Origin of the sequence: Mycobacterium sp. RTGN6 (assembly GCF_033804605.1) — a bacterium.
Classification (GTDB): Bacteria; Actinomycetota; Actinomycetes; order Mycobacteriales; family Mycobacteriaceae; genus Mycobacterium.
The window spans coordinates 449,275-506,945 of record NZ_JAPZKZ010000003.1; the positions used below are offsets into that span (position 1 = coordinate 449,275).

Annotated in this window: 49 protein-coding genes (2 of these 49 only partly in view); 21 read left to right on the forward strand and 28 right to left on the reverse strand. The window is 64.8% G+C overall.

Going from position 1 to position 57,671, the window contains the following annotated elements; translation table 11 throughout:
* Both SLQ33_RS10215 and SLQ33_RS10220 read right to left on the reverse strand, forming a co-directional pair.
* On the reverse strand, positions 1–509 hold the 5' portion of the coding sequence (locus SLQ33_RS10215) for a YciI family protein (protein ID WP_319453701.1). It extends 196 nt beyond the left edge of the window; only the first 509 of its 705 coding nucleotides appear in the window; the start codon lies at positions 507–509; its stop codon lies beyond the left edge, outside the window.
* Positions 510–600: 91 nt separating this feature from the next.
* Positions 601–1,119, reverse strand: a complete 519-nt coding sequence (locus SLQ33_RS10220; RefSeq protein ID WP_319453837.1) for a low molecular weight phosphatase family protein — start codon at positions 1,117–1,119, stop codon at positions 601–603.
* An 825-nt stretch (positions 1,120–1,944) separates the two neighbouring features.
* Here SLQ33_RS10220 and SLQ33_RS10225 point away from each other — a divergent pair.
* From SLQ33_RS10225 to SLQ33_RS10245, 5 genes are all read left to right on the forward strand, one after another.
* Entirely contained in the window at positions 1,945–3,504 is a 1,560-nt protein-coding gene (locus tag SLQ33_RS10225; protein WP_319453702.1) for a sugar transferase, read from the forward strand.
* 98 nt (positions 3,505–3,602) lie between these two features.
* Positions 3,603–4,841: a glycosyltransferase family 4 protein gene (locus tag SLQ33_RS10230; RefSeq protein ID WP_319453703.1), complete on the forward strand. Its 1,239-nt coding sequence runs from the start codon at positions 3,603–3,605 to the stop codon at positions 4,839–4,841.
* Positions 4,842–4,888: 47 nt separating this feature from the next.
* Positions 4,889–6,217, forward strand: a complete 1,329-nt coding sequence (locus tag SLQ33_RS10235; protein WP_319453704.1) for a UDP-glucose/GDP-mannose dehydrogenase family protein — start codon at positions 4,889–4,891, stop codon at positions 6,215–6,217.
* 24 nt (positions 6,218–6,241) lie between these two features.
* Positions 6,242–7,066 carry a class I SAM-dependent methyltransferase gene (locus SLQ33_RS10240; protein ID WP_319453705.1) on the forward strand — a complete coding sequence of 275 codons (825 nt, stop codon included), beginning with the start codon at positions 6,242–6,244 and terminating at the stop codon, positions 7,064–7,066.
* Between the two features lie 54 nt (positions 7,067–7,120).
* Entirely contained in the window at positions 7,121–7,666 is a 546-nt protein-coding gene (locus SLQ33_RS10245) for a hypothetical protein (protein ID WP_319453706.1), read from the forward strand.
* Here SLQ33_RS10245 and SLQ33_RS10250 read toward each other — a convergent pair.
* The 7 genes from SLQ33_RS10250 to SLQ33_RS10280 all read right to left on the reverse strand — a co-directional run bounded on the left by SLQ33_RS10250 (position 7,663) and on the right by SLQ33_RS10280 (position 14,882).
* Entirely contained in the window at positions 7,663–8,730 is a 1,068-nt protein-coding gene (locus SLQ33_RS10250; protein WP_319453707.1) for a glycosyltransferase family 4 protein, read from the reverse strand. The two genes, SLQ33_RS10245 and SLQ33_RS10250, sit on opposite strands and share 4 nt — an antisense overlap.
* Positions 8,727–9,437 (reverse strand): FkbM family methyltransferase, encoded by a 711-nt coding sequence (locus SLQ33_RS10255; RefSeq protein WP_319453708.1) that lies wholly within the window; start codon positions 9,435–9,437, stop codon positions 8,727–8,729. The genes SLQ33_RS10250 and SLQ33_RS10255 overlap by 4 nt, the downstream gene beginning before the upstream one ends.
* A gap of 172 nt (positions 9,438–9,609) precedes the next feature.
* Positions 9,610–11,085 carry a hypothetical protein gene (locus tag SLQ33_RS10260; RefSeq protein WP_319453709.1) on the reverse strand — a complete coding sequence of 492 codons (1,476 nt, stop codon included), beginning with the start codon at positions 11,083–11,085 and terminating at the stop codon, positions 9,610–9,612.
* Positions 11,085–12,218 (reverse strand): glycosyltransferase, encoded by a 1,134-nt coding sequence (locus SLQ33_RS10265; RefSeq protein WP_319453710.1) that lies wholly within the window; start codon positions 12,216–12,218, stop codon positions 11,085–11,087. The genes SLQ33_RS10260 and SLQ33_RS10265 overlap by 1 nt, the downstream gene beginning before the upstream one ends.
* A 23-nt stretch (positions 12,219–12,241) precedes the next feature.
* On the reverse strand, positions 12,242–12,889 hold the full coding sequence (locus tag SLQ33_RS10270) for a hypothetical protein (protein WP_319453711.1): 648 nt from the start codon (positions 12,887–12,889) through the stop codon (positions 12,242–12,244).
* 229 nt (positions 12,890–13,118) lie between these two features.
* On the reverse strand, positions 13,119–14,084 hold the full coding sequence (locus tag SLQ33_RS10275) for a hypothetical protein (protein WP_413467621.1): 966 nt from the start codon (positions 14,082–14,084) through the stop codon (positions 13,119–13,121).
* A gap of 3 nt (positions 14,085–14,087) precedes the next feature.
* Entirely contained in the window at positions 14,088–14,882 is a 795-nt protein-coding gene (locus SLQ33_RS10280) for a hypothetical protein (RefSeq protein WP_319453713.1), read from the reverse strand.
* A 103-nt stretch (positions 14,883–14,985) separates the two neighbouring features.
* Between SLQ33_RS10280 and SLQ33_RS10285 the strand changes: the two genes are divergently transcribed.
* Positions 14,986–15,789 carry a class I SAM-dependent methyltransferase gene (locus tag SLQ33_RS10285; RefSeq protein ID WP_319453714.1) on the forward strand — a complete coding sequence of 268 codons (804 nt, stop codon included), beginning with the start codon at positions 14,986–14,988 and terminating at the stop codon, positions 15,787–15,789.
* Positions 15,790–15,818: 29 nt separating this feature from the next.
* On the opposite strand, the gene SLQ33_RS10290 is transcribed toward SLQ33_RS10285, so the two are convergent.
* Complete coding sequence (locus tag SLQ33_RS10290; RefSeq protein ID WP_319453715.1) at positions 15,819–16,835, reverse strand: acyltransferase; 1,017 nt, start codon at positions 16,833–16,835, stop codon at positions 15,819–15,821.
* A gap of 57 nt (positions 16,836–16,892) precedes the next feature.
* Positions 16,893–17,723, reverse strand: a complete 831-nt coding sequence (locus SLQ33_RS10295) for a hypothetical protein (protein WP_319453716.1) — start codon at positions 17,721–17,723, stop codon at positions 16,893–16,895.
* 462 nt (positions 17,724–18,185) lie between these two features.
* Between SLQ33_RS10295 and SLQ33_RS10300 the strand changes: the two genes are divergently transcribed.
* Complete coding sequence (locus SLQ33_RS10300) at positions 18,186–19,136, forward strand: NAD-dependent epimerase/dehydratase family protein (protein WP_319453717.1); 951 nt, start codon at positions 18,186–18,188, stop codon at positions 19,134–19,136.
* 70 nt (positions 19,137–19,206) lie between these two features.
* Entirely contained in the window at positions 19,207–20,637 is a 1,431-nt protein-coding gene (gene wzy, locus SLQ33_RS10305) for an O-antigen polysaccharide polymerase Wzy (protein WP_319453718.1), read from the forward strand.
* On the opposite strand, the gene SLQ33_RS10310 is transcribed toward wzy, so the two are convergent.
* The 5 genes from SLQ33_RS10310 to SLQ33_RS10330 form a co-directional block, all read right to left on the reverse strand.
* Positions 20,634–21,371 (reverse strand): class I SAM-dependent methyltransferase, encoded by a 738-nt coding sequence (locus tag SLQ33_RS10310; RefSeq protein ID WP_319453719.1) that lies wholly within the window; start codon positions 21,369–21,371, stop codon positions 20,634–20,636. The two genes, wzy and SLQ33_RS10310, sit on opposite strands and share 4 nt — an antisense overlap.
* The gene (locus tag SLQ33_RS10315; protein ID WP_319453720.1) at positions 21,364–22,347 is read right to left on the reverse strand and encodes a GDP-L-fucose synthase; all 984 of its coding nucleotides are present in this window, start codon (positions 22,345–22,347) and stop codon (positions 21,364–21,366) included. Before SLQ33_RS10315 ends, SLQ33_RS10310 begins: the two co-directional genes overlap by 8 nt.
* Positions 22,347–23,399, reverse strand: a complete 1,053-nt coding sequence (gene gmd, locus SLQ33_RS10320) for a GDP-mannose 4,6-dehydratase (RefSeq protein ID WP_319453721.1) — start codon at positions 23,397–23,399, stop codon at positions 22,347–22,349. Before gmd ends, SLQ33_RS10315 begins: the two co-directional genes overlap by 1 nt.
* Before the next feature lie 38 nt (positions 23,400–23,437).
* Positions 23,438–24,898: a polysaccharide biosynthesis tyrosine autokinase gene (locus SLQ33_RS10325; RefSeq protein WP_319453722.1), complete on the reverse strand. Its 1,461-nt coding sequence runs from the start codon at positions 24,896–24,898 to the stop codon at positions 23,438–23,440.
* Between the two features lie 145 nt (positions 24,899–25,043).
* On the reverse strand, positions 25,044–26,906 hold the full coding sequence (locus tag SLQ33_RS10330) for a DUF4012 domain-containing protein (RefSeq protein WP_413467622.1): 1,863 nt from the start codon (positions 26,904–26,906) through the stop codon (positions 25,044–25,046).
* 1,575 nt (positions 26,907–28,481) lie between these two features.
* Here SLQ33_RS10330 and SLQ33_RS10335 point away from each other — a divergent pair.
* Positions 28,482–30,098, forward strand: a complete 1,617-nt coding sequence (locus tag SLQ33_RS10335) for a PE-PPE domain-containing protein (protein WP_319453723.1) — start codon at positions 28,482–28,484, stop codon at positions 30,096–30,098.
* A gap of 64 nt (positions 30,099–30,162) precedes the next feature.
* Here SLQ33_RS10335 and SLQ33_RS10340 read toward each other — a convergent pair whose 3' ends face one another.
* The 5 genes from SLQ33_RS10340 to SLQ33_RS10360 form a co-directional block, all read right to left on the reverse strand.
* Entirely contained in the window at positions 30,163–31,059 is an 897-nt protein-coding gene (locus SLQ33_RS10340; protein ID WP_319453724.1) for a cyclopropane mycolic acid synthase family methyltransferase, read from the reverse strand.
* Between the two features lie 143 nt (positions 31,060–31,202).
* On the reverse strand, positions 31,203–32,078 hold the full coding sequence (locus tag SLQ33_RS10345) for a cyclopropane mycolic acid synthase family methyltransferase (protein ID WP_319453725.1): 876 nt from the start codon (positions 32,076–32,078) through the stop codon (positions 31,203–31,205).
* Positions 32,079–32,203: 125 nt separating this feature from the next.
* Positions 32,204–33,082, reverse strand: a complete 879-nt coding sequence (locus tag SLQ33_RS10350; protein WP_319453726.1) for a cyclopropane mycolic acid synthase family methyltransferase — start codon at positions 33,080–33,082, stop codon at positions 32,204–32,206.
* 136 nt (positions 33,083–33,218) lie between these two features.
* On the reverse strand, positions 33,219–34,121 hold the full coding sequence (locus SLQ33_RS10355; RefSeq protein WP_319453727.1) for an alpha/beta hydrolase: 903 nt from the start codon (positions 34,119–34,121) through the stop codon (positions 33,219–33,221).
* A 41-nt stretch (positions 34,122–34,162) separates the two neighbouring features.
* Entirely contained in the window at positions 34,163–35,509 is a 1,347-nt protein-coding gene (locus tag SLQ33_RS10360; protein WP_319453728.1) for an AarF/ABC1/UbiB kinase family protein, read from the reverse strand.
* A gap of 156 nt (positions 35,510–35,665) precedes the next feature.
* Here SLQ33_RS10360 and SLQ33_RS10365 point away from each other — a divergent pair, with 156 nt between their 5' ends.
* Positions 35,666–36,268, forward strand: coding sequence for a TetR/AcrR family transcriptional regulator (locus SLQ33_RS10365; protein ID WP_319453729.1), 603 nt, complete (start codon positions 35,666–35,668; stop codon positions 36,266–36,268).
* On the opposite strand, the gene SLQ33_RS10370 is transcribed toward SLQ33_RS10365, so the two are convergent.
* Genes SLQ33_RS10370 through SLQ33_RS10380 form a run of 3 tightly spaced genes read right to left on the reverse strand, consistent with a single transcriptional unit; the run spans position 36,265 to position 38,383 of the window.
* Positions 36,265–37,188, reverse strand: coding sequence for an alpha/beta hydrolase (locus tag SLQ33_RS10370; RefSeq protein ID WP_319453730.1), 924 nt, complete (start codon positions 37,186–37,188; stop codon positions 36,265–36,267). The two genes, SLQ33_RS10365 and SLQ33_RS10370, sit on opposite strands and share 4 nt — an antisense overlap.
* A gap of 34 nt (positions 37,189–37,222) precedes the next feature.
* Positions 37,223–37,831, reverse strand: coding sequence for a DinB family protein (locus tag SLQ33_RS10375; RefSeq protein WP_319453731.1), 609 nt, complete (start codon positions 37,829–37,831; stop codon positions 37,223–37,225).
* A 3-nt stretch (positions 37,832–37,834) separates the two neighbouring features.
* Entirely contained in the window at positions 37,835–38,383 is a 549-nt protein-coding gene (locus SLQ33_RS10380; RefSeq protein WP_319453732.1) for a DinB family protein, read from the reverse strand.
* 61 nt (positions 38,384–38,444) lie between these two features.
* Between SLQ33_RS10380 and SLQ33_RS10385 the strand changes: the two genes are divergently transcribed.
* Genes SLQ33_RS10385 through SLQ33_RS10405 form a run of 5 tightly spaced genes read left to right on the forward strand, consistent with a single transcriptional unit; the run spans position 38,445 to position 46,065 of the window.
* Positions 38,445–39,398, forward strand: a complete 954-nt coding sequence (locus tag SLQ33_RS10385) for a YafY family protein (RefSeq protein WP_319453733.1) — start codon at positions 38,445–38,447, stop codon at positions 39,396–39,398.
* A gap of 43 nt (positions 39,399–39,441) precedes the next feature.
* Positions 39,442–43,587 (forward strand): NEW3 domain-containing protein, encoded by a 4,146-nt coding sequence (locus SLQ33_RS10390; protein ID WP_319453734.1) that lies wholly within the window; start codon positions 39,442–39,444, stop codon positions 43,585–43,587.
* Positions 43,584–44,198: a malonyl CoA-ACP transacylase gene (locus tag SLQ33_RS10395; RefSeq protein ID WP_319453735.1), complete on the forward strand. Its 615-nt coding sequence runs from the start codon at positions 43,584–43,586 to the stop codon at positions 44,196–44,198. Before SLQ33_RS10390 ends, SLQ33_RS10395 begins: the two co-directional genes overlap by 4 nt.
* Complete coding sequence (locus tag SLQ33_RS10400; RefSeq protein WP_319453736.1) at positions 44,198–45,145, forward strand: ROK family protein; 948 nt, start codon at positions 44,198–44,200, stop codon at positions 45,143–45,145. Before SLQ33_RS10395 ends, SLQ33_RS10400 begins: the two co-directional genes overlap by 1 nt.
* An 11-nt stretch (positions 45,146–45,156) precedes the next feature.
* On the forward strand, positions 45,157–46,065 hold the full coding sequence (locus SLQ33_RS10405; RefSeq protein ID WP_319453737.1) for an NAD(P)-dependent oxidoreductase: 909 nt from the start codon (positions 45,157–45,159) through the stop codon (positions 46,063–46,065).
* Here SLQ33_RS10405 and SLQ33_RS10410 read toward each other — a convergent pair.
* Positions 45,998–46,423: a helix-turn-helix domain-containing protein gene (locus SLQ33_RS10410; RefSeq protein WP_319453738.1), complete on the reverse strand. Its 426-nt coding sequence runs from the start codon at positions 46,421–46,423 to the stop codon at positions 45,998–46,000. The genes SLQ33_RS10405 and SLQ33_RS10410 overlap by 68 nt on opposite strands.
* Positions 46,424–46,480: 57 nt before the next feature.
* Here SLQ33_RS10410 and SLQ33_RS10415 point away from each other — a divergent pair, with 57 nt between their 5' ends.
* The 5 genes from SLQ33_RS10415 to SLQ33_RS10435 all read left to right on the forward strand — a co-directional run bounded on the left by SLQ33_RS10415 (position 46,481) and on the right by SLQ33_RS10435 (position 50,333).
* Complete coding sequence (locus tag SLQ33_RS10415) at positions 46,481–46,909, forward strand: anthrone oxygenase family protein (protein WP_319453739.1); 429 nt, start codon at positions 46,481–46,483, stop codon at positions 46,907–46,909.
* 282 nt (positions 46,910–47,191) lie between these two features.
* A complete protein-coding gene (rplJ, locus tag SLQ33_RS10420) occupies positions 47,192–47,824 on the forward strand; it encodes a 50S ribosomal protein L10 (RefSeq protein WP_319453740.1) in 633 nt (210 codons plus the stop codon).
* Between the two features lie 46 nt (positions 47,825–47,870).
* Positions 47,871–48,257, forward strand: coding sequence for a 50S ribosomal protein L7/L12 (gene rplL, locus SLQ33_RS10425; protein ID WP_319453741.1), 387 nt, complete (start codon positions 47,871–47,873; stop codon positions 48,255–48,257).
* A gap of 222 nt (positions 48,258–48,479) precedes the next feature.
* Positions 48,480–49,562 (forward strand): ABC transporter ATP-binding protein, encoded by a 1,083-nt coding sequence (locus tag SLQ33_RS10430; RefSeq protein ID WP_319453742.1) that lies wholly within the window; start codon positions 48,480–48,482, stop codon positions 49,560–49,562.
* Positions 49,563–49,580: 18 nt separating this feature from the next.
* Positions 49,581–50,333 carry a class I SAM-dependent methyltransferase gene (locus tag SLQ33_RS10435; protein WP_319453743.1) on the forward strand — a complete coding sequence of 251 codons (753 nt, stop codon included), beginning with the start codon at positions 49,581–49,583 and terminating at the stop codon, positions 50,331–50,333.
* 28 nt (positions 50,334–50,361) lie between these two features.
* Here the strand turns inward: SLQ33_RS10435 and SLQ33_RS10440 are convergent, their stop codons facing one another.
* Both SLQ33_RS10440 and SLQ33_RS10445 read right to left on the reverse strand, forming a co-directional pair.
* A complete protein-coding gene (locus tag SLQ33_RS10440) occupies positions 50,362–51,843 on the reverse strand; it encodes an NAD-dependent succinate-semialdehyde dehydrogenase (protein ID WP_319453744.1) in 1,482 nt (493 codons plus the stop codon).
* Entirely contained in the window at positions 51,840–54,710 is a 2,871-nt protein-coding gene (locus SLQ33_RS10445; RefSeq protein WP_319453745.1) for an FAD-binding and (Fe-S)-binding domain-containing protein, read from the reverse strand. The genes SLQ33_RS10440 and SLQ33_RS10445 overlap by 4 nt, the downstream gene beginning before the upstream one ends.
* A gap of 53 nt (positions 54,711–54,763) precedes the next feature.
* On the opposite strand from SLQ33_RS10445, the gene SLQ33_RS10450 reads away from it, so the two are divergent.
* Positions 54,764–55,441 carry a GntR family transcriptional regulator gene (locus SLQ33_RS10450; protein ID WP_319453746.1) on the forward strand — a complete coding sequence of 226 codons (678 nt, stop codon included), beginning with the start codon at positions 54,764–54,766 and terminating at the stop codon, positions 55,439–55,441.
* A gap of 15 nt (positions 55,442–55,456) precedes the next feature.
* On the opposite strand, the gene SLQ33_RS10455 is transcribed toward SLQ33_RS10450, so the two are convergent.
* Positions 55,457–57,671, reverse strand: the 3' portion of a protein-coding gene (locus SLQ33_RS10455; RefSeq protein WP_319453747.1) for an aminotransferase class III-fold pyridoxal phosphate-dependent enzyme. 770 nt of this gene lie beyond the right edge of the window; the window shows 2,215 of its 2,985 coding nt (coding positions 771–2,985); the start codon falls outside the window, past its right edge — the gene reads right to left on this strand; it ends in the stop codon at positions 55,457–55,459.

Consider the following 57,671-nt stretch of genomic DNA (forward strand, 5'->3'; position numbering starts at 1 on the left):
GGCGGCTGCAGCGCCGCACCGCCCTTGATGTGATCGGCTGCGGCGGCACCGAACTCGCCGTGCGCGGCAATGCCCGCTTCCCACTGTGGCGAGCCGGGTGCCACGGCGTTCTCGGCCGGTTCGAGGAGTAGCGCCAGCCAGTGGCTTCCGTCCAGCGGCTTTTCCGGCTGGTTCCACATGACCATCGGCCAGACCTCGATCGCACCGTGTTTGGCGGCGGGGATCTGGCGGGCGAGTTCCAGCGCGTCGTCAAGGTTGTCGGCCTCGAAGACGTAGTAGCCGCATGCGACCTCGGCCCCCTCGGCGAACGGGCCGTCGGTGAGCGTTGGCGCGTCGGGTCCGCCGGTGATCAGCACGCCGGTGGCCGACGAGGTCAGGGCGTCGCCGGCGCGGATCGCCGAGGCCGCCTTGGTGTGGAACGCCTGATAGGCGGCCATTTCGGCGGTCAGCGTCTCGGGGTCGGGCGAAGTATTGGCCTCAGCGGTGAGCAGCAGGGCGAAGTAGTGCATGGGACACCTCCGGGTAGTGAGCGGAACCCTGTGCTCCACTCTCTACTCGTTCGACGAACGGCGTCGTGCGAATCCGACACGTTGGAGGGGATCAATCGGGCCGGCAGAGCTCGAGTATCGGTGGCAAGAGGTCGGCAATCTGGGCACCAACGATCGCGAAGAATTCGGCGCTCTGACCCATCGGGTCGGGAATGTCCGCCACCTCGCGCCCGGCGAGGGTGGGGCGGAGCGCGGCAAGGTCTGTGATATTTCGTGCGTTGCACTCCGACGCGAGTCGGGCGGCTTCGGTCAGCATGAAGGTTCTGTGGAGTTGGCGTGGGGCCAATTCCAGAACTCTGTCGCGGTGCGCCCTTGTCATGGTGAGCACGAGATCGGCATCTGAAATAATTGTCGAGCTGAGCTGTCTTGCGGCGAAGTTCGATACGTCACCACCCAGCTTTTCAAGCACGAGCGCCGCCTCGCGGTGAATTGGATGCGCGATCATTGCGCGGGTCCCAGCGCTGGATGATCGGAAGTCCGGAATGCGAAACTGAGCACCGTACGCGGCGGCAATTCGCTCCGCCGTAGGCGACCGACAAATGTTTCCAGTGCAAACAAATAAAATGTGCAGAGCAGGGTCCTCGTTTCAGTAGTGAATCCGGTGGTTCCGCACGGACGACCACATGGGAATCGGGCTCAGTATCCGCGTATCACCGCGCTGGCCGCTACCAGGGTGAGCCTACTGCGCGCGACCTCCAGGGACTCGACGCCCGGGCCGCCACATCGCCGTCGCTGCTGCTCGAGGTGGTCTCGCGGAGGGGACGTACGCCAGCCAGGCAACGCGAGCCCAGCCCGCGTACGCCCCACCGCCCGCGTCCACGGCACAACCCGAGCCACTCTCAATTGAGTAGCGAGTGGCGCGAATCGAATATTTGCCAGGAAGCGATCGGCGGTAGGTAGAGCCAGGGCCGTCTCATATCTTGAATTGCTCCCTAGGTAACTCGAATTGCGCCTAGGTAACTCGAATTGCTCGAAGTTAGCTCGAATTGCTCAGCCCGTTCGTGCTGGTCCGCTCGGCGAGTGCCCGAATCTGGTTGATGTGATTTCCGGGGTTCTATTGGTTAATTCTGTGATACCTCGAGGAATCCGCTGTGCACATCGGTTCGCCGGCGTTAATATGCTGTCATCGGTCGAGGGGGGAATCGCATTTGCTCAGTGGTTGGGTCGTTGCCTCAATCGCGAGTGTCTGCGTCGTGACAGTCATCCTCACGGGCAAAGTCCGTCGCCAACGGGTGCAGGGGGCAGTGATGTGGGTAAGGGAGCGTACGCGTAAGCGCGAGGGCAACGTTGGCCTGACATGGGGTGCAGCCGAGGTCGGCTCGTTGAACTGTTCATGGCGCAATTTGCCGACCGACGGAAATGAAAATCTCGTTGGTGTCACATCGGGTGCGCAGTCATGACCGAGATCGTCGCCTCGCCCAAGGCGGCTACTTCCTCTTACTCCAAGCGCCTAGCTCGCGATCCCGACGTTGGGAGCGCTGTCGTAGATACCGTCCGGTTCCTCGATAGTCGTCGACGCGACGTTGCTCCGCTGCGAGCGAACGACGCTGCCGCGCAGCCACCGGTTCCCAAAGTCAATGGTGCTGTCCTCGGCGCCGTCGCCGATCGGGAGCGCATTGGCGTGCGGTTCCTCAGCCGCATTCGAGCGTGGATGGTTGTTCCCGTCGTCGACTTCGCCTTGATGTTGGCTCCGCTCGCATGGCGACCACCTCAGCTCTACTCCACCCTCACCATGGCCCTCCTTGCGACCCTTCTCCTCACGGAAGGCGGCCGATACGTCGCACGGCTACATCTGAGCGTCTTGGACGAGTTTCCGAGCATCGTTGCTCGGCTGCTGATTGCCGTGGCGGCAGTTTCCGCCGTGATTCTCCATTTGCACCACAAGCCGGAGGTGTTGATCTTCCTCGAAACGGCTTGCCAGGGCGCCGTGCTGGTCATTGTTGGCCGCGTCGTGACAACACGGCTCATCGCGGTAGGTCGCCGATGCGGGATTACCAGGCATCACACCGTGCTGATTGGGGGCGGTCCGGTAGCCCTGGAGCTGGCGAGAGTTCTTGCCCAGCACCGAGAGTACGGACTCAAGCTGGATGGCTTCGTCGATGATTGCGAGCGCTGTCCAGCGGAGGGCTACCTGCCACGCCTGGGTTCCCTAGCTGACCTGGACGCGGCGGTGTCGAGGACCAGGGCCGATACCGTGCTGGTGGCCGACGGATGCTTCGAGGAACGTGCGTTGATCGGTGCGGTGCGTACCGCGGCATGTCAACGCGCAGAACTACTCGTCGTTCCGCGGATGCATCACTTTCACACCCTGACCGGGCTGGCCGACCACATTGGCTCCATCCCGATCATGCGAATCCGCAAACTCAATCTCCACGGGCCGGAGTGGCTGATCAAGCGCGGGTTCGACATCGTCGTCGTGCTGATGGCAGGGACCATCTTGCTGCCCGTGCTGATTGCGGCCGCACTGGCGGTGCGGATCGAAGGCGGACCAGGCGTCATCTTCCGGCAGGTCAGAGTGGGGCGCGACGGCAAGCAATTCGAGCTGTTGAAGTTCCGGTCGATGCGGCCAAGCAATGAACTCGAGGCGCAGACGACGTGGTGTGTGGCCACGGACAATCGGGTCGGTCCCGTCGGACGGTTCCTGCGCTGCACCTCGATCGACGAGCTACCGCAGCTGTGGAACATCCTTCGCGGCGACATGACGCTAGTAGGACCGAGGCCAGAACGGCCGCACTTCGTCGAGCAGTTCTCCACGCAGTTCGACAGATACGCCTACCGTCACCGCGTTCAGGTCGGGCTCACCGGTTTCGCCCAGGTCAGTGGGCTCAGGGGGGACACGTCCATCGCTGACCGCGCGCGATACGACAATTTCTACATCGAGAACTGGTCGCTCTGGCTGGATATCAAAATCATCTTGCGGACGTTTCGCGAGGTCTTGTTCTACCGCGGACGTTGAACGTCACAGTGCGCAGACTGGCGTCGTCTGCCTTCGTCAGCAGAGCCGGGACCATCGGTCGTCACGCCGAGCCCGGCCATCGAGTGTCGATACTGAGCATGCACTTTCCCCCGGAGGAGACGGGTAACGCGCCGTATACGGGTGCCCTGGCAGCTGGACTTAGTGCTCGGGAGCATCGCGTGACGGCGCATGTCGCGCACCCGCACTATCCCGAATGGAAGATTCGGCCGGGGTACGGACAGTGGCGGCGTACCGAAACCATCGACGGCGTCACCGTTCATCGACTACGGCATTTCGTGCCACGACCGCCGAGAGGGCTACGCCGGCTGCTATCGGAGCTCAGCTTTGGCTTGAGATTGCTTTCCACCAGCCTCGGTTCCGAATCGGTGGTGGTCGCCGTTTCCCCAGCGCTCTTCGCCACAGCGCTCGCGGTGTTGCGCATCCGGCTAACCCCTTCGCGCCCAAGCCTTGTCGTGTGGGTGCAGGACATCTACACACTCGGTTTGGCTGAGACGAAGGAGGGCGGCGGACTCACGGCACTCGTCACCAGGTTCGTCGAACGATTCGTACTTCGTGCTGCCGACCGGGTCGTAGTGATTCACCCGAAGTTCGCGGAGTACCTCGCTGCGAACCTAGGCGTCAAATCTGAGCGCATCGCCGTCATCCGCAATTGGACCCATCTCAGACCGTCACCCGTGATGCGTCAACGCGATGCGCGAGCGGTGCTCGGGTGGCCAGCCGACGTGCTGCTCACAGTGCACACCGGAAACATGGGCAAGAAACAGGGCCTCGAAAATGTCGTGGAGGCAGCACGATTGGCTGACGAGCGGCAAGCACCCATCCAGTTCGTCCTCGTTGGCGACGGTAGCGAGCGGGCCGGGCTCGAACAGTTGGCACGGGGTATCGACCGGATACAGTTTGTCGACCCACTCGACGATGCCGACTATCGGTGCGCCCTCGCCGCCGCCGACTGCCTGTTGGTCAACGAGCTGCCTGGCGTCGCAGCAATGTCTGTGCCAAGCAAACTCACGTCGTACTTCGATGCCGCGCGACCGATACTTGCGGCCACCGACGCACGAGGGATAACGGCCGGAGAGATCGAGCAGGCGAACGCTGGTGTCGTGGTGCCTGCTGGGGATCCGCACGCACTACTCACGATGGCCCTGCAGCTGTCGGAGGACCGCGAAACAGCAGCGGCATGGGGTGCCGCCGGGCGTCGCCATTGCAGGGAATTCTTGACTGCGGATGCGGCGATGACCGCATTTGAGCGCGTGATTCGAGACGTGGCAAGTGAGCGCGCCGGCCGCGTGTCGCGAAGGAGTGCTGCATACGGGTAGACGCACGACGTTGTGCGAGTTCGTCGGAGAGTTAAGGAGGAACGTGAATGGGTTGTCGCATCGCGGTTTTCGGCACTGGCTATCTCGGTGCGACCCATGCTGCGTGCATGGCTGAACTGGGACATGAAGTCATCGGCGTGGACGTCGACGAAGCGAAGCTCGCAATGCTCTCCGCGGGCGAAGCTCCGTTCTTCGAGCCGGGGATAAACGAGGTGCTCAAGGCGAATCTTGAGGCCGGGCGGCTCCGATTCACGTCCTCGTACGCGGAAGCAGCGGATTTCGCCGACGTGCACTTCGTCGGAGCTGCGACTCCGCAGAAGCGCGGCGAGCTCGCGGCCGACCTCACCTACGTGGACTCGGTCGTCACGACTTTGGCGCCATTGTTGAGAAGGCCGACCGTGATCTATGGGAAGTCGACGGTGCCGGTGGGGACGGCTTCGCGGCTGAGCGAGGTGGCGCAACGGCTCGCGCCGATTGGCGACGCCGTCGAGGTGGCGTGGAATCCCGAATTCCTGCGTGAAGGTTTTGCGGTGCAGGACACTCTGCATCCGGACCGGATCGTGTTGGGTGTCGACGTTGAACGCAGAGGGCGGGCTGAGGAAGTCGCTCGCGAGGTGTACAGCGACATCCTCCGAGAAGGTGTTCCGTTCCTGGTCACTGATCGCGAGACGTCGGAGCTGGTGAAGACGGCCGCGAATGCGTTTCTCGCCACCAAGATTTCGTTCATCAATGCCATGGCAGAGCTCTGTGAAGCAGCTGGCGCCGACGTGTCGGAGTTGGCCGACGCCATTGGGTACGACGACCGGATCGGACGACGGTTTCTCAATGCGGGGATTGGATTCGGTGGAGGCTGCCTACCCAAGGATATCCGCGCTTTCATGGCGCGCGCTGGTGAACTCGGCGCCAACCAGGCATTAACGTTTTTGCGCGAGGTCGACAGCATCAACATGAGACGCCGGACAAGGATGGTGGAAATGGCAAGAGAGGTCGCAGGGGGCTCCTTCATTGGCGCGAGGGTGGCGGTGCTTGGTGCGGCGTTCAAACCGGACTCTGACGACATACGAGATTCACCGGCCTTGAATATCGCCGGACAGATCCAGCTACAAGGTGCCGCGGTCACGGTATACGACCCCAAAGCAATCGAGAACTCGCGAAAAGTGTTTCCGACATTGGAGTACGCAAACGACGTAACCGCCGCATGTGACGGCGCAGATGTCACCCTCGTGCTGACGGAGTGGGAGGAATTCCGCCGGCTCGAACCAGCACACCTGGATCCCATTGTTCGCCGCCGGAACATAATTGACGGCAGAAATTGCCTCGATCAGGCGAAGTGGCGCAGCTCAGGATGGCTGTACCGAGGAATGGGTAGGCGTTGAGCGAGTGGTGAGTGGGACGAGCAGATGACGCTTGGCGATGGGCGGCGTGGCGCAGTTGAGCGGTCGCAAGACGGCGCCCACGGGGATGGTCACGACTACACCGTGGGCAGCCCGCACCTGCGCCACACCGCACTGCGGACGCGGATCGATAGTCGGATCACCGGCGCGATCACCAACATCTTGCAGCGGCAAGACGAATGTGCGGTGCTTGAGATCGGAGCGGGGCACGGTTTCTTCACGGACACCGTTCTTGCCGCAGGAGGAACGGCCAATGTCACCGAGATGTCAAGGGCCAGCTTCGATTATCTCGCTGAAAGGTACCGTGATGTCGACGCGGTGCGAGTCGTCTACGACGTCGACGGCAATGCTCCTTTCAAGGAAGCGACGCAGTACGACGTCATCTTGTTGATATCGGTGATTCATCACATCCCCGACTATCTTGGCGTGATCACCAGACTCTGCGACACGGTGCTGCGCCCCGGCGGAACGGTCGTCACATTTCAGGATCCGGTGTGGTATCCGCGGCAGAAACGCTGGGAGCGAGTTCTGTCGTGGGGGTCGTATTTCGGGTGGCGAATTACGCAGGGCGAGTTGCGACGGGGATTGGCGACTCGTTGGCGCCGATTGCGCGGTGTCTACTCTGATTCGGAGCCGTCCGATCTGGTCGAATACCACGTGGTCCGTCAGGGTGTCGATGACTTCGCGATACATGATTTATTCCGCACACGGTTTGCCGATGTCGAGGTGGATCGATATTTCTCGACCCAATCCCCGCAACTTCAGCTAATTTGCGAGAAGTATGTGCCGCCTAACACCTTTGGGATGGTGGCGCGTGACTACGCCCACTAGTGTGCATTTGCGTCTGTTGAGCTTCGGCGCAACGAATCAAATCGACGTATTGCCGTGCATTTCGGCACCGTCACGCGTCGTTCGCCGCTACGATTCTTTTCGGGCAACGTTGATTTCAAGGGGGGAGCGTTCATGAAGTTTCTCATTGTGCGTATCGCTGGTGCGGTCGCTGCGGCAACGGTTTCGATGGGGGTGTTCGGCTCCGGTGTTGCGTCTGCGGATCCCTATGCCGGACAAACGTATGCCGATGCCAAGGCGACCATTGCGCAATATCACCAGACGCCGGTGATAGCGACAGTGAGCGGAGACCGGTTGGCCACTGACGACTGCATTGTCGTCAGCTCCTCGAAATCGAGTTTCCTCGATTCCAGCGGCGGCACCCGGGGCAACGAAGTCCTGATCAACCTGAACTGCAACGAGGGCGTTGCTGCACCCGGAAAGCCGGGGAACTCGGCGATGTCGCCAGCCGGCCAGGCGGCAAAGAAGGAGCAGAAGGCGGCGACCAACATCAGCAAGGACCCGTCGTACTGCCAGCAGAGCGACGAAGTCCTCGCCTGGTGTCACGAGCTCTGCACGAAGACGGGACTGTGCGAGGTCTAGCAGTCCCGGCTTGCGAGCAGCGTGACGAAATCCGCCAGCTGCCTTTCGGATTCAGCGAGGGCCCGCAGATACGCCTGTCTGGATTCACGAGAGTCGGCGGTTGAGGCGCCAGCGTCGACGAGTACCGGCAGCGTTTCCTCGACGAACGAATCCACACTTCCTGCGAGCACGCCCGGACTGCCCTCCAGCTGCTCCGATATCGACCCCCACCGGGCTGTCACGCATACGGCGCCGGCCGCCATCGCCTCGTAGAGCACCAACGGCATCGATTCGTGGGCGTAGCGCGATGGAAAGACGAAGTGTGTGATGTCCTCGAAGAAGTCGCGTTTCGCCTGGCCGGTCAGCAGCCCCCGGTACTCGAACAGTTCACCCAGTTCTCGCGCGGCGCGATCGAGGTGTCGGCGTGACTGCCCATCGACGGTGGGACCGCCGACGACGAGCCGAACCCGGGTCCCGGACTGATGAAGCGCCGATGCGAGATCGACGACTTCGGCGATCCCCTTCTCGAGATACAGATTGCTCAGATGGCCGAGGACGAGCTCAACGCCGTCGGCCTTGAGTGGTAGCTCCAGCAGCGTTCTATCAACCAACCCGGCGTTGCCGATGACCAGCGATCGACGAAGCTCTGGCATGACGGCCCTCAGCTCGCTCGCCATGGACTTCGACAAGACGATGTGGTGTGCGCGCGGTCCGGCGGCGCGTGTCAGCGCCACCATTCGGGGCTTGCGTTCTCGGACATAGGTATACGAGTGGTGATGCAGGAATACTCGCACCCCCGCTAGCCGCGCCAGGCCAGCTGCGGCTGTGGTCAGCCACATCCCTTGTCCGGCCTTGACTGCGATGTACACCGCATCCGAGCGCGGGATCGACCACCACGCACTGGCGGATCTGCGGAGTTTGACAACTGGACGGAGCCAGCTGACGGCGTCTCCTGCGCTGATGTCCGCGATTCGCATCCGGGTGAAGTGCGGCCTGAGTTCGGAGACCATGTGGCACATCACCATCGATTGCCCGTCTATGGGCGGAGGCATCGGACCGATCAGGGTGAGCCGCACGTCGCTCACGTTGTGAAGAAGACCGAGTCGGCTTGCAGCAGCTGACCCGAATTCGGGTCGGCGAACACCGGATCCAGGCCCATGAGCGTCATCCCAAGACTCTCAGCGCGGTCCAGTCCCTCGCGGTATGTCATCGCCCCGTCGTAGAGCGGCACTAGCGACAGCTCCAGTTGCAGCCCGACGATCGCACCGTCTGCAAACAGGCTCGAGGCGCCGTCCAACACCGCCCGTTCATACCCTTGGACATCGATCTTCAAGAACGTTCGGCTGTTCGAACCCACACCCAACTCGGGGAGCAGCGTGTCGAGCCGTTCTTGGCTGACCGTCTCGGTACCTACGTAGCGTGAGTTTGGCTCCACGTCCGTGTGAGATTCCAGCATTGGCAGTACTGAGCTAGACAGACCGGCGTTGCCGGAGACGTTGATCGTCACCTCGCTCTTGGCATCGCCGACCGCGCACTGCAGCGCGTCCCAGTTGGCGTCGGCACTTGCCTTGCGGCGAAGCGACTCGAACGGTTCCTGCAGCGGCTCGAAAGAGATGATGCGGCCGGCATACCCGAGTCCGCGGATGGCGGTCGCGAACCCGCCATCGTTGGCGCCGACGTCCACCACACAGTTCACTCGATGGTGCTCGAGCAGTTTGGCCGTGCGCGCCAGCGGGTCGTGCAGTGGGAAGCGAACAACGTCAATCCCGAAGCGGTGGAGCAAGTGTCGCATTTCGTGCTTCAATCTCATGAGCAGCTGAGGGCGCGGTGCCCACTGCATGGACCCGCATCCCCATTCCCCCCTTCGAGCTCGTAGATCTGTTCTGCTCCACGCCGTCTGGAGTATGTGGGCGACGGTACGGTGCCGCGCGGGTCGGCGCAGCGATGTTGCCGACAAGATCCCCTCACGCTGAAACCTCGCGGGTGAATATGGCCCGCACCGTGGTCCGCGGGACGAGTCCAAACCACGCCGCGGCGCCTGCGAGCAGAAGCCAGCCCACCGCGAGTCCAGCCGTGACGAGGGGTGTACCGCCTTGGGCCATCGGCCCGATGCCGAACGAGAGTGCGAGGAGCGCCCCGCCCAGAATGACTGGTTGCCAAGGCACCGCCGACCCGGGGATCGACCGTGCCACGAACAGTGGGTACGCCACGTTGCTGGCCAACCGCAGGACGATCACGGCGATGAATGCGACAGCGAGGTTGTGCGTGAGGGCAAAGGCGACGCAACCGGCGACGATCCCGCCGGCGCTACTGACCAGCCCGACAAGGACTTTCGGCGCGATGCGCATCGTGACATCGAGGATCTGCCCGTCCATCCGGATGAGTGCCAACTGCAGGCCGCATACGACGAGCAGCGTGTTCAGCATTGTGCCGAGATACTGATCACCGCCGACCCAGAGCGTGACGATTGCGCCGTTGAAGGCCAGAACGGCACCACTGCCCAGCACGGCGACCCCGACTACGAGGTGGCGGACCGACCTCGTGCGTTCGGCCGCGGCACTGTGATCCGCTGCGCCGAGTTGGGAACCGAGCGTTGGCATGAACCCACTCGCCGTCACGAGTGCGATCGTGAGGACGAACTGCATCACATAGGTGGTGAACGTGTATTGGGTTACGGCCACGGCACCCAACATGACACTGGTGACCACGAGCTCGGAGGCAAGGAAGAGTTTGTCCACGACGACCCAGCCGAGTGTCCATGCGCTGTACCCGAGGACCCGCCGCAAGTCCGGCGCGGTCGGTCGCGAAATGCCCCACCAGGGGATGGCGCGTTTGGCGACAATCAAAGTGAGCGCAGCGTTGGCGACCGCGGCGACAAGGACGATTACTGCCAGCGACCACAAGGGCCAGCCGGAAACGGCCGCGACGATCATTGCACCGTTGCTCGCGATGACGACGGCTGTCGTGACGAGCATTGACTTGTAGCCCTGATTCACGCCGGTGAGCACCGAGTCCGGCACGGCAAGCAGTCCGGCCAGCACGGTGTTGGCCGCAAGGATTGCCGCGGTGGCGTAGGCCATCGACCGTGCATCGTCGGGGATGCCCTTGATGAGCAGTGGGACCGCGACGGTGACGACTGCGGCCACCAGAGCCGCCGCCGGAAGCCATCGAAACCATACGATGATCGCGGCCCCGACATCGCGCCGTCTTTCCTGGTCCGTCAGCGTGATCCGGCTGGCCACGATCCACTTGAGAGCTTGAGAGGCTCTGCCGTCTGCCACTGTCGCGAAGTCGAGGTAGCGCTGTAGTGATTTCCAGACGCCGAACATGAGCGGCCCGAGCGCGCCGAGGAGGAGCGGGTTGACGACAAACCCGACTGCAGCCATGACGACGAAGTTCAGGTAGTACGTAGCAAAGTTGCGACGCGTGCCAGAGTCCACTACCGGAGCATCCTTCTGGCTCTGTTGGCCTTGGCCCGGTCGATGACCTCAGCAAACGCATCGACGTACGCGGCTACGACTTGCTCGGGTGTCGAGGCCGCTAGTACGCCCCTGGCATGCGCGTAAAGGCGCTCTCCTTGCGTCGGACCATGTGCCCACGCCTGCGCGATGACGCCCACGGCCTCATCCGGAGGCGAGTCGAGGCGCACGTAGTACGGGTAGTCGTGTCCCAACAGCGCGCGGTGCTCTGGGATGTCAGATACGACGGCTGGAAGACCTGCGGCAACAGCTTCCATGACGACGTTTGGCATGCCCTCGTGCCGGCTGAAGGACAGCAGCAAGCGAGCAGCTGACATCAACTTCGGGACGTCTCTACGAAAGCCCAGCAGGTCGACCCGGTTGGCGACGCCGCCGTCTTCCGCGATCCGCACCACTTCGCCCGTTTCGGCACCCTGGCCGACGATGACGAGCCTGGCCTGTGGGTGCATGACAGCGAACCGCGAAAACGCCGAAGTCATTGCGCCGACGTTCTTCTGCGGCTCAAGGCGGCCGACGAAGAGGCACTCGGTCGAGTCCGTCCTGTCAACGCTCGCTCCGGAAGGAGCTCCGCCGTCGAGCACCATATTGGGAATCACACGCACTGGTGAACGTGGCGTGAGTGAGTCCCAAAGTTGTTTGCCCGGTGGCGAGTTCGCGATGATCGCGGCGGCGCCGCGGCGTCCGAACCGCTTCCTGACGTTGTAGACGGGCTCGTCAGGGTAGGTAGATCCGCGCTCCGTGATGATCCAGGGCACTCCACGGACGATGCGGGTCGCCACGTACGACCAAATGTCGGCGGGGTGCAGCCAAGAGATCAACACGTCAGGACGCACACGCCGCAGTGTGGGCACTACGAACGCGAGTGCTGCCGGGCTGGCGAAATTGCGCACCTCGGTGCGATGCACGCTGAGCCCGGACACATCGAGGCTGTCTTCATGCTCCCCGGAGCCGAGGAGAATGAGATGGACTTCAACCGCTGAATCGTGCTGAAGCGCGTTGAGTAGCGCGATGCATTGACGCTGCGCCCCTCCGTCACCAAGATTCGCAACGAAGAAACAGACTCTCATCGGTGACTTTCGTGGACCGCTCCGCATCTATTCCCCAAGAAAGGCAGGAGTCACGACCGTGGCCGAACGCTATCTATGCTGCCGAGCTGCCGCTCGAAATATTGTCCACCGAGGTCACGCTTGACCAGCGTCGCGCGCGGCTGCACATACAGACCTGGTTCCGACAGGTTGCCCGCAATTGTTGCTCCCATTCCAACGACGATGCGATCCCCAACATATGTCCCGGGTGCTGCTTGCACATTGGATGAGAGCAAACAAAAGTCGCCAATCTCGATGCCGTCGTATGTCTGATCCGAGGTGACCCATGAAATACCGTGGGTAAGGAATGTCGATCGCTCACCGGCGATCGTGGTGTAGGCGCCTACGCGAACACCGCCGGTGCAGTCAACGTAGTGTCGAGAAGTGATCGAAGAATGCGGGCCCAACTCAAAGCTGCCCGGCCCGCCCGCTTGCCGCATGTGGTGAGAGGCGGTCACAAAATTCCATTGGCCAAATTGTGCACCTTCCCCAAGTTCGAATCGCGCTAGATTCCGGAAGACGTTGAAGGGCCCGATTTTGACGTCATCGCCAAGCTGTGCCCCATCTAGTCGGAGCATCAGACACGGGCCTATTTCGACGCTTTGGCCGACGTCCCAACCGAGCAGACGGAGCGCGGCATTCTTGAACCGGCTTGCCGGAAGCAGCGCGATGAAGAACACGAGAATCGATCGCACATTCACATTCGTCCCTCCTGACAGGGTGATTCCGACGGTACCGCAGATCCGAGGGATGGACTTGTCAACAACGCTTTAGTAATCGATCGCACGCGTGGCGATTTGTATTCGGGCCGCAATCTGTGCGAGGCGGGCTGGCAATCGGATGCGCCGGGTTTGTGACATGAGGGCGGCACATTCGCAGCACGGCATCAAACGTTTCAGATCCCACCCGTCAGCTGGGCGGACCATCGAAGGGTCGAGATGGGGGCAGGGTCTTCGCCCACATGGTTAGAAATCGGGGGTACCGGGCGGTGCCTGCCGCGCTGTTTGCGTAGTGCTCGACCATGACGACATTGCCCCGGGCGCGGGTAGCTCCGATGGTTGTGGCCGGAAGACCAACCGCCGCAAGGCCGGTCGCAACCTCGGCGTCGCTGAGCGTGACGTACCTGGTGCCGGTCGCCGCGTCGTTCCCTGGCAAGTACAGGTATCCCATGCCGCTGTCGACGTCGAGATAGACCGCGGTCTCCCAGACCGCCACGCCGTCGGAAGCGGGCGGGGTGAACCTGCCGACCTTCACGGCCTTGAGATGGTCCGCCTTTGCGCCGCCACCGTCGCTGACCCACCACTGCCACTCGCTGGTGATGGTGTCGATGACTATGTGACCAGGAGTCTTTGGCACTGCCTTCCCAGTCCCGGATTCATAGAAGCCAGCCCATGCCGCTAGGCACATCACGCCGGAGGTTGATGACCCGTCCCTGCTGTCGACCGTCCAGGTAGTGCCGAAGGCGCGGCATTCGCCGTCGAGCCGGGCCTGATAGTAATTCGCGAAGGCACCGGATTCGGGCAGTGTGCCGTGGACGAGTTCGCCGCCAACGATCCGTGGCTTGCGGGTCGGTTTCCAGGCGTCCTGGACGTAGTCGACCGGCTGCCCGGTGTCGAGCTCAGCAGGTGGCTCACCGTCCGGTTTGGTTCTGAAATCTACGAAGGCATCCGCTCCGGACAACGACGTTTGCGCGGCACGCTCGTTGCCGTACGCGACGGTCAACGCCGACACCGAAGCGACGGACAGGCCCAACAGACCCAGACGGCGGATCGCCTGCCGCCTGGAAAGCAGCCCGCCACCATGATCGGGGGCGAATTCCTCAGCGGCATAACGACATAGCGATATCCTCGCATCGAGCAATCGGGTGCGCGCCATTGCTCAGAGCGCCGGCACCGGGAGTAGGGGCTGGTGATCCTCCACGGCCCAAACGGTGTCGAAGTCGAATACGACGCCAGCGGGCAAATCCGTGGGCTTGGCGAACTCCTGCCAGAACACGCGATCACCCAGCAACCCGACGGTGGACACCTGCATGGTGGTTTCAGCGTCCGGCACCCGCACGGTCACCGCAGTGTCGGTCGCTTCGATCTCGAACTGGTACGCACGATCCAGCTCGAGTGGCGGTGCGAAATCTCGTTGTGCCATGGAGGAGAAGACGCCATTGGCGCGTCGCACCGACAGGTCCCACCGCGCGCGGTTGGCCGTGAAGAGCACGACGTCGGAGAACAGGTGGTCATTCGCTGTAATCGCCATGGCGAGCGTGGTTTCGGCGCCCGGTCGAGTTTGTGCCCAATGCCCCACGGCGCCCATGCGGCGTACCGTGCTGCGAAGTTGCCGTACGGCGGCGACGATGCTGTCGCCGCCGTATGTGAAGGAACCATCCTTGATGAACCCGTCGGTGGCTGGCGGCAGCGGGAAGCTGCCCAGGTAGCTGCCGCGCAGATCCCAGCCCTCGCCTAGGCCGAAGGTGGAATTGGGGCGGTTGAAGTCGTCGACGAACGACGCCTCCGTCGGCAGCGGGGGCAATGGAGGCGGGGTTGTGGTGAACGGCGTGGTCGACGGTGGCCGGTACTTGGATTCGTACGCGGGCGGCTCATGGTTGCACGAAGTGAGGATGCTGGTCACTACGACTGCGGTTGCTGCGGCCCACGACCTGATCCATTTACGCTCCCCCATGCCAAGGAATGGTAGTTGTTGTCCAGCATCCATTCTCGACGATTCGATATGCGTGCAGCGCTGCCTGCTGGCCATTCGGGATGCGGCGTAGTAAGAATTCCTCATGCCGTTGCCGTCCTTCAACGAAAGTGGCCGCGACGTAAAGCTGAGCCCGCTAACGGAGCCGAGCGATCCCGGCCCGACCATAGCCGCGTGGCTATCACGAGTTTCCGAGGGACACGACCGCTCGTCGCTTCGGGTGCTCGACGTCGGCTGCGGGAGGGGCGACACCGTTGCGTGGCTCTTGGAGCAGGGGTTCGATGCGTACGGGATCGACGTGCGCCCCGAGTACATCGACAATGGCCGCGACTACCTTGGGCCCGACCGGTTGGCCGTGCTCGACGGCACGGTGTACCCGTATCCCGACGACCACTTCCACATCGTGATTTCCGATCAGGTCTTTGAACACGTTTCCGACTTGGAACAGCTCGCAAGACAGGTCGCACGAACCACGAAAGCCGGTGGTGTCGGCTTGCACGTATTTCCTGCGAAGTGGGCCTTCATCGAGCCGCACCTCTTCACTCCGCTTGTCCATTGGTTGCCGAAGGGCAGAGTGCGGCGCAGCGCGATACGGCTTGCCCTTCGCGTCGGTTGGGCGGCACCGTACTTCACGGAGTGGACGCTGGAAGAGCGAACGAAGATCTTCTCGGACTACAGCGACCAAGAGACGTTCTATCGGCGGCCCGCCGTTATCCGGCACGCCCTGGAGTCGGCCGGACTGGCGGTCGACCATAGGGAGGTATCCACGGAGCGAGCGCTTCTCAAGCTCGGGAATCCGCGATTGCCCGCGCCAGTCGATCGGCTCGTTGGCTGGGCATACCGCAACACCCGGATGATGTATCTGACAACTGCCAAAATTGGCATCTGAAGCTTTGCGAACGCACGCATTTCGACGATTCAAGCCGTGTCGCTCGACCTGGACCTAGCTGCGACCAGGGCGCGCAGACGCCGCCGGACCGGGATGTCGATCGAGTACGAGATGACTGTTGCAAGTGCAATGGCAGTGGCAGCGGCAATTGCCGTAGCGCCCAACTGAGGTATGCCCAGTGGTACTAGCGCAAGCAGAATTACGTACCCGATGTTTTGGTGCACGAGGTAGACGGGGTACGAGAGTTCACCGAGGTAGTCAGAGGTAGGGCGTAAGCGCTCGGGCAGTTTCACATAGATTGCGCCAACCGTAAGTAGCGTAGCGACGGTCAGCGGCGGCACCACCGACAAGTCGCCTGGCGCAACGATGATGAGCGCGGTCACGATGACTGCGATCGGCAGTAACCAACGCCCAGTGTCGTTGCCGATGTTCAGGGCAATGCCGATCAGAAACACCGGCATCCAGTATGCGATGCCTGCTAGCACGTCGATTGCTGCGTTGCCGTTGAACAGGAAGCCCACCGTTCGCACGGTCAGAGCCACGGCGAGCCACGCGAACAGCGTGACGAATATGAAGCGGTCGGCGAGTGCACGTGTGCGGGCGAGCAGTGCGATTGCTACGTAGAAGGTCAACTCGATCGCCAGTGTCCAATAGGCACCATCAACGTAGGGGATTCCGAAGAATCCCTCGAGCATCGTCAGATTCATCAGCGCAACGGGTGCGGACGTCTCTCGACCGGGCAACCCGAACACCAGCACTACGGTGAACGTGAGAATGACCGCGACCCAATATGCGGGATAGAGCCGAATGGCTCGGTTGGCGAAGAATCGGCGCGTCGCAGTGCCCCGCACTGAATTGAAGATCACGAAGCCCGAGATGATGAAGAAGAGTTGCACACCGTATCGGCCCCAGTCGAGCCACGGATGCCGTTGCCCGAGTTCGGAGTACAGACTCGGTCCGCGGTCGAGATAGTGGTATGCGACAACCGCGAGTGCCGCGAGCCCACGTAGCCCGTCGAGTGCCCACAAGCGGCGTCGTTCCGCCATTACCGCGCCCTTCTGCCCAAGCGCACTAGGGAGTCCAACGGACTGCGTCCACGCGACTCAAGGTAGCCACCGCTGCCGCGCGTAGAAGGCCTTGTTGTTCAGGGAGAATCGCCACTTTTGGAGATGCCCCAGAATCGGCGCACGTAGCGCAATGGGTAGCGCGTTGACTGACCGCTTGGCTCTGTGCCGCCATGCAGGCATCGCCCGACCTCCCTGCGGAGCATCCCAGAGCGCGACGTAGTCACTCTGCAGCGGTGGTGTCGCAAACATCGGCGCATCGCGAATCTTCTTGGCTTCCACCATCATCATGACGGGCTTCTTGTTGAGCAGGCCGACTCGTTGACGGACCTCGTCGGGATCGACCACCTTGTAGACCGTCCGCTTCTTGTTCAACTCCACCGACGGGTAGTCCGCTTCATAAAGCAGGACGTTCTCGATGGCAAATCCGTTGTCCTCCGAGAACACGCGAAACATCAACTCCGGGCTGAACTGATAGAACCCGTGACCCATGAGGTTGTTGGCCGGTGTATTGACGAAAATCGTGCCGCTGACCTTGAGCATATTGGCGAGATTCGCGAACGCAGTGGGGACGTTGAAGATGTGTTCCAGAGACCCACCATCGATGACCGCGTCATATTGACCGTGCCACGCCTCGGGTACGGGGGTGTTCATGTCGTGGATGGTGTCTGCACCTTCGTACGACGACGCGTCGAGGACGGTGATGGACGTCGCGCCAAGGAAGTCGCGCAGAAATCCGTCGACGTAATCCTCCCAGCGGTGCCCATCGAGCGGGGTGACTGTCGAGTCAAATGCTTCTCGGTAGGAATCACGAAAATAATCCGCTTCCGACGGGAACAGCCGCAAGGCTTGGTGGCCCAGGGTGAGCACCCGATCGAAGTGGACGCCACGGCATTTGGCATCCCACATCATCCTCGCCCCGAGGTAGCTGATCCCCATAGACACGAAATCTTGCCACGAGGAGGGCGAAGTGAGGTTCCCAAAAGCGATGGACCGCGGTCTCATTCCTTCCCGAGTGCGGAATCTAGGCTGCCCACGGTAATTGCGGCAAACCGCGCACTGCATTACTAGTCGGCCGGGACCCTCGGAATGTACGCAGCCGGTGCCGAACAGCAACTCCCGATGACGAAGTGGCGTCGAAAGGCATTGGCAGCGCGTGCATGTCAGTGGCTATTTTCTGAATTGATCCCACGGCGTTGGCCTACGCCTATGCCATTTCCTGTGTAGGGTTGCTCCCATTGAAACCCTCCGGCAACCGAGGTCTGAGCGTTCGGTCTAGGCGGGGTTCCACGTGGCCGAGTCGTTCTCGGTGACTTGGAGGGGGAGTCCGGGATGCATGCCTTGGTAACCGGTGCCGCAGGATTTGTCGGGTCACACCTAACCAAACGCCTGCTCGACGAAGGCCATGACGTAATAGGCCTCGATTCGTTTACCGATTACTATGATGTTGGGCTCAAGCGGGCGAACGCCGACGCCGCAATTCGCGCCGGGGCAATTTTCATCGAGGGTGATCTCAACGTCATCGAATTGAATGGCATCCTCGATGGTGTCGACGTGATCTTCCACCTCGCCGGCCAGCCTGGGGTCCGGTCGTCCTGGGGGACGGAATTCTCGACGTACACCTACTGCAACATCGAAGCCACTCAACGGCTTTTGGAAGCGAGTAGACGTAGTCGCACGCTCCGCCGCCTGGTGTACGCGTCGTCATCTTCGGTGTACGGCGATGCGGAGCGGTACCCGACGAGTGAGCGCGACCGCCCGCAGCCGCTCAGCCCGTACGGCGTGACCAAGCTTGCGGCCGAGCACCTTTGCGGTCTCTACGCCGCGAGCTTCGGAGTGCCGACGGTATCTCTGCGCTACTTCACGGTCTATGGGCCCGGTCAACGCCCCGACATGGCGTTCACTCGCTTCGCCAAGGCGGCGTTGCGGGGCGACGAGATCACGGTTTACGGCTCGGGAGAGCAGATACGTGACTTCACCTTCGTCGATGACGTGGTCGAGGCGAACCTGCGCGCCGCAACGCGCGACGTGTTCCCTGGCACTGTTCTGAACGTCGCGGGCGGTTCCCACACTTCGGTCAATGAGGTCCTGCAAGTCTTCGAAGAGCTTGCCGGTTCAAAGCTTTCGGTCACACGCGTCGAAGCCATCGCAGGCGATGTCCAAAGGACGGGCGGCGACACCGCAGCCATCCGCTCGGTGTTGGGATGGCAACCGACGGTGAGTCTGCGGGAAGGAATCGCACGCCAATTCGACTGGGCAGCAGAGTTGGTGTCGTCATCTTGATTGCGACGCTCTGATGGTCAGCGCACGATCCCATACGAGCTCTGCTCGTTCTCAGCGCGCGAGACTTCCGTTGGCTGAGCTGGTCTTGATCTGCGGCCTTCTGGCCGCGTACGCGATAGTCCCGTCGGGTGTCGACTCCGCGTTGATCTGGGCTTGCCTTCTGCTGCAATATGGCCTGCTCGTGGACGCCGTCCGGCGGCCCGTGACCATCTATCGTGGTCTACCCACGTATTTGACCGCGGAGTTTCTGTTCCTCTTCTTTTCGTACTTGGTGTTCTTCTACCCGTACCAGATCCACGTCCTCGGCATCTACGATGTTTCCCAAAGCGCCTTCTTTCAAGATACGTTCATCGATCAGTCCAACCACGCCATTCTCTTGTGTTCGATCGGCACGATGTCTTTCCGCGCGGGGATACGGACGCTAAGGGCGCCCGAGTCAAGGCCCGCCGAGCCAAATCGTCGGACGAACCGCTTGGATCAAGTAACCGCCAACGCCGTCGTCCTCCCCGTTTTCGTCATGCAGGTATTGCTCGTTGTCGTCTATTCGGCTTTCGGCTGGAAGGCGGCAGGAGAAGGAAGGTACAGCGGTCAGATCACTGGCGGCCCTCTGGTCGAGGGTGTGTATCTGGCCATCGTCGTGCTCTCGATGGTGTCCGTTGCGGTGTGGACGCTTCCTGGCTCAAGGGAGGATCCGCGCTCCGTCTTGCTGTCGTTCTCGGCGCTATTGTCGAGCCTTTGGGCCGTCCGGCTGCTATTGAATGGCGATCGTAACTCGTTCATGCTCATCGCCATTGTCGCGATAGGCGGTCTCGTAACCTTTCGGTTCCGTGCGGGCAGATGGGTGCTGGCCGTGCTTTGCACCGTCGCCATCGCGCTGTACAACGCGATCGAGGCATTCCGATCCGGGAAAATCGGGTCGGTGCTCGATTTCTTCTTAGGCGGGTGGGGAGTGACCGCAGCTTCCTACGGAGGCGACACGAGTTTCAACATCAGCACCGTTGGTGTGCGGGCAGCCCTCGCGAGCGTTCCGGAGCACATCGATTATGGATACGGCCTCTATAAGTTAATTGGCGTTGGTGGAGTGATCCCTTTTATCCGCGGCCTAATGGTCCCTCCGGATATGCCCTACATACAGAGCTCGGACGTTTTGAATGACATACTCCTGGGCACGTGGGCGAGATGGGGCGTTGGATCTAATGTCATCGTCGACATCTATGTGGATTTCGGCGTGCTTGCCGTGCCCGTTCTGCTGTTCATGCTCGGGCTTTTCGTGGCATTTGTGCAACGCTCGGCAGCGCAACTTCCCGATTCTCCGTGGCGCGCGGTGTTCTACCTAATGACATTGGCATTGATTGCGGAGATTCCACGCTACTCACTCGACTCTCCGCTGAGGCCCTTGGTGTGGACATTGTTGCTTTTCTGGGTTGTCTCATTGGTATCCAAGTCCCCAGGCCCGCCCACCCGGAAATCCAATGGCATAGATCGATTCAACGTGGCTTAGCGTTTACGCACATAGACGTACAGGGTGGGCTGCACTGCCGACGGTAGGTGCTTGTTCAGCGACTTGACGATGCGATACACCACGGGATTCCCAAAGTGGTAGGCCGGCTCGGAGGCTCCGGGTGTCACGTACACATCGGCGCCAGCGAACGCGCGCCGCAACGCTTTCGGTGTGTTCATCAGGTATCGGGTAGGGAAGACATCCTCCGCTTTGCGCCCCGGCTGAATGGATTCCAGCGCCCGCGCATGCATTCTGTTGGGTACCAATCGCGCTCCCACGGCGATGTGGCCCCACTTGTTGGGCGTGACGGCCGCGATCAATCCGCCCGGTTTGGTCACCCTGAGTAGTTCTGCCGCGGTGAATCGTGGCGTATCCACATGCTCTAGCACGGATCGTGCGATGACGACGTCGAACCTGTTGTCCTCATAGGGAAGTGGCTCACCGATGCGGATCACCTCGGCGTGGTCGAGGAACCGGTTCTCCAAGATCGCCGTATCCACGTCGCAACCGTCAAGTCGCTGGCACCGATCTTTGATGTCGCACAGTTGTCGCCGCCAGTCGACTGGATCATCGACTAGCGGTTCACCCCGGCCCGCGCCGAAATCCAGAACGTAGTGATTGGGCCGGAGCACGGCCGCGATCTGGGTGAACCACGCCACCGTACCGTCGACGTGGCTGAACCCGCTGATGTTCGCCTCGGGATAAAACCGGCGTTTCAGTTCTTGATCATCCATGTGTGCCTCGCAGTGCGCCGACGTGGTCGCGATACCACGCGACCGTGCGTTCCAGCCCCTCCTGCAGTCCGATCTTCGACGTCCATCCCGCCCGCGCGAGTTTCGAGACATCGAGCAGCTTCTGGGGCGTGCCATCGGGTTTCGCAGTGTCCCAATCGGTTTCGCCGGTGTAGCCGACGACTGACGCAATGGTCTGCGCGAGCTCCCGGATCGTGACATCGGTGCCGCTACCGACGTTAACGTGGTCCGGTCCGTCGTAGTGCTCGAGCAGGTGCAGACAGGCGTCAGCCATGTCGTCGGCGTGTAGGAACTCACGTCGTGGTGACCCGGTGCCCCAGTTGGTAACCGACGGCGTACCCGACGCAACCGCCTCGTCGTAGCGGCGGATCAGTGCGGGCAGTACGTGCGAGCCCGTGGGGGAGAAGTTGTCGCCTGCTCCGTAAAGGTTGGTCGGCATCGCCGAAATCCACGGCAGGCCATACTGTTTGCGCACCGCCTGCACGTGCACGATTCCAGCGATCTTTGCGATCGCATACGCGTCATTGGTTGGTTCGAGGTGCCCGGTGAGCAGCGCCTCCTCGCGGATCGGTTGCTCGGCGTACTTCGGGTAGATGCAGGAGGACCCCAGGAACAGCAGGCGCTGGACGTCAACTTCACGTGCTGCGTCGAGCACGTTCACCTGGATGCGGATGTTCTCGCTGAGAAAGTCCACCGGATAGGTGTCGTTGGCCAAGATCCCGCCGACTCTCGCCGCGGCCAGCACGACGTACCTCGGCTTGGTTTCGGCGAGGTAGTCGAAGACCGCGTCGCGATTCTTCAGGTCGAGCTCAGCTGACGTCTTGCCGACGACGTGCTCAAACCCCGCCGCTTGCAGCCTGCGCACGATCGCCGACCCGACCAGGCCACGGTGTCCGGCGACGTAGAACGTCGCATCGCGGTCTAGCTCAGCAGGCGAAGGCTTTACGCCGGCCGTCATCACATGGCTGCTTCGCGAACGGCCGGCGTTCCCCACGAGTCCAACCGCACCGTGTCGATCCACGGGTTGCCCGCATGCTGGAGTGCCTCGACATCGGCATCCACCATGAGGCGCGCCAGCTCGGGGCCGTGGATGGTGGGCACCCAGTCAAGGTTTTTGCGGGCTCGGGACGCGTTTCCGATCAGCGAGTCGACTTCGGTGGGGCGAAGGTACCGCTCGTCGAACCGAACGTGATCCTCCCAGTCGAGGCCCGCGTGCTCGAACGCAATCTGCAGGAACTCCCTGACCGTGATTCCTACGCCCGTCGCGAGGACGTAGTCGTCGGGCTCGTCGACCTGCAGCATCCGCCACATGCCCTCGACGTACTCGGCGGCGTAGCCCCAGTCGCGAACCGCGTCGAGATTGCCCATGTAGACGTAGTCCTGCCGGCCGGCCTTGATGGCGGCGACCGCACGGGTGATCTTGCGGGTCACGAATGTCTCTCCGCGACGCGGTGATTCGTGGTTGAACAGGATCCCGTTGGCCGCAAAGAGGCCGTATGCCTCTCGGTAGTTCCTGGTGATCCAGTAGCTGTACAACTTGGCAGCGCCGTAGGGAGAGCGTGGGGAGAACGGCGTGTCCTCGTCCTGGGGTGGAGGCGTCGCCCCGTACAGCTCGGATGACGATGCCTGGTAGAAACGCGTCTCGATGCCCGATAGCCGCACGGCCTCGAGCATGCGGATGGTTCCAGTCCCGGTGGTGTCGGCCGTGTGTTCGGGCTCGTCGAATGACACCCTCACATGGGACTGCGCGGCGAGGTTGTAGACCTCGTCGGGGTGGATGTCGGCGAGCAGCGTCACCAGTCGGACTCCGTCGCTGAGGTCCCCGTAGTGCAAGAACAGCCTGGCGTCCGGCGAGTGCGGATCCACGTACAGGTGGTCGATGCGCGCGGTGTTGAATGTCGACGCGCGGCGGATGAGCCCGTGTACTTCGTAGCCCTTGCCGAGCAACAGCTCCGCAAGATAGGAGCCATCCTGGCCGGTGATACCGGTTATCAAGGCGCGCTTGGTCATTGGCGCCCGGTGGCTCTTGGTCTTCGACGGGAAACGCGTCATTCCGACGACTCGTGTCTATTGCCGGCCGGCTGTGGGACGTCCGTGTTGGCTGGTGGATTCAGCGCGGCTGGTTCGGCGGGTGGTTCGTGGCTCGATGCTCGCCGCGGCCCGTCGTCGCCGTAGTAGCTGTACTTGGAGTACGCATGTCTGCGCGAGGGCGTCATCGTGAACACCGCGCCGAGCACTGAAGCGCCGACATCCTCAAGATTTCCGAGCGCCTGTGCGAGTTGGTCGTGTTTGGTCTGCCCGAACCGCGCCATGATCAGCACGCCGTCTGCGTTGGCCGCCAGAACCGCTGCGTCCGTGACCGCAAGAAGCGGGGACGAATCCACGATGACGTAGTCGAACTGCGCTCGCATTTCGCTGAGCACCTTCTTGGCGGCCAATGACCCGAGGAGCTCGCTCGGATTCGGCGGAACAGTGCCCGCGGTGAGCACTGTCAAGCCCGGGAATCGTGTCTTCTGCAACACCTCGGAAAGGGTTGCTCGGCCGCTGAGCACCGTGCTGAATCCTACGGACCCGACCAAGTCGAGGTACTTGTCCAACATTGGCCGCCGCATATCGCCATCGACGAGCACCACGTTGTGTTCGGCTTCCGCCAACGCCAGCGCAATGTTTATCGCCGTGGTGGATTTACCCTCGTTCGGCATTGAACTGGTGACGACGATTACGCGCGGCGGGTTGTCGACCGCGAGGAACTGCAGGTTGGTCCGAAGTTTGCGAAATGCTTCAGCGATTGCCGAGTTGTCGGTATCGAACGCTATCGCGGGTTTGTTCCGGCGTTCCTTGTCGAGCGGAATGCTGCCGACAATTCCGACCCGGGTTAGCTCTTCAAGCGTCTGCCGGTCCTTGACGGTGTTGTCGAGCGCGTCGCGGAGCACCGCAAGGCCGATACCCAAGGCCGTGCCAAGGACGAGGCCGATGACGATGTTGCGCAGCGGTTTGGGAACCACCGGATACCCGGGGATTGATGCGCGTTGTTCGACGACGACGCGTGCGTCGGCCCTGCCTCCCGCCGGAGTCTCCAATTCGCGCACCATGGCGACGAACTCGTCGGACAAGGTGTTCGCAACGTCGCGCGCCCGGATTGGAGACTGGTCGAGGACCGCCACGGTTATCAGAACTGTATCGAGTTTCGCGCTGGCCTTGACGTTTTGTTGTAGCGCTTGCGAGCTGATCTCAAGGCCGAGTTTGTCAACGGTGCGCTGAGCCAGGGTCTCGCCCATGAGTAGCTCGGTGTAGGAGAGCACACGTTCTTGCGAGAGGCGATTGCCCTGATACAAGTCGGATGCCGAGGCACCCCCTGTTGACGTGGACACGAAGAGCCTCGTCGACGCTTGATAGAGCGGAGTGGTCAGTAGCGTGACCGCGACGGAACCCAATACCGCGACCAGGATCGTAAGGCACACGGTGACCCACCGAGAGCGAAGGAGTTTGATGAAGCTCTGCAGACTCAATGCCACCCCTTCGCCGCTGACTGACCCGCTCTTATTGCTCCGCCATTCGACGCTGCATTGTGCGGAAGTATATCGTTCAGCGTTTCCATCAAGCCCCTAAAACGGGAATCGCGGCGAATAGCGCGGCACTTCGTGCGTGCGCGAGTTATCGCGAGCATTCGGGCACCGATATTTTGGGAGTGACGGTGTCCACCAAGGGTTGAATCGGAACACGCGGTGCACCCGGAGCCGTCGGTTCGGAAAGGTGGAAGCTCAATTCGCCGGATTGGCCAGGCGGAATGGCTACCTGTACTTCGAAGCTTGGGTGGCCGCGTTCCGTGCCCGTGAATACCGGTACCCGCTGGCCATTGGCGAGTACGCTCGCCACCGTCGCATCCGTAGTCGCGAGAAGACGCACCGAGGTCAGCATCGTGCCGCTTGGCACATCGATCGGAAGCTGAGGGAGTAGGCCTCCCGTACCTGCCACGTACTCAGGTACCGTCTTGTCCCGCAACGTGTTCGTCAACCGAACCGTGACGGTTGACGTTCTCGTGTCGCCATCACAGCCATCGGCCGCGTACTCGATTTCTCGCGCGAGATAGTAGTCGAGTTTGTTTCCGCCGAGATTGTTGACGACGATCTCGGCGTAGGGCGCTGGATCGTCCGGAATCGTATGTGCGAGCGCCGTCTCCTCGAGCACCTCTTGATCGGCAGGCGACGAACTCCAGACCGCGATTCGGCGCTCACTCACCGCCTTGCCCAGGGCGTCGAGCAACTTCCGCGGAGATTCCACCGGCCCCGTCATCTTCTTCACGACTTCGCTTGCGATGTCCTGAAGGTAATTCTTGCGGGCCTTCTGGTCGGTCGGAAAGCGGACGTAGGCGGTCGACTCAGTCAATTCGACCACGTTGTCCTGCGTGACGATCTCACCGTCGCGCATCGTGATGGGCCCGACTGCACCGAGCACGTAGCTCAGCGCGACCGGGTCGATCGCGATGACTCCATCGACGTTCATTCCCGACTGCTGCGACCACATGTCCTTCCAGATTTGGGCTGCGTACGGAAAGTGAGAACTGAGATTGCTGTTGCGGAAGTCGGTGCTTGGATTGGTGAATCCATACTGCTCGGCGTATTCGGGGCCGAGGTCAATCGGGGTGAAGTGCTTGTCGAGTTCGGTGTTCGGCGCCAAGGTATCCACGGTCGGAGTGCCGTTGTCGAATCGGAGAACTCCGAATCCGCCGAGCAGTCCCCCCGTCCCTCGGGCTTCGGCGTTGGTTTGGAACCCCATGAAGTACGTACGTGGACCGTCGGCGCCCATCATCGATGGAGCGACGCGCGCGGCAAGCGCAGTGTTTTCCAATAGGTTGGCAATTTCAGCGGTCTGCCCCTGAAGTTGCGTGCGAGCGTCGCGCAGCAGGGAAACGTATGTGGGATCGGAAATTGCCATGGCGTCAGCGTCGAGTCGGCGGGCATCCGCGGAGATCTTGCTCAGCTGAGGTTCCTCGTCGCGGAGCGCTTGCACGTCTACGCGGCCGTTTTCGAGCAACCGATCTGGTGCGATCGCTGTGCCGACAGCTGCGGAAGGTTGCAATACGTCGGCTGCCAGGCCGAGCACCACGTGGGATATCTGTTGACCAGTCTTGAATGGGCTGCCCAACCACGGCACGGCTGAGGCAATGTTCCATGGCACCGAATGGGTTGCATCGCGTGCTGCCTGCGCGTGGGAACGCGCGTCATCTGCAGCCTGCGACGCATCCTCGGTATTCCCCTGTAGCAGCGCGTCCTTCGCTTGCTGTGCGCTGTGGCGGGCTTGTTCGAGGCTCGACTTCGCCTCGAAGGCTCGAACGCCCAGCCAGCAGGCAAATGCGCCGACGATCAGTACCAGTACGAGGCCAGACAACGTGACTTCACGCCGGCTCCGGAGTCCGGGGATCCGACTCAACAGTGTCCCGTCTTCGTCCGATTGACGACGAGGGTCAGCTTCATCGTCCGGCGTACTTCCATTTGAGCGTCGCGAGAAAATATCCACTCAGGAGGTTTCCCGTGCTCGGCTGCGGTGTGCACGACGGGGGTGCAGCCTCACGAGGGCTGGCTCAGGACGCACGGGCTGATGAGTCGCGTCGGACGAGACTAGGCGCAGCCTCTGCTGTATGAACCCGACACGGTGCCATAGGGCCCGATCCGCAAAGTCAGGCCTCCGATGCACGCTTCGAAATTGATGGCACTAAACCAGCCGAAGAGCGGTTGAAGGAAACCGGGGATCAGGGCCAACGGATAAAACTGGAAGACCGTGGTTTGCGTCGGGGGAGTCGGGTTAGGGGTACCGAACCACCACAGCCGATTCTGAAGGATCGTGCCAGACGGGCTGAGCAAAGTCATGCTGGGCGCGGCCGCAGCGAATGGCGCGAGAGTGGTAGATGACGAGCCAGAAGCGGATGGCGAGCTACTGGTAGGGCAACCAGGCGAACCGACCGGGGTACACGTTGGTGACGACACGGTCGAGCCAAGGCCGACGGCCCCAGCTGGTTCCGCTTGCGCCACTGCCGGCGTCAGGATTGCAGCAGCCGCGATAGCGCACGCAGCAGCACCGGTTTGAAATTTCGTGGCGATAGTAGCCATTTCCCCCCCTACCAACTTGGCACCAGACTAGGCCCATGTGAAGTAGCTGCCAGCATCTCAGACTCCTCACAGCTTGTCAATAGTACTTTCGCCGATTCCGGACGATTCTCGGCGACATCAAAGTCTGTATGTCCGACGTGTTTCCGACGTAATTCTAATTTGTGATCTGTTGTGCCCCAACGATTCTCGTCGAACATGTGTCTGGTCAAGTAGCTGGTGGTATATCCCGAAGACTTGTTTTCGTTCGCAAAGGCGCCGGACTCCACAGCCGTTCGCTTGACTAATCGATTCGGCAGCGGCGGCCTTTTCAAAAGTTTGCTGAATTCCGCGGTGCGGTGGCTTTTCGCCTGTTCGTCCAAACGGGCTTCCGATTGAATGGCTGGCCCGGTCATTCATGAGGTGTCGTTGGTCGCACGGCTTCGCCGCGGCCGATGGGTCACTCGATATTGACGATGGCGTAACTAGCACATGCAAAGTTAGCGAATAAGTTTCTGATCACCGACCGTGCTGTTTGCGCAGATGTGACCAGTTTCTGGGCTACGTACCTTACGCACTGCCATTGCGCCCGATATACTCGGCAAATCATGGAGAGCGAACCCTACGCATCCCTGCAGGCGTCCTGGCTCAACCATCGCGGGCACTGCAACTGCGGATGGGGAGGCAAACGTCGCTGGCTACGCGGAAGCGCCGTATTGGATGTTCTGGACCACTGCGCCGAGACGGGTCACATTCCCGTCTCTTTGCCATTCCAAAGCCGTCAGTACTCTTCTGTGGCGGGCCGACCTGCCTGTCACGACTGCCAATGCCGGGAAGGCGACTCGCTACACACTGCGCAAGACATCGCGGAGCAGCGACGGGACCCCGTCGGACGCGGTTGACGACCTGTCGCGATCCCGCGCGAGTGTGAAGTACGGCGGGTATGGCCGCCACAAATGTGTTCGTAGTTCTGCCTTCGCGATGTGGATCGCTATGTGATCGTTGACGCATGCGTAAGACAGCAAAGGCGCTAGTCCTCGTCCTCATCTCGTTTCTCGGAACCGTCGCGCTCGGCATCGCGTCGGCCCTTTCGGCCGCGCTCGCATTCGGCGCCACCGCGCTGATCGTGCCCGGTACCGGCACGCCCAACGCCAACATCGTCGACAACTACATGGAGCAGGCGCGCGACCGCTACCTGACCACGACGGCGTGCGGCCCGACCGGGGCGGCCTGTCCCGACGCGAACCTGCAGGGAATCAACTACCCCGCATCGTTCTTCCCGCTGATCATCTTCCCGAGCTGGTGCCGCTCGGGGCCTGACGGCTGCGACAAGTGGGACGAGTCCGTAGGCCAGGGCACCACCGCGCTGAACGCGGCGATCGACGCGGCGCTCAACGATCCCGACAAACCCGGCCAAGACGTCGTCGTCTTCGGCTACTCGCAGGGCGGCGCAGTGGTGGCCAACTCGCTCGCGGAGCACATCGCCGGACTGTCCGACGCGGACAAGGCGCGGCTGCAGATCGTCACCATCGGTGGCATCCAGACCCCCGCCGGCGGGCTGTGGCCACGCCTCGCCGGCTTCGGCTTCATCCCCTTCCTCGACATCAGCTTCACGCCTCCGATGACGCCCGGCACCGGGGTCAACTACACGAGCACTGCCTTCCACTTCGACCCCGTCGCCGACGCCCCGCTGTACTGGGGCAACCCGTTCGCGATGTTGAACGCCATCGCCGCGTTCGAGACTGTGCACGGCTACTACTTGTCGCCCAATGGCAACGGCCCGACGGACACGCTGCCCTACGGCTACACCGATGAAACCCTCGCCGACGCGCTCGACTGCTCGGCGAACCCGGGGAACTGCCGTTATGACTCTGACGGCAACACCTACATCACCATCCCCGCGTTGACGCTGCCCATCGCGGACCTGATCCTGTCGTCGACCCCCGCTGCACTCCTACCGCTCGTAAAGCCGTTCGTCGACCTGGCCTCGCCCGTGTACCGGGTGCTGGCCGACCTCGGCTACGACTACAGCGGCGACCCGAGCGTGCCGACGCCGCTGTCGATCCTGCCGTTCAACCCGATCCAGAACTGGTTCGGCGTCGGGCTCAACCTCGTCGCCGCGGCGGGCCAGGGAGTTCAGGCCTTCCTCGGTGATCTGGGCGGCGGGTCGATGATGCTCGCCCCTGCGACCACCACGCCGACGCCCACGCCGCTGCTCGCCGGCCGCTCGCTCGCCCCGCAGGCGGCCGCCGTGCCGGTCGAGGAGCCGTCGTCGTCGAAGGTGACGGCGCTGTCGTTGGTCGAGAAGTCCGAACCCGAGGCCGCGCCGGCCGCCAAGGTGGCGGAACCCGCGGCTAGCGAGGCGCCGTCGACGCCTGCCGAGCCCGCGGTGACGAAGACGGAGGAGCCGGCCGCTGCGGAGCCCAGCAAGCCCGCCGAGGCGACGGCCGTCGACGAGAAGAAGGCCGACGAGCCGAAGAAGGACGAGACCACCAAGGACGAGACCACCAAGGACGAAGCCAAGGACGAGGCCAAGAAGGCCGACGAGCCGAAGAAGGAAGAGCCCAAGAAGGACGAGTCCGAGAAGAAGGCAGACAGCGCCGACACCCAGAAGGCCGCTGCCTAACCCGTCACCAAGCGAAACGCCCCGGCACTCCAAGGAGCGCCGGGGCGTTTCGTCGTCTGGCGTGTCAGGCGGCTGCGCCTGGCTTCAGGTAGGTGACGAGGCTGACGTCGATGGTCTCGTCGATGAAGTAGTACTGGCAGCCGGTCAGATACTTCATGTACCGGTTGTAGTTCTCCTCGTCGGTGGCCGCGATCGCCTCGGCCTTGGCGGCTTCCAGCCGGCTGGCCCAGATGCCCAGCGTCTTGATGTAGTGATTGCGCAGCGACATCGCCTCGGGCACCGTGAAGCCGGCCTTCTCGCCGTGGTCGATCATCATCTGGGTGGTCGGCACGCGGCCCCCAGGGAAGATCTCGGTGATCATGAACTTGACGAACCGGGCCAGCTCGAAGGTCAGCTTCTTGCCCTTGTCGGCGAGGTCGTATGGGTGATAGCCGACGCTGCTCTGGATCGTCATCCGGCCGTCGTCGGGCAGGATGTCGTAGCAGGACTTGAAGAAGTCGTCCCAACGGTCCCTGCCGAAGTGCTCGAAGGCCTCGATCGACACGATCCGGTCGACGGGGGAGTGGAACTGCTCCCAGCCCTCCAGCCGCACGTCGAACGTGCGCTTGCTGTCCACCTTGCTCAGCAGCTGTTCGCAGTAGGCCTGTTGGTTCTTGCTCAGCGTCAGGCCGATGACGTTGACGTCGTACTTCTCCATTGCGCGCCGCAGCGTGAGGCCCCAGCCGCAACCGACCTCGAGCAGGGTCATGCCGGGCTTGAGCTGCAGCCTGTCGAGGTGCTGGTCGACGTTGGCGATCTGCGCCTCGGACAGGGTGACGTTCGGCCCGGTGAAGTACGCGCAGCTGTACTTGCGCGTGGGGTCCTGGAACACGCCGAAGAAGTCGTCGGACAGGTCGTAGTGCGCCTGAATGTCTTCGAAGTGCGGCGTCAGGTCCTTGGTGCCGGTGGAGTTGTCAGACATGTCTTCTCTGAGTGGCCTTTCCTTGCGACAGCTTTGGGGCAGCCGATCACGTATTCAACTTGAGTGTGACCGCACCCTACGTGGCATGGGCTCACGTCGTGCGCAACTTGCCGTACACCCTAACGTTTCGCCGGTGTTCGGCCCTAATTCGGCGTGTCAGCCTTGGTCAGCGTGAACTGATTGATGTCCGCCTGGCTCATCTCGAAGAGCCGTCCGCACCCGCGCAGGTAGTGCATGTAGCGGTCGTAGATCTCCTCGGACTGCACCGCGATCGCAGCATCCCGGTTGGCTTCGAGTGCGTCCGCCCAGATCCGCAACGTCCTGGCGTAATGCGGCCTGAGTGACTGCGTGCGGGTCAACGTGAAGCCGGCCGCCCCTGCGAGCTCACCGACCATTTCGGTCGTGCACAGCTGACCGCCCGGAAAGATCTCCGTCATGATGAACTTCACGAAGCGGATGAGCTCCATGGTCAGCGGGATGCCGTTCGCCCTGGCGTACTCCATCGACATGCCGCAGATCGTGTGCAGCAGCATCACGCCGTCGTCGGGAAGCACCCGATGGGCCATCTTGAAGAAGTCGCCATAGCGGTCGAAGCCGAAGTGCTCGAACGCGCCGATCGACACGATGCGGTCGACGGGCTCGTCGAACTGCTCCCACCCCTTGAGCAGGACCCGCTTGTCCCGGGGGCTGTCCGAGGCGGCGAAGACCTTCTCGACGTGCGCGTACTGGTTCTCGGACAGCGTGAGCCCGACGACGTTGACGTCGTAGCGCTCGAGGGCTCTCATCATCGTGGCGCCCCAACCGCAACCGATGTCGAGCAGTGTCATGCCGGGTTCGAGGCCGAGCTTGTCCAACGCCAGGTCCATCTTGGCGAACTGTGCCTCTTCGAGGCTCATGTCGTCGCGTTCGAAGAAGGCGCAGCTGTAGGTCTGCGTCGGATCAAGGAACAGTCGGTAGAAGTCGTCCGACAGGTCGTAGTGCGACTGCACGTCCTCGAAGTGAGGAGTGAGGTCGGCCATGGATGTCCCTGCTTTCCGGGTGGTGCGCGGTGCGCCGACACCTCCGGGGGGCTAGAGAGGAACCGATTTAAAGGCCGACGTGTAGTGCCGAATGTACGCGCGCGGTACTGGCCCGACCCAATTGGTTACTTGGTCAGCGTGAACTGGTGGACGTCGATGTAGCCGATCCGGAAGCCCCGCGCACAACCCGTGAGGTAGTGCATGTACCGGTCGTAGACCTCTTGCGACTGGATGGCGATGGCCTCGTCCTTGCGGGACTCCAGGGCGGCGGCCCAAGTGTCCAGGGTGCGTGCGTAGTGCGCCTGCAGGGACTGCGTCCGCGTCAGCGTGAAGCCGGCGGGGACGGCGTACTCCTCGACCTTCTCGATCGACGGCAACCGCCCACCCGGGAAGATCTCGGTGATGATGAATTTCACGAAGCGGGCCACGTCGAAGGTGAGTGGCATGCCGCGCTCGGTCATCTGTGTCAACAACAGTGCCGTAATGGTGTGCAGCAGCATGACGCCGTCGCGGGGCATCACCCGGTAGGCCATCGCAAAGAAGTCTTCGTAGCGGTCGAAGCCGAAGTGTTCGAACGCGCCGATCGACACGATGCGGTCGACGGGCTCGTCGAACTGCTCCCAACCCTGCAGCAGGACGCGCTTGTCCCGTGGGTTGTCCGATGCGGCGAACAGCCGCTCGACATGGGCCTTCTGGTTCTCGCTAAGCGTGAGGCCGATGACGTTGACGTCGTAGCGCTCGACGGCCCGCATCATCGTCGAACCCCACCCGCAGCCGATGTCCAGCAACGTCATGCCGGATTCGAGGCCGAGCTTGCCCAGCGCGAGGTCGATCTTGGCGAGCTGCGCCTCCTCGAGCGACATGTCGTCGCGCTCGAAGTACGCGCAGCTGTAGGTCTGCGTGGGGTCGAGGAACAGGCGGAAGAACTCGTCGGAAAGGTCGTAATGTGCCTGGACGTCTTCGAAATGCGGAGTCAAAGTCGGTTTGCGTGACGTGTTTGACATGGGCGCCTCTCTGGAGATCAGCGGCTCGGCTGAATCGCCAATGACTCGTCAAGCCCCCTGATGCGCTCGCTGGCGACTCTACGCCGAAGTGCACCTCGAGCCGAATTGAGTGACGGTTGGCACTGCGTTGGTCAAGTCACGGAACTTCAGCAAACGTGGTCTTCAATTCGCCGACGATGTCGTCCCACAGCGGCTCCGGCAGGTCGTGGCCCATCCCGTCGAAGAGCACCAGGCGGGACCGGCGGATCGCCTTCGCGATGGCCCGTCCACCCGACGGCCGCATGAGCTTGTCGGCGCGGCCGTGGATCACCACGGTCGGGGCGGTGATCTGCTTGTCGTAGTCGAGCAGGCTCCCGGTCCCCATGATCGCGCTGAAGTGCCTGGCCACCCCGGCCGGGTAGTACGCCCGCTCGTAGCCCTCGACGGCGTCGGCCAGGATCCGCTCCTCGGGTGCCGGATAGCCGGGGCTACCGATGATCCTGCTGACGCGCACCGCGTTGGCGATGACGCCGTCGCGCGACGTGTCCGCGGGCCGGGAGGTGACGGCGCGCAACTGCTTGGGCCCGGGTGGCCGCAGTAGTGGCTGGTTGTTGCTCGAGAAGATCACGCCAAGCGTCTTGGTGCGGTGCTGATAGCGGGCTGCGAAGATCTGCGCGATCATGCCGCCCATCGAGCCGCCGACGACGTGCGCCTTGTCGACGTGGAGGTGGTCCAGCAGCGCCGCGGCGTCGTCGGCCATGTGCTCGAGCGTGTAGACCGCCGCGCTGGGCTTGCCGAGGTAGGAACGAACCATGCGGGGGAGCAGGGGCGCGCCGGTGTGGCGTCCGTCGACCTTGCTGGAGAGCCCAACGTCGCGGTTGTCGTAACGGATGACCCGCAGCCCCTGATTCACCAGTCGCTCGCAGAACCCCATGCGCCACAACAACAATTGCGCGCCGAGCCCCATGATCAACAGGACCGCGGGGTCGTTCGGGTCGCCCATGTCCTCGTAGTAGATGTCCAAGTCCCCCGAGCGTGCGGTCCCCGTGCGGACGTCCATGGCAACCTCCAAGTGATGCCGGCGGCTTGATGCCCGCCCGGTCAGGTGTCGAGCTCGTCCGAATGTTCGCGGCCGACCTCGACCATGAAGTTGGCGAAGTACCCGGTCAGCGCGGGGTCGCTCATCATCTGCCACTTCGGCGCCAGCAGCTTCATGTAGCGCTCGACGTAGAGGAACTGCTTGCCGATGAGCACCAACTCGCGGGGCAGCTTGACGTCGTAGGCGTCGGCGAGGGCTGATAGCTGCTTGCCGATCTCGGCGTAGCCGAGGTCGCCCAACGACTTCGTCGTGAGCGGATTGGCAAACGCCTCAAGATCCCTGGCCGCCTCGCCCTCGGGTTTCACGTTGCCGACCGCGCCCATCAGCACGACGATCTTGCCTGCGGCGGCGTGGTCCTTCTTGACCAGAAGCGCATACACCAGCTCGCGCAGCAGCCAGCGCGTGCGCGGGTCGATGCGGCCCATGATGCCGAAGTCGAAGAACACGATCTTGCCATCGGTGTCGACGTACAGATTGCCCGCGTGCAGGTCGCCGTGGAACAGGCCGTGGCGCAGTCCGCCCTCGAACAGGCTGAACAGCAACGCCTTCACCAGCTCCGTGCCGTCGAAGCCCGCCTTGCGCACCGCGGCGACGTCGTCGATGCGGACGCCTTGGATGCGTTCCATCGTCAGTACCCGCTGACTGGTCAGGTCCCAATAGACCTGCGGGACACGGATGTTCGTGCCCAGCGGCGACGCGTGCATGTGCGAGACCCACGCGTCCATCGACTGCGCCTCGAGCCGGAAGTCGAGCTCCTCGGCGAGGTTGTCGGCGAAGTCGGCGACGACGTCCTGCGCCGACAACCGTCGGCCCAGCTTGGCCAACTCCACCAGCTGCGCACCGCGTTTGAGGATCTGCAGATCGGCGGCCACCCGGCGGCGGATGCCCGGCCGTTGAATCTTGACGACCACGTCTTCGCCTGAGTGCAGCGTGGCGTAGTGCACCTGCGCGATGGACGCCGACGCGAACGGTTCCTCGTCGAACGACTTGAACAGGTTGGCCGGGTCGTCGCCGAGCTCCTGCTTGAACAGCTTGTGCACTTCGTTGGTGTCTGCGGGCGGAACTCGGTCGAGCAGGCTGCGGAACTCCCGGCTCATCGGCTCGCCGAACGCGCCGGGGCTCGACGCGATGATCTGGCCCAACTTGACGTAGGTGGGACCGAGGTCGGCGAACGTCTGGGGAAGCTGTTTGACGATCTTGTGCTGCAACGAACCGCGGCCGATCAGGTTTGAGACGACCCGTGCCCCGGTGCGGGTGACCTGCCACCCCGTCGCCCCGATGCGTGCGGCCTCGACCGGCAACGGCACCCGGTCCAGCTTGGCCACCTCGCGGTGCTTAGTCGTAGTCATCCCTGCAGTGTCTCAAATGCTGGGCAAACGCGAACAATTCGTGTGGACCACGTCACACGAAGCAACTACCTGGTACTTTTGGCAACGGTTGTTGTCAACCCCTAGGTGGACACGGCCGTGACCAGTTTCTTGTACCGATCGCGTAGGGTGTCCCGGGTGTCCAGTCCGACCAGGTGGGCAGGCGTCCCGCTGACCGACCGTCGCACGGAACGGCGCGCACTGTTGGTCAAGGCCGCCTTCGCTCTGTTCGGTGAGGGCGGCGAGTTCGCCGTGACCGTGCGATCGGTGTGCCGGGAGTCCGAACTCAACTCGCGATACTTCTACGAGAGCTTCGCCGGCACCGACGAACTTCTCGGCGCGGTGTACGACCACGTGGTGATGCAGCTAGGCAATGCCGTGAGCGCCGCGATGGCGGCCGCGGGTGACGATCGGCACGCGAGAATCAGGGCGGGCATACGCGAGTTGTTGGTGTTCTCCTCGGAGGAACCGCGCCGCGGACAGCTGCTGTTCACCGACGCCCGCGCGAACTCGGTGCTTACCGAGCGCCGGTGGGCGACGCAGGAAGTGCTCTACCGGTTGGTGATACGCGAGGACTCGCGACTCGACGCCGACACCGACACGATCGCGGCCAAGGTCGCCGCAGCGTTGTTCACGGGCGCGATGGCCGAGCTGGTGTCTCAGTGGCTGCTCGGGACCCTCGGCACCGACGTCGAAGCGGTGACCGACTACACGGTCAAGCGGGTACTGATCCGCGCCTAGTCAGGCCGTGCATTCCCGAAGTTCTCCACCAGCGCGTCCACGACGGGACGCCACACCGGCGCGGGCAGGTCGTGGCCCATTCCGTCGACCACCACGAAGCGCGCCCCGTCGATGATGCGGGCGAGGTTGCGCCCGTTGCGGATTCGCATCATCGGGTCCGCCGAGCCGTGGATGACGACCGTCGGCGAGCTGATGCGTCGGGTGAACCGCAGCAGGCTGCCAGTGCCCAGGATCGCGTCGAACTGGCGCAGCCCGCCCTGTGGATAGTGGCTACGGGCGCTGAGCTCTTCGACGCGTTGACGCAGTTGCTCGTCGGTGGGCAGGAAGTTGGGGCCGTTGATCACCGCGATGTTGCGGACCTCGGTGGCCACCCGGTGTTCGCGCGGGGCATCACGGGCTGGCGGATCGAACGCCAGCTTGATCACCCGCCACCTCGGGATCGACGAGAACGGCTTGCCCGAGCTCGTCATCAGCAGGCCAAGCGACGCGACGCGCTCGGGGTGCTCGCCCGCGAGGATCTGCGCGATCATGCCGCCCATCGACGCCCCCACGACGTGCGCACGCTCGATGCCCAGGTGATCCAGCAGCCCCTTGGCATCGGCGGCCAGGTCGACCAGCGTGTACGGAACCGAGCTCGTCCGCCCGACCAGATAGCGCATCACCCGCGGGACGACCGAGCCACGGGCCCGCTGCCCGTGCATCTTGGTGGACAGGCCGATGTCGCGGTGGTCGAACCGGATCACCCGCAGCCCGCGCTCGACGAGTTGCTCACAGAAGCCGTTGGGCCACATCGGAAGTTGCGCACCGACGCCCATGATCAGCAGCACTGCGGGGTCGGCCGCGTCGCCGAGGTCCTCGTAGAAGAGCTCGACGTGCGACGAGGCGTCGCCGCAGGGCGCCGTCCCGCTCCGGGTCTGCATCAACCCTTTGTACCGTGAGCGGGACGGCGAACGATCACTGCGTCGCGACGGGTTCCTTGCCCCACGGCGTCAGCCACGGCGTCGCGTCCCAGTTCTCCAGCCCGGCCAGCAGTTCGTACAGCGTCGCGCCGTCGATGCTCTCCCTGATGATGTCGCCCTGACCGGCGTGCCGGGCGAGCTCCTCGATGATGTGGAACACGACCCATCGCACCGACCACGCCGGCACGTCCTTCGGAAACCATGGAACCTGCTGCGGAATCGGCACCGCCGCAGAGAGGTCCGACGTCTCGATCAGCCGGATGGTCTCGGCGTTCTGCGCGTCGAACTTGGCCAGAATCTCCGCCAGCGTCTCGTCCTCACGCATGACGAACTCGTCCTCGTAGTCCGCGGACTGGGCATCCATCGGGCGCTTGTCCGCCTCGGTCAGTTCGGGTGCAGCCGCCACGCGTTCCATCCAGCCCTGCTGGCAGAACGTGACGTGCTTGATCAGCCCGCCGATCGACATCGCGCTGACCGACGGCCTGGACCGCGCCTGCTCGTCGGTGAGCCCGAACGCGATCGCATGGAATGCGTACTGCTGTGCGGCGACGTACTCCTTCAGCCCGGCGCGTTCGTCGGCGACGGGTGGGGGCATGGCGGCCATGATTCAGTTCTCCTTCTTGTTGGTGTGGGTGTACTTGTTTGTATGGGTGTATAGGTCACGGAGCAAAGCGATTTCGGCTCCGTGGTGAATCATCTCGCGGTTGATGTGCAGGACGAGCGTCATCATCGATTCGGCAGCGTACGGGCCCTCGGCTGGTCCGCACGGCTGCGCCAGCGCGGCGTCGTCGAGCGCGAGCACCCCATCGTTCCAAGTCCGGTACGCGTCGTCGAGTTGCTTCAACGCGGTGTCGGCGCCGGTCGCGTACGCCCAGGATTGGTAGTCGGCGGGCGGCCCGCCGAAGTGCGAGTGGTTGCGCACCGCCAGCACGCCGACGATGACGTGCGCCAGGCGCCACGCGATCGTGGTGAACGGCGCGGGCTCCGGCGCTGGATAGGCGAAGTCGACGCCGCCGTCGGGATGAACCGTCCAGCAGTCGGGTACGGGCGCCCAGAAGTACTCGTCGTCGGTGAGCCCCTCCAGGCGTGGGCGCAGTTGCAACCGCCAGTGAAAGTCGAGCTGTTCGGCCAGTTGGGGGGCCAGTCGGTTGGTCATGGATCCACCCTGACAGGCATATAGGACAGTGTCTGTCCTAAGACTGCGTCAGACTGTGGACATGTCCGAAACGACGAGTCGCGTGCTGCAACTTCTGGGGCTGCTGCAGTCCCGCCGGGTGTGGTCGGGGGAGGAACTCGCGGAACGCCTCGGCGTGACCGGCCGCAGCGTGCGTCGCGACGTCGATCGGCTGCGCGAGCTCGGGTATCCCGTGCTCGCCAGCAAGGGCCACGGCGGGGGCTACCAACTCGGCGCGGGCGCTGCGATGCCGCCGCTGCTGCTCGACCCCGACGAGGCCGTCGCCATGGCGGTCTGCCTGCGGGTGGGGGCGGGCGGCAGCGTCGCGGGAGTGGGCGAGTCGGCCTTGCGGGCCCTGTCCAAGCTTGACCAGGTGATGCCTTCCCGGCTGAGAGCGCAGGTCTCGGCGGTGCACGACGCGACCGTCACCCTGACGTCCGGGCAGCCAGAAACGCAGGTGGAGCCCGATGTGCTGATGACGCTCGCGCGGGCGAGTCGGGACCACGAACACGTCACGGCGAGCTACGTCGACCGCGCGGGCAACGCGACCGAACGCCGACTCGAGCCCTATCAGTTGGTCACGACGGGCAGGCGCTGGTATCTGCTGACCTACGACCGGGACCGCGAGGACTGGCGCAGCCTGCGTCTCGACCGCATGTCCGACGTGCGTGCGCTCGGCAGCACGTTCCTGCCGCGCGAGGCCCCCGATGCGGCCAGCTACGTCCGGCGCGCGATCACCAGCTCGCCGTACCGGTACGTGGCGCGCGTGCGGTACCACGCACCTGAAGCGGTTGTCGCGCAGACATTTTCGGTCTCGTCCGTCGACATCCAACCCGATGGCGACGACGCATGCATCGTCACCGTTGGCGCGGACGATCCCGAAGGGATGGTGCCATGGTTGGCGATGCCGGGCTGTGCGTTCGAGGTGCTCGAGCCGCCCGAGGTGATCGAGGCGGTGCGGAACGTCGCCGAACGGTTGAGCCGGGCCGCCGGCTGAGTTTCTCCGGCTTGCGAGGATGAGCGCGCAGTACTGTGACGGAATGCACGTCACCTCCGCGGAGTCGACGGAGTTGTTCACCGGCCCGGCCGACGCACCGCTTCAACTCGTGCGGGTGGCGTACCGGATGTGCACCGGGCCCACGCCGGTCCGCATCGAGGGGCCGGGCCTCGAAACGGTAGGTGACGTGCTTGCGACGCCGCGCGGCCGCACGGTCGAGGTGCCGGTTCGCGTGGCCGAGGCAAAAGTCGGTGAGCGCAGGCCCGCACGCGTCATCGCGGGTCGCAGCACTGAGCCGTTCGACTTCGTCGTCGCCGAGTCCGGCTGGACGATGTTCATGGTCAGCCACTTCCACTACGACCCCGTGTGGTGGAACACCCAAGCCGCGTACACGAGCGTGTGGACCGAGGATCCGCCAGGGCGTTGCAGGCAGACCAACAGCTTCGAGCTCGTCAGCGCGCACCTCGAAATGGCCAGGCGCGAACCGGAGTACAAGTTCGTGCTCGCCGAGGTCGACTACCTCAAGCCGTACTGGGACACGCACCCCGAGGACCGCGCCGACCTGCGAGCCATGATGGCCCAGGGCCGCATCGAGGTGATGGGCGGCACCTACAACGAACCAAACACCAACCTCACCTCCCCGGAGACGGCGATCCGGAACTTCGTGCACGGCATCGGTTTTCAGCGCGACGTCATGGGCGCCACTCCGGCCACCGCATGGCAGCTCGACGTGTTCGGCCACGATCCCCAATTCCCCGGCATGGCGGCCGACGCCGGGCTGACGTCGAGCTCGTGGGCGCGCGGTCCGCACCACCAGTGGGGTCCGATGGCCGACGGCGGCGATCCCGAGCGCATGCAGTTCGCCAGCGAGTTCGAGTGGATGGCCCCGTCGGGCCGCGGCCTGCTGACGCACTACATGCCCGCGCACTACGCGGCAGGGTGGTGGATGGACTCGTCGGCGTCGCTCGAGGAGGCCGAACGGGCTACCTACGAGCTGTTCAGCGGGCTGAAGAAGGTCGCGCTGACCCGCAACGTGTTGCTTCCGGTCGGCACCGACTACACGCCACCGAACAAGTGGGTCACCGAGATTCACCGCGACTGGGGCGCCCGCTACACCTGGCCCCGTTTCGTCTGCGCCGTCCCGAGCGAGTTCTTTGCCGCCGTGCGGGCCGAGCTCGACGAGCGCGGCGCGGTCCCGTCGCCGCAGACCCGCGACATGAACCCGATCTACACGGGCAAGGACGTCTCCTACATCGACACCAAGCAGGCCAACCGCGCCGCCGAGCACGCGGTGCTGGAGGCCGAGCGGTTCGCCGTCTTCGCGGGCCTGTTGGCCGGCGCGACCTACCCCGAGGCGGCGCTGGCCAAGGCGTGGGTGCAGCTGGCGTACGGTGCGCACCACGACGCCATCACCGGCTCCGAGTCCGACCAGGTGTACCTCGACGTGCTGACCAGCTGGCGCGACGCGTGGGAACTGGGCCGGACGGCACGGGACAACGCGCTTTCGTTGTTGTCGACCGCCGTCGACGCCTCGATCGTCGTATGGAATCCGTTGGCGCACAACCGAACCGATGTCGTCACCGTGCGTCTCGACGAGCCGTTCGCTGGCGTGGTGCTCGACGCGGACGGCGCCGAGGTGCCCACGCTCGTCGAACACGACGGGCACTCCGTCAGCTGGCTGGCATGTGACGTCCCGTCGCTGGGGTGGCGGGCGTACCGGTTCGCCGACGGCGACCCTGGCACCGGGTGGGTGCCGGTGGCTGGGCACGAGATCGCGAACGAGCACTACCGGCTGAGTGTCGACCAGCAGCGTGGCGGCGGTGTGAGCTCGCTGATCGCCGGGCAGCGGCAGATCATCGCGACCGGCCGCGTCGGCAACGAGTTGGCCGTCTACACCGAGTACCCAGCCCATCCCAAGGCCGGTGAGGGCCCGTGGCACCTGCTGCCCAAGGGGCCCGTGACGAGTTCGGCCAAGACACCGGCGAAATCGGTTCAGGCATACCGAAACTCGTTGGGGGAGCGCATCGTCGTGCACGGCCGGATGCGCGGGCTGCTGAGCTACACGCAGACGCTCACGCTGTGGCACGGCATCGACCGCGTGGACTGCCGCACCACGATCGACGGTTTCACCGGTGAGGACAGGCTGCTCCGGCTGCGCTGGCCGTGCTCGGTGCCCGGCGCGATGCCCGTCAGCGAGGTCGGCGACGCCGTGATCGGCCGCGGGTTCGGCCTGATGCACCGCGCCGGCGCGAGCAAGGCCGTCGACAGCGCGAAGTTCCCCTACACGCTGGACAACCCGGCTCACGGGTGGTTCGGGCTGTCCTCGATGGTGCGCATCCGCGTCGCCAGGGACGGCGACGTCGGCGTCCGTGCGATATCGGTCGCCGAGGTGGTGTCCCCCGGCGGCGAGGCGGACGCGCTGGCCCGCGACGTGATGGTGGCGCTGGCCCGCGCGGGCGTCACGGCCACGTGCACCACGGCGGACAAGGCGCGCTACGGCGACCTGGCCGTCGACTCGAACCTGCCCGACGTGCGGATCTCGCTCGGGGGCCCCGCGGACAACGCGTTCAGCGCCGCGGTGCTCGGCCGTGATGCCAAAGGTACGGAGCGCGTGTGGATTCCGGCGGCCGCGCCACTGGCAGACGTGTGGCTGCCCGGCGCCGACCTGCGCGGCTTACACAAGCTTCCGGTGCTCGTCGTCGACGCGGCCGACGGGCTCGAGGCGGCCGTGGCGGCGCTCGTCGACGACCTCGGCGACGCAGTGATCGAGGTCGATCAAGCGCTGCCCGCGCACGTCGAGGCGTTCGAGGACAGGACCGTCGCGGTGTTCAACCGCGGCGTGCCCGGATTCGCCGTCGACGCCGACGGCACCCTGCATACGTCGCTGATGAGGTCGTGCACCGGCTGGCCGTCGGGAACCTGGATCGACCCGCCGCGACGCACCGCCCCCGACGGCTCGAACTTCCAGCTGCAGCACTGGACCCACGCCTTCGACTATGCACTCGCGGCGAGCGACGGTGACTGGCGGACAACCGACATGCCCGCGCGCAGTGCGGAGTTCGGCCAGCCGCTGCTTCCCGTCGCCGCGCACCACGACCCCGATTCGGGTGGACTGCCAGCGTGGGGTGCGCTGCTCGAACTCGAGCCGGCGCGTGGCGTGGCGCTCGGCGCGCTCAAGGCGCTCGGCAACCCAACCGCACGCGGCGGCGCCGACCACGTCGACCCCACCGAAGGCGTCGCAGTGCGCCTCGTCGAAACCCTCGGCCGCACAACCGACGTCACCATCCGCTCGGGGTTGCGGACCGTGTCGAGCACCGAGCGGCTCGACCTGCTCGAACAACCCGTCGGCCCCGGCTCCGACATTCTGACGTTGCACGGATACGAGATCGCCACGGTGCGTGCACAGCTGAACCTGCCGCGGGTGCTCGACGCCGACCACGTGACGCTGGCCCCCGACGCCGAACCCGCGCAGCCGCTGTATGCGAGGTACTGGCTGCACAACCGTGGGCCCGCGCCGCTGGGTGGCCTGCCCGCAGTGGCTCACCTGCATCCGCATCAGCTCGCGGTCGAACCCGGTGCGCCCGTGGAACTTCAACTCACCGCGGTCAGTGACGGTGACGTGCCGCTCCATGGCAAGGTGCGGCTGACGTGCCCGCCCGGCTGGACGGTGAACACCGACGAGCTGCCCTTCGTGCTCCCGCCAGGGGAGTTCCTCGAGACCAACGTCGCGCTCGCGATGCCACCGGGCACGCGTCCTGGGCTCTATCCGGTGCGCGCCGAGCTCGCCGTGACCGGAGGCGCGTCCGTCCCCGCGTCGTGGCGGCAGACGGTCGAGGACGTGTGCATGGTGTCCGTCGGCGCGACCGACGACGGCGTGCTTCGGCTGGTGAGCGGTCCCGAGCCCGTCGACGTCGCCGCCGGAGCGCGGGCGACACTCGCCGTGACCGTGGCCAACGACACCCACGCGGACCTCTCGCTCGAGGCACACCTCATCACCCCGTGGGGCACGTGGGAGTGGATGGGCGCAGGCGTCGTCGGCGCCGACGTTCGCGCCCGCAGCACGCTCGTCATCGGGTTCGACGTCGCACCACCCAAGTGGGTGGAGCCCGGCGAGTGGTGGGCACTCGTCAGGGTTGGCTGCGCGGGTGAACTGGTCTACTCGCCCGCGGTCCGAGTGACTGTCCGATGAGCGCCGACGTGGTGGCCACCGTCGCGGGACGTCCGCTGCGCGTCGACGAGGTCGACGTCCGCGAAGACCGGCTGCGGGCAACGCGATTGGCGAGTGCCCTGCCACGCGCTGGAACCAGCGAGGGGCGTCAACTCCGGCGCTGGATCACCCAACTGATGGTCACCGAACGGGTCGTGGCGATGCAGGCGGAAACCCTTGGCTTGATACCCGACGGGGCGCCAAGCGAACGGGACCTGTTGCCCGACAACGTCGCCCGCATGGAGCTCGGCAGCGTCGCGGCGTCGGTGCTCGACCAGCCACTGGCCCGCGCGCTGTTCGTCCACGTCACCGCGTCCTTGGTCGTCTCTGATGCCGACGTCGCGGACTACCACGCCCGCAACCCTGGTCGATTCGCGCCGCCCGCGCCCGCCGCGGGTAGCTGGCGTCGTCCCGCGGATGGCGTCGCGCTCGCCGACGTGCGTCCGGTGATCGCGGAACACTTGCTCGCGGCCGCGCGGCGCCGGGCCTTCCGCGGCTGGCTCGACGCCCGGTGCGCCGAGCTCGTCGAATTGGCGCCCGGCTACGAACATCCCGGCGATCCTCGCCAGCCCGACAACACCCACCGCCACTGATGGCTACATCTACCCCCGGTCGCTCCGCTCCTGCCCGCCGAACCCCCCCGCTGCTCGCGCTCGACGTCGGCGGGACGAAGATCGCCGTCGGGATCGTCGACGCCGACGGGACGCTGGTGCACCGTGACCAGTTGCCCACTCCGGACGGCGACGCGGAGGCGGTGTGGGCGGTGGCGAAGCAGTTGATCACCGCCGCGACCCGGATCGCGGGCGGTCACGTGGCGGGCGTCGGGATCGCATCCGCCGGGCCGATCGACCTGCGCGAGGGAACCGTGAGCCCCATCAACATCGCTGCCTGGCAACGGTTTCCGATCGTCGAACGCGTTGCGGGGCTGACCGGACGCGACGTTCGGCTGGGCGGCGACGGGCTCTGCATGGCGCTCGGCGAACAGTGGCGCGGCGCCGCCCGCGACGCGCAGTTCCTGCTCGGCATGGTGGTTTCGACCGGCATCGGGGGAGGGCTGGTGCTCGATGGCGCGCCATACGACGGACGCACCGGCAACGCAGGACACGTCGGGCACGTCGTCGTCGACCCCGACGGTGGTCCGTGCACCTGCGGCGGCCACGGTTGTGTCGAGACCGTCGCGTCCGGTCCGCACCTTGCCCAGTGGGCGCGCGACCACGGCTGGGCCGCACCGCCCGAGGCCGACGCGAAGGAGCTCGCCGACGCGGCTGGCCGTGGGGATGCCGTCGCGCTGCGCGCGTTTCGAAGGGGTGCGACGGCCGTCGCGGCGACGATCGCTTCGGTGGCGGCGGTGTGCGATCTGGACCTGGTGGTGATCGGCGGCGGGGTCGCGAAGTCCGGTGCGCTGCTGTTCGATCCGCTCCGCGAGGCGCTCGCGTCGTATGCCGGACTGAGTTTCATCCGCGACATCAGCGTCGTCCCGGCGACGCTCGGAGGTGACGCCGGCCTCGTCGGCGCTGCCAAACTCGCGATGTCGGCGTAAAACGGAACTCGATGCGCATCTTCGTCACCGGCGGGACCGGAGCGATCGGCCGCCACGCACTGCCGGCGCTCGTCGGCGAAGGGCACCAGGTGGTCGCGCTCGCGCGATCGCGCGCCAAGGCCGACGAGATACGGGCCCACGGAGCGACGCCGACCGACGTGTCGATCTTCGACCGCGACGGGTTGACCGCCGCCTTCGCCGGCCACGACGCCGTGCTGAACCTGGCGACCGCGCTTCCGCCGACCAAGTCGGCGATGCGGGTGTCCGCCTGGGCGCCGTGTGAACGGTTGCGCACAGCGGGATCCGCCGCGGTCGTCGACGCGGCCATCACCGCGCACGTGCCGCGCGTGCTCCAGGAATCCGTGGTGATGATCTACGCCGACGGTGGCAGCGCGTGGCTCGACGAGGACGCTCCCGTCGACCGCTATCCGATCGCGCGTGGGAACCATGCCGCCGAGGCGAGTGCCCGTCGCTTTGCCGAGTCGGGAGGTATAGCGACCGTGCTGCGGTTCGGGCTGTTCTACGGGCCGGGGTCAGTGCAGAGCGACGAGTTTCTCTCCATGGCCCGCAGGCACGTCGGCTTCATGCCGGGCCGAAGGGACTCCTACCTGTCGTCGATCCACCTCGCCGATGCGGGCGCCGCCGTGGTCTCGGGTCTCGTCGCCCCGGGCGGCACCTACAACGTCGTCGACGACGAACCGTTGACGAAGTCCGGCTATGCGCAGGCGGTGGCCGCCGCCGCCGCCACCCGGCTGTGGCTGCGAGTCCCCGGCCGCCTCGGCTACCTGCTCGGCGACCGACTGACGTCGCTCACCCGGTCGGTGCGGGCGAGCAACCGGCGGTTCTCGGAAGCTACCGGCTGGCGGCCGCTGTATCCGAGCGCGCGGGAGGGTTACCGAGCGACGGTGCGCGACGGTTGACGGGCCCGTGGCGAACGGCCTTGCGCTCCATGTGTTTCCGGCCCCAGTCGCAGAGGCTCGCGAGCACGGGGGCGAGCGTCGTGCCGTACTCCGAGATCGAGTAGTGCACGCACGGCGGCACGGTCTGCGCGTCGTGGCGATCCAGGATGCCGTCGTCGACCATTTCCCGCAGATGGCGGATCAGCATGCGTTCGGTGATGTCGGGGATGCTGCGCCGCAACTCGGCGGTGCGCATCGGTCCGTCGAGCAGCCGCCACATGATGGTGCCCTTCCACCGACCGTCGATCACGGTCAGCGCCGTATCGATCGGGCAGTCGCTGATGCCCTTCTTCGACACCGCCATGAATACCTCCACCATGCTGCCAAATTTGTCAGTACCTTGTTTTCTGTCAGCATACCCACCAGGGTCGATGACATGGAACGAGTTCTCACGATCGTCGCGCTGATCATCACCGGACCACTGGTGGGCATCGAGTTGGGAGTCGCCGCGGTCGTCAACCCGCTGGCCGCCAAGCTGCCGGACAGCGGCTTCCGGATCGTCCGCAGCGGTGGGAGCAGGTGGCTCGGACTGCTCATGCCGTTCTGGTACCTCGGGTCGCTGGCCGCCCTCGTCGCAGTGGCGATCACGTCACGCGCCGGGCTCGTCACCACCGCAGTCGCCTTGATGGTGGCCGTGGTCGTGCTCACCGTCTCGGTGCTGGTGCCGATCAACAATCGCGTCGCACGCTGGACGACGGACGCGGACGTCGACCGGACCCTGACCGGACGGTGGGACCGCTACCACTGGCTCCGCGTAGCGATCCTGGCCGTCATCTTCGCCCTCCTCGCGATTTCGGCGCGCTAGCGGTCGCTCAGCGACTGAAGACGCGCCGAAATCGCATCGGGCGGGACGCGTTTTGGCTGATGGGGTACAGCTCGGCTATCCTTGCTGGGTTCCACCGAAGACCGTCGGTCACCGAGCAATCGGTTGAAGGTCCCGGATCAACCCGGGCGGCCCACGCAGGAGGACGAGGTAGTTGCATCTTTGCGCGCCCCGACCTGTCTGTGTCGGGGCGTTCGTCGTTTCCGGCCCCTCAAGTGTCCTGGTCTTCGCGGAACACCCGAAACCATCCACGAGGAGGCATGCATGGCCAAGGCTGACAAAGCCACCGCGGTCGCTGACATCGCCGAACAGTTCAAGGAGGCGACGGCCACCGTCGTCACCGAATATCGCGGGCTGACGGTCGCCAACCTGGCCGAGCTTCGACGCTCGCTCACTGGCTCCGCCACCTACTCCGTCGCCAAGAACACCTTGGTCAAGCGGGCCGCCAGCGAGGCCGGTATCGAAGGCCTCGACGAACTGTTCGTCGGACCGACTGCGATCGCGTTCATCAAGGGCGAGCCGGTCGACGCCGCCAAGGCGATCAAGACCTTCGCCAAGGATCACAAGGCGTTGGTCATCAAGGGCGGCTACATGGACGGCAAAGCGCTGTCCGTGGACGAGGTCAACCGCATCGCGGACCTCGAGTCGCGCGAGGTGCTGCTGGCCAAGCTGGCCGGAGCGATGAAGGCCAAGACCAGCCAGGCCGCGGCACTGTTTGCGGCCCCGGCATCGCAGGTCGCCCGACTCGTCTTCGCGCTGCAGGAGAAGCGGGCCGCAGAAGCGCCCGCCGAGGCACCGGCGCCCGCCGTCGCTGACGCACCGGCACCTGCCGAAGTCGAAGCAGAAGCACCGGCACCCGCCGAGGCAGAAACAGAAGCACCGGCAACCGCCGAATAAGCACCACCCAATCCCACCAAGCAAGTAAGTAAGGAAGGACCACACAATGGCCAAGCTCAGCACCGAAGACCTGCTCGACGCGTTCAAGGAACTGACCCTGTTGGAGCTCTCGGAGTTCGTCAAGGCGTTCGAGGAGACCTTCGACGTCACCGCGGCCGCCCCGGTCGCCGTTGCCGCCGCAGGCGCCGCGCCCGCAGCTGCCGAGGCCGCCGAGGAGCAGTCGGAGTTCGACGTCATCCTCGAGGGCGCAGGCGAGAAGAAGATCGGCGTCATCAAGGTCGTCCGCGAGATCGTCTCCGGCTTGGGCCTCAAGGAGGCCAAGGACCTCGTCGACAGCGCTCCCAAGCCGCTGCTCGAGAAGGTCAACAAGGAGGCTGCCGACGCCGCCAAGGCCAAGCTCGAAGAGGCCGGCGCGACGGTCACCGTCAAGTAGTTTCACCCGCGAAGGGCCCCCGGCGATCCCGGGGGCCCTTTCGTGTCTGAAGCCACCGAAACGTGGTCGATGGAGCGCAAATCGAGCAAATTTCGTCGCCCATCCTGCGGCGATGTCACGGAACGGCACAAAGGACGTAGCTCCACGAGGAGTGCGCTACAGTGACTCAAGCCACAGGTGGGTGGCGTGTGGCTGAAGGCAGTCTTGGCGGAAGGATCGCGCGTGGGTATCGGCATTCAGGTTGAGGGACTGACGAAGTCCTTCGGGTCTCAGCGAATTTGGGAAGATGTCACCTTCGACATCCCCGCGGGCGAGGTCAGCGTGCTGCTGGGCCCGTCGGGTACCGGTAAGTCGGTGTTCCTGAAGTCGCTGATCGGCCTGCTGCGCCCCGAGCGCGGCAAGATCATCGTCGATGGCACCAACATCATCGAGTGCTCGGCCAAGGAGCTCTACGAGATCCGCACGCTGTTCGGCGTGATGTTCCAGGACGGCGCCCTGTTCGGGTCCATGAGCCTGTATGACAACACCGCGTTCCCGCTTCGTGAGCACACGAAGAAGAAGGAATCCGAGATCCGCCAAATCGTGATGGAGAAGCTCGACCTGGTCGGTCTGACCGGTGACGAGACCAAGTTCCCCGGCGAGATCTCGGGCGGTATGCGCAAGCGCGCCGGGCTGGCCCGCTCGCTGGTGCTCGACCCGCAGATCATCCTCTGCGACGAGCCCGACTCCGGTCTTGACCCGGTCCGTACCGCCTACCTGTCGCAGCTGTTGATCGACATCAACGCCCAGATCGACTGCACCATCCTCATCGTCACGCACAACATCAACATCGCCCGCACGGTGCCCGACAACATGGGCATGCTGTTCCGCAAGCACCTGGTGATGTTCGGCCCGCGTGAAGTCCTCCTCACAAGTGATGAGCCGGTGGTCAAGCAGTTCCTCAACGGCCGCCGCCTCGGCCCCATCGGCATGTCCGAGGAGAAGGACGAAGGCACGATGGCCGAGGAGCAGGCGCTCGCCGATGCCGGTCACCACGATGGTGGCGTCGACGAGATCGAAGGCGTGCCACCGCAGATCCAGGCCACCCCGGGTATGCCGGAGCGCCAAGCCGTGAACCGTCGCAAGGCTCGGGTGCGCGAGATCATGCACACCCTGCCCCCGGCCGCCCAAGAAGCCATCCGCGACGACCTCGAGGGCACCCACAAGTACGCCACCCACGAGCTCGGCGTCGACGCACCGACCGCACGCCACCGCGGCGACGACGAGGCGCCCACCGCGTCGATCCCGGTCTCCCGCGAGGGATAGCAGCCAGGTTCGTCCACCATGGCCGACGCGCAACGGTCGGCGGCGCTGACGCGCGTCGAGGCATTGCTCGCCCGGCCCGCCACGCTCGTCGATGGATATCTCGACGTGCTTGGCTTCGAGCAGGTCCCGCAGACGACGGCCCAGCGCGTCATGGGCTCGACACTGCTGCCCCGCATCTACGAACGCTTGTGGCGGCCGGTGGCGTTCTTCGGGTTCACCATGCGCAACACCGCAGACGAAGACCGTCTGAAGCTGCGGCTGCTCGACATCGCCGAAGGCGACCGCGTGCTCGACCTGGCGTGCGGTCCCGGCAACACCACCCGCACCCTGGTGGCGAAGGTCGGATCCGACGGGCTCATCGTCGGGGTGGATAGTTCGGCGACCATGCTGGCCCAAGCCGTGCGCGAGACGCCGAGCGACGACCCCGTCGGCTACGTCCGTGCCGATGGCGCTGACCTTCCGTTCGCCGACGGGACCTTCGACGCCGTCAGTTGCTATGGCGCGCTGTACCTGATGGACGACCCGTTCGGCTCGTTGCGGGAGCTGGTCCGGGTGCTGAAGCCGGGCGGACGCATCGCAGTACTCACCACGTGTGCGCGCGGTCCGGCTCGACTGCGCCGGCTCAGCGTCGCCGCATCGCAGATGGCACCACTGCGGCTCTTCGACGTCCACGAGATCACGATGGCGTTCCACGCCGCCGGGCTCGTCGACGTCGAACGCAAGGTGTCCGCGGCGTCGCAGACCGTGAGTGGACGTCGCGCCGAGAGGTAGCCCGCGACTACCGCTGGCTCGGCGGGCCTCACCGTTTGATCGGCATGCTGATCAGCTTGTACTCCAGGAACTCGTCGATGCCGACCCGACCGCCCTCGCGGCCGAGGCCAGACTCCTTGACGCCGCCGAACGGTGTCGCAGGGTCCGAGACTATGCCGCAGTTGAGTCCGACCATCCCGACCTCGAGCTCTTCGCTGACTCCCAGGGCCCTGTCGACATCCTGGCTGAACACGTAGCCCACCAGCCCCCAGGGGGTGTTGTTGGCCATCGCCACCACGTCGTCCTCGTCGCCGAACGTCTGCACGGCGGCGACGGGGCCGAAGATCTCGGTCGTGGTCATCGCGCTGCCCGCCTCGACACCGGTGAGCACTGTCGGCGGATAGAAGTGGCCAGGGCCGCCCATCGGTCGACCGCCGGTGACGACGGAGGCGCCGCGGGCCACTGCGTCCTCGACCAGCCGCTCGACCTTGGCAAGGCTGGGGGCGTCGATCAAAGGTCCGACCTGAGCTCCGTCCATCCAGCCCGGTGCCGTACGCAACGCGGCCATCCGCCCGGCGAGCCGTTCGCAGAACTCGCCCGCCACGTCCTCGTGGACGTAGAAGCGGTTGGCCGCGGTGCAGGTCTCGCCCGTGTTGCGCATCTTGGCCTGCATCGCCGCGTCTAGCGCAACGTCTAGGTCGGCGTCGGCGAACACGATGAAGGGCGCGTTGCCGCCCAGCTCCATCGACGTACGGATGACGGCGGAACCGCTCTGCGCCAGTAGGATTCGACCGACATCGGTTGAACCCGTGAACGACAGCTTGCGGATGTCGCCCGAGCGCAGCAGCGGCTCGATCAGATCACCGGCCCTGGAGGTGGTGACGACGTTCAGCACCCCGGCGGGCAGCCCGGCCTCGGCGAGGATCGCGGCCAGCGCCAGCGAGGACAACGGAGTCTGCGGTGCGGGTTTGAGCACCATCGTGCACCCGGCGGCAATCGCAGGCGCGATCTTCCGCGCGCCCATCGCCAGCGGGAAGTTCCACGGCGTGATGAGCAGACACGGCCCCACGGGAGCCGCAGTCACGAGCGAACGTTTGGCACCGTCCGGGCTGGTGGCGTAGCCGCCGTCGATGCGCACCGCCTCCTCGGAGAACCAGCGCATGAACTCGGCGGCGTACCTCACCTCACCTCGGGCCTCGTCGAGCGGCTTGCCCATCTCCAGCGTCATCAGCAGCGCGAGATCCTCGGTGCGGGCGAGTATCGCCTCATAGGCCGTACGCAGGAGCTCACTCCGTCGTCGCGGTGCAGTCCTGGCCCAGTCGCGTTGGGCATGGACTGCGGCGTCGAGTGCGCGTCGACCGTCATCGGGGGAGGCGTCGGCGACCGACGTCAGCACGTCGCCCGTCGCGGGGTTGTCCACGGTGGTGGTTGCGCCGTTGGCCGCGTCGGCCCAGGCGCCACCGATGAACAGCTGCCTGGGAAAGCGCTCGGCGAAAGTGGCGAACCGCACTGCGTCCTGCGTCATCGTCATCGCTGAATTCCTTTGCTGTCGTGTGATTCTCGGAGCGGCAGCGCCTGGGCGAGTAGTTCGGCCAGGTGTGCGGGGGGCGGGTTGCCCTCGGGGTTGAGGTGGTGGATCTGGGTTTGGCAACTAAATCCGTCGGCCGCAATCGCCACGCGCGCCGCCGGATCGGCGAGCGCAGGTGTCAACGCCAGGTCGGCCACCTTGATCGAGACGTCGTAGTGCTCGCGTTCGAAACCGAAGTTTCCCGCAAGGCCGCAGCAGCCGGTGGCGATGCGGACCTCCTCGACCCCCAGCCGTTTCAAGAGTTTCTGCTGAAGGCTCGCGCCGAACACCGCGTACTCGTGGCAATGCTGTTGCAGCATCATCTGTTCGGGTTGCGGTGGTGGCTGCCATCCGTGATCGAGCCGGTCGGTGACGATGCCGGCGAATGTTGTGATCCGGTCGGCGACCCGTCGCGCCGCATCGCTTGGCACCAACTCCGGTAGATCCTTGCGCAGGGCCGCCGCACAACTGGGTTCGAGCACGACGATGGGCGCCGACCCAGTGGCGTCCAGCCGGCGCGCCGTGCGGGCCAGAACCCGCTTGGCGGTCGCCAGCTGTCCGGTGGTGATCCACGTCAGCCCGCAGCAGCCGTCGGCGGGCCGCAGGCGCAGCCCCGAATCCGCCAGGACGGCACCGGCACTGCCCGCCAGCTCCGGCCGGAACGCCCTGGTGAACGTATCGGTGAAGAGCACCGCGTCGTGAGTTCCTGACCGATTTAGATACGGCTGCAGCGCCTTTCGCGCGGTGCGGTGGCCGAAGATCTGCGGCACGGCGCGCTCGGGGGTGATTGCGCCCGCGGTCGTGACTAACCTGCGAGCGGTTGGATTGGCGGCGACGCGGTTCACCAATGCCGGCGCGGTACCGGCGAGCCTGGCGATCACCGGCAGCCAGCCCAGCGAGTAGTGGCTTCGCGGTCGAACCCTGCCGCGGTAGTGGTGGGAGAGGAACTCCGACTTGTAGGTCGCCATGTCCACGCCGACGGGACAGTCGCTTGAGCACGCCTTGCAGGACAGGCACAAGTCGAGTGCGTCGCGGACGGCCGGGGACCGCCACCCCTCCGTGATGACGTCGGCACGCAGCAGCTCCTGCAGCGCCCTGGCCCGCCCGCGGGTCGAGTGGTTCTCGTCGTGGGTGGCGCGGTAGCTCGGGCACATGACGCCGCCGTCGTCGCTGCGGCACCTGGCGATGCCGACGCACCGGCCGACTCCATCGGCGAAGCCGTGGCTGTCATGGGGGTAGGCGAACTGCTGGCGGGCGATGTCGATGATCGGCAGTGGCGCCAGGTTGGCGGTCACAGGCGGTGGCCGGACGATGATGCCGGGGTTCAGCAGGCCGTCCGGGTCGAAGGCGTCCTTGACCGCGGCGAACAGGCCTAGCATCTCGGCGCTGTACATGATCGGCAAGAGGGCGCTGCGGGCGCGGCCATCGCCGTGCTCACCGGACAAGGTGCCGTGGTGGTGCACAACCAGTTCGGCTGCCTCCGTGACGAATCGGCCCATCGCGGCCACCCCGCCGGGCGTCGTCACGTCGAAGTCGATTCGGACGTGGATGCATCCCGCGCCGAAGTGGCCGTACATCACGCCGCGCAGCCCGTGCCGGTCGAGCAGCGCGCGGAGGTCTCGCAGATAGCCGGGAAGGTCATGCGGATCGACGGCCGAGTCCTCCCAGCCGCTCCAGGTCGGAGTCCCGTCGGCTGGCCGCGCGGCCAACCCGGCACCGTCTTCGCGGACCCGCCACAGGGAGGCGCGGTCGACGGGGTCGGCGACCACGCGGGCGTCGGTCGAGTAGCCGCGGGCGCGGATCACGCGCACCAGTTCGTCGGCGCGCTCGGCCACCTCGCTAGCGTCGGCGCCGTCGAGGTCCACGAACAGCCACGCGCGTCCGTCGGGCAGCCCGGCCACGGAGTCGTGGCCGCGGCGGGCGCGCATCGTTGCGACGATGCTCTCGTCCATCCCCTCAACCGCAGCGGGAGCAAAGTCGAGGATGGCAGGCACGTCGTCGGCGGCGGACACCACGTCTGTGTAACCGATCGCGATGAGCAGCGCGGCGGGCGGTGTGGGCACCAGCGCCAACGTGGCTGCCACCACGATCGCACAGCTCCCCTCGGTCCCGACGAGCATCTTGGCGACGTCGAACCCGTGCTCCGGCAATAGATGCTGCAGTTGGTACCCGGAGACCTGGCGGCTGATTCGGCCGAGCTCGGTGCGGATCGGAGCGAGGTTGGCCGCGAGCACCTTTCGTAACGCCTCGTCGAGTCGGTCGGCGCGGGTGGCTGCGGTCGGGCCCCCATCGGAAGCCGGGCGGATGCCGCCCCGGCCCGCAATGACATGACTACCGTCGGCCAGGACGAGTTCGAGTTCGACGACGTGCGCAACGGTACGCCCGTGCCGGACGCTGTGGTTGCCGCACGCGTCGTTGCCAATCATGCCGCCGAGCGTCGCCCGGCTGTGTGACGACGGGTCGGGTCCGAACTCCAGTCCATGTGGACGCAGGGCCCGCTGAAGGTCGTCGAGCACCACGCCGGCCTGCACCACGGTGTGGCGTGCCTCGGTGTCGACGGACACCACGCGGTTCATGTGGCGAGACATGTCGATCACTACGCCTGAGCCAATGGCGTTGCCCGCCATGCTGGTTCCGCCGCCACGGGGGATGACCGATACTCCGTGTGCGCGGCATGCCAGTACGACGGCGGCGACGTCCGCGGCCGATCGGGGGAACACGACACCGAGCGGCGCCACTCGATACAGCGAGGCGTCATAGGCGAACTGAGCCCGCGCCCCCGCATCGAAATCGGCAGGTACGCCGAGTCGTTCGATCGCTTCGCGCAACATTGTTCTACAGTAGGACAGTATAGCTATTGAACGCAATCGGCTATAGTGATGTGGTGGTCAACCCGGTCGAGAATCTGACGCTGCGTCGCACCAGTACCGCCCAACAAGTGGCGGACGGACTGAGTGACGCGATCATGCGTGGCGAGATGCCTCCCGGCGCGCCGATCCGGGAAAGCGCCATCGCGACATCGCTAGGCATCTCGAGAAATACCGTGCGCGAAGCGGTTCGGATGCTGGAGGCGGGCGGTCTGGTGCGCCACACCATGCATCACGGTGCCGCGGTGGTCGATCCGTCGCAGGACGACCTCGCCGAGCTGTACAGGGCCCGCATGACGCTTGAACTCGCCGCGGCGAGCGCACCACGCAGCCCCGAGGAGCTCGCGCCGGTGCGCGCCGCACTCCACGACCTGATGACCACTTACGAGTCCCGCGACCCGGCCGCGATCGCCGAGAAGGACCTGGCCTTCCACGCTGCGATCGTTGCGATGCTGGACAGCAAGCGAATCGACGACTTCTATGCCCAGCTCGTGCGCGAACTTCGCTTCTTTCTGGTGGTGCTGTCCGTGGAGGACCGCGAATTCGAGTCCCAGGAGGGCGTCATCGAGGAGCACACTTCGATCATGGCGGCGCTCGACTCGGGCGACCCGAAGCGTGCCCATGCCGTGCTCGAGGAGATCCTCACCGTCGCTGCTCAACGCGTCGCCGCCATCTTCGCCAACCGGACGTCGTAGCTGGATCCGGCGGGCTCAGCCCAGCCGACTCAGCACCCTGTCGAGCGCGTCACAGTAGAGGTCGGCGTGGCCGTTCTGAAATGTCATGGGCGGCTTGATCTTCAGTACGTTGTCGTGGACACCGTTCGGGAAGACGATCACTCCCTGCTCCTTCATCAACTCGGTCACCTCGAAGGCCTCGGCCCCGGCCGGTTCCTTGGTGGCGCGATCGCGGACGAGTTCGACGCCGAGGTAGAGGCCTTGTGCTCGGACGTCGCCGATGAGCGGATGGCGGCGCTGCACCTGGCGTAGGGCGTCCGCGAAGTACCGCCCGACCTCATTCGCGTGTCGTTGAAGTCCGTCGCCGACGACGATGTCAAGCACGGTGGACCCGATTGCGCAGGACACCGGGTTGCCGCCAAAGGTGTTGAAGTACTTCATCCCCGTGTCGAATGCGTCGGCGACGTCGCGGGTGGTCACCACTGCCGCCAGTGGGTGTCCGTTGCCCAACGGCTTGCCCATCGTCACGATGTCCGGCACCACACCACCGAGTTCGAATCCCCAGAAGACGTCACCCATGCGGCCGACGCCCACCTGCACCTCGTCGGAGATGCACAGGGCCCCCGCCTTGCGGGCCGCGGCGAACGCAGTGGCCAGATAGCCGTCGCCGAAGACGATGTTGCCTGCCGAGCCCATCAGGGACTCGGCGAGGAAGGCGGCGGGCGGTGTGCCGCTGCCGACCATCGCCGCGATGACGCGGGCGGCCTCGGCACCGTACTTGAATCCGGCCTGCGGGTCGTCGTAGCCGTACGGTCCGCGGTAGCGGTCCGGGATCATCGTCTCGTGCGTGGTGGCGGGGGCGCCCGCTCCGCCCGGGCCCTTGTAGCGGTTGGGCGAAAGGCCTGTCACCACACCGGTGTTGCCGTGGTAGGCGCCGTCGATGATCGCGATGTCGGAGCGTCCGGTGACCTGGCGGGCGATGCGGATGGCGAGGTCGTTGGCCTCACTGCCCGAACACACCAGGAAAACCACTTCCAGTGGATCGGGCAGGGTTGCGACCAGCTTCTCGGCGTAGGTGGCGATGCCCTCGTAGATGAACCGCGAGTTGGTGTTGAGCTTGTTCGTCTGTCGGCGCGCTGCCTCCGCAACCCGCGGATTGGCGTGCCCGACATGTGTGACGTTGTTCAGCGAGTCGAGGTAGGCCAGGCCGTTCTCGTCATACAGCCAGACGTCCCGGCCGCGTTGCAGGTTCATCGGCGCGCGGTAGTAGGCGCGTTGGGAACTCGCCAACCGGTGGCGTCGGATCGCGACCACCTGGTCGACGCTCAGGTGACCGGACGAATCGGGCGGGGCCAGCCCCAGGAGTGCCGAAGGGTCGGGGGACAACTCGGAGAAGACGCCCGCGGTGCTCGGGCGCACCCGGGTTGGCCAGCCCGCAGAGCCACCGTGTCGTCGCGGCAGTGAGACGCTCACCGACACGACGGCGCCCAGCTCGTCGTAAGCCGTTGCAGTGCCCAACAAGTCGCCCGCACGTGCCGCACCAACCCGGGTGCCCGACAGCCCGTGCCAGTGACTGAGGAACGCGAACCCGTCGACGACGTGATGCAACGTCAGTGTGCCCGCGGTGGCGATCACCGTGCCATCCAGGGGGCAGCGCACTTCGTCGCCAACGGCGACCAGTAGCCGGGTGCCCAGTGTCATGGTGGCGGGCTCGGCGTCGCCGACACCGCGCTGGGCCGCCCACGCCAGGTTGGGCCGAAGATGTCCGATGACGCCGAAACGTTGCGTGCGGTCGCCCAGTTCGGAGTCCACCGCGCGCCGCAGGGCAGCGGCGTTGGGCCAGTCGATGACGTCGAAGAGGTCGCTCGCCGTGGACGTGTCGATGGTCTGCGCCTGCCTGATCCGCGCCGACCACGGTGCGGGCGTCGCCGATCCCAGTGCAGCCGTCAGGCGGGCGCTGTCCGGGTGAGCCGGCCGCCCACACGCACGTCGCAGGCTGGCTTCGGCATAGTCGGGGTCGATCCGGGCGACCTTGGACAGTGCGGGCCAGGTATGTCGCATCCGCTTCTCGCCGTGATCGTTGTGGTTGTGCGCGTTGCGTTGTGTCCACGTTGCGGCGTTCATCGCCAATCTGGCCGCGGCCAGCGGGAAAACGACCGCCAGTTCATCATCGGTCAGTGGGGCCACCGAGTCGAACCCTGCGACGACCAGTTCGGCTACCCGCATCGGATCTTCCTTGCGTACCAGGGCA

What these genes read in the sequence shown, in the direction of transcription:
- SLQ33_RS10230 (WP_319453703.1), top strand. Translation starts at nt 3,603, where the DNA reads ATGCACTTTCCCCCGGAGGAGACGGGTAACGCGCCGTATACGGGTGCC.
- SLQ33_RS10225 (WP_319453702.1), top strand. Translation starts at nt 1,945, where the DNA reads ATGACCGAGATCGTCGCCTCGCCCAAGGCGGCTACTTCCTCTTACTCC.
- SLQ33_RS10415 (WP_319453739.1), top strand. Translation starts at nt 46,481, where the DNA reads ATGGAACGAGTTCTCACGATCGTCGCGCTGATCATCACCGGACCACTG.
- SLQ33_RS10290 (WP_319453715.1), bottom strand. Translation starts at nt 16,835, where the DNA reads ATGGCGGAACGACGCCGCTTGTGGGCACTCGACGGGCTACGTGGGCTC.
- SLQ33_RS10385 (WP_319453733.1), top strand. Translation starts at nt 38,445, where the DNA reads ATGTCCGAAACGACGAGTCGCGTGCTGCAACTTCTGGGGCTGCTGCAG.
- SLQ33_RS10285 (WP_319453714.1), top strand. Translation starts at nt 14,986, where the DNA reads ATGCCGTTGCCGTCCTTCAACGAAAGTGGCCGCGACGTAAAGCTGAGC.
- SLQ33_RS10240 (WP_319453705.1), top strand. Translation starts at nt 6,242, where the DNA reads ATGACGCTTGGCGATGGGCGGCGTGGCGCAGTTGAGCGGTCGCAAGAC.
- SLQ33_RS10350 (WP_319453726.1), bottom strand. Translation starts at nt 33,082, where the DNA reads ATGTCAAACACGTCACGCAAACCGACTTTGACTCCGCATTTCGAAGAC.
- SLQ33_RS10275 (WP_413467621.1), bottom strand. Translation starts at nt 14,084, where the DNA reads ATGGCGCGCACCCGATTGCTCGATGCGAGGATATCGCTATGTCGTTAT.
- SLQ33_RS10335 (WP_319453723.1), top strand. Translation starts at nt 28,482, where the DNA reads ATGCGTAAGACAGCAAAGGCGCTAGTCCTCGTCCTCATCTCGTTTCTC.
- SLQ33_RS10340 (WP_319453724.1), bottom strand. Translation starts at nt 31,059, where the DNA reads ATGTCTGACAACTCCACCGGCACCAAGGACCTGACGCCGCACTTCGAA.
- SLQ33_RS10405 (WP_319453737.1), top strand. Translation starts at nt 45,157, where the DNA reads ATGCGCATCTTCGTCACCGGCGGGACCGGAGCGATCGGCCGCCACGCA.
- SLQ33_RS10235 (WP_319453704.1), top strand. Translation starts at nt 4,889, where the DNA reads ATGGGTTGTCGCATCGCGGTTTTCGGCACTGGCTATCTCGGTGCGACC.
- SLQ33_RS10370 (WP_319453730.1), bottom strand. Translation starts at nt 37,188, where the DNA reads ATGCAGACCCGGAGCGGGACGGCGCCCTGCGGCGACGCCTCGTCGCAC.
- SLQ33_RS10310 (WP_319453719.1), bottom strand. Translation starts at nt 21,371, where the DNA reads ATGGATGATCAAGAACTGAAACGCCGGTTTTATCCCGAGGCGAACATC.
- SLQ33_RS10255 (WP_319453708.1), bottom strand. Translation starts at nt 9,437, where the DNA reads ATGCGACACTTGCTCCACCGCTTCGGGATTGACGTTGTTCGCTTCCCA.
- SLQ33_RS10265 (WP_319453710.1), bottom strand. Translation starts at nt 12,218, where the DNA reads ATGCGGAGCGGTCCACGAAAGTCACCGATGAGAGTCTGTTTCTTCGTT.
- rplJ (WP_319453740.1), top strand. Translation starts at nt 47,192, where the DNA reads ATGGCCAAGGCTGACAAAGCCACCGCGGTCGCTGACATCGCCGAACAG.
- SLQ33_RS10380 (WP_319453732.1), bottom strand. Translation starts at nt 38,383, where the DNA reads ATGACCAACCGACTGGCCCCCCAACTGGCCGAACAGCTCGACTTTCAC.
- SLQ33_RS10300 (WP_319453717.1), top strand. Translation starts at nt 18,186, where the DNA reads ATGCATGCCTTGGTAACCGGTGCCGCAGGATTTGTCGGGTCACACCTA.
- rplL (WP_319453741.1), top strand. Translation starts at nt 47,871, where the DNA reads ATGGCCAAGCTCAGCACCGAAGACCTGCTCGACGCGTTCAAGGAACTG.
- SLQ33_RS10345 (WP_319453725.1), bottom strand. Translation starts at nt 32,078, where the DNA reads ATGGCCGACCTCACTCCTCACTTCGAGGACGTGCAGTCGCACTACGAC.
- SLQ33_RS10390 (WP_319453734.1), top strand. Translation starts at nt 39,442, where the DNA reads ATGCACGTCACCTCCGCGGAGTCGACGGAGTTGTTCACCGGCCCGGCC.
- SLQ33_RS10400 (WP_319453736.1), top strand. Translation starts at nt 44,198, where the DNA reads ATGGCTACATCTACCCCCGGTCGCTCCGCTCCTGCCCGCCGAACCCCC.
- SLQ33_RS10435 (WP_319453743.1), top strand. Translation starts at nt 49,581, where the DNA reads ATGGCCGACGCGCAACGGTCGGCGGCGCTGACGCGCGTCGAGGCATTG.
- SLQ33_RS10280 (WP_319453713.1), bottom strand. Translation starts at nt 14,882, where the DNA reads ATGGGGGAGCGTAAATGGATCAGGTCGTGGGCCGCAGCAACCGCAGTC.
- SLQ33_RS10395 (WP_319453735.1), top strand. Translation starts at nt 43,584, where the DNA reads ATGAGCGCCGACGTGGTGGCCACCGTCGCGGGACGTCCGCTGCGCGTC.
- gmd (WP_319453721.1), bottom strand. Translation starts at nt 23,399, where the DNA reads ATGACCAAGCGCGCCTTGATAACCGGTATCACCGGCCAGGATGGCTCC.
- SLQ33_RS10375 (WP_319453731.1), bottom strand. Translation starts at nt 37,831, where the DNA reads ATGGCCGCCATGCCCCCACCCGTCGCCGACGAACGCGCCGGGCTGAAG.
- SLQ33_RS10440 (WP_319453744.1), bottom strand. Translation starts at nt 51,843, where the DNA reads ATGACGATGACGCAGGACGCAGTGCGGTTCGCCACTTTCGCCGAGCGC.
- SLQ33_RS10360 (WP_319453728.1), bottom strand. Translation starts at nt 35,509, where the DNA reads ATGACTACGACTAAGCACCGCGAGGTGGCCAAGCTGGACCGGGTGCCG.
- SLQ33_RS10410 (WP_319453738.1), bottom strand. Translation starts at nt 46,423, where the DNA reads ATGGTGGAGGTATTCATGGCGGTGTCGAAGAAGGGCATCAGCGACTGC.
- SLQ33_RS10315 (WP_319453720.1), bottom strand. Translation starts at nt 22,347, where the DNA reads ATGACGGCCGGCGTAAAGCCTTCGCCTGCTGAGCTAGACCGCGATGCG.
- SLQ33_RS10445 (WP_319453745.1), bottom strand. Translation starts at nt 54,710, where the DNA reads ATGTTGCGCGAAGCGATCGAACGACTCGGCGTACCTGCCGATTTCGAT.
- SLQ33_RS10355 (WP_319453727.1), bottom strand. Translation starts at nt 34,121, where the DNA reads ATGGACGTCCGCACGGGGACCGCACGCTCGGGGGACTTGGACATCTAC.